Raw genomic sequence first — 52,809 nt, 5'->3', positions numbered from 1 at the left:
TAGAGTCTGCTCAGCAAATCAGCCTGTGCAATCGACCAACCGTCCGGGCAAATTGAAGATGACTCGCAGATATAAAAACATCTGTTCCCCAGCTTGGCTTAAAGCCGGGATAAAACCAGCGAAGCATCCTTTACGCAGGGCAAAAAAGATCCTGGCCAGGATCAGCAGGTTCATGACCAGGAAGATGCTGTTGATCCAGGCGAAAGAGGTGTTCGCCCGCTTGGCACGGATGTAGTTGAGCCGGTAGCCATTCTTGCCCTGGCCGAATTTGCCCTCAATGGGGATACGTCGCCGGTAATCTTGCCGACGCTGTTCCTTGGCCTGTTTCAACTGCTCACGGTTTTCATCGGTCTCTTGTTTCGGGCGGCCCAACGGCTTGCCGGCAAAGTGGATGCCGCGTTGCTTGAGGTAGTCGCGGTTATGGCGAGTGCCGTAGATGGGGTCTGCCAGTACCTTTTCCGGGTAATGGCCGTAACGCGCCCGGTAGGCTTCCACCTGGGCCACCAGGTCCAGGCCTTCGTGAAAGGCGTCCCAGCGTAGATGGTCAACGTGGGCTAAACCGTCACCGGTCAGGCTGACGCTGAGCTTGGCGCCGAACTCGACCGGCTTGTTCAGCTTGCCGCGCACGATCGGTCGCACATACGGCTGGTTGATGCTGACGATGCGATGGTCGCAGCGATGGGTCTTGTTTTGATACATGTCCCGTTGCTGTTGATACAGATGCTGAATCACCCAGTAGCGATAGAGCAGCCAACGCGGTAGTGGCAGGGGTGTGCCCTCCGGAATAGCCGCCAGGAGTAGTTCGATATGTCTCAGATTTCGCCGCAGATACTGCAATTGCTGTTTGATGCCACGGCGCAGTGTTTTTCCGCCGGGACGCTTTTGTTTAGCGATCCCCAAATAGGCTGAACGCGCCTTCTCACGATAAGTTCTGGGTTTCTGCTCTACTTTCAGATGGGCGCAGAGGGTGTCGATGATTTGTTCGCTGAATTCACGCGCTTCATTCAGCAAGCTCAAGTCGGTGGGAAAGCGAATCGCTTGTTCGACCACCGTGGCGTCTACAATCAATTGGCCTTGGAGTGCGGGGGCCGTGGGTTCCAAATTCGCTGGCGGCTGAGTTTCGTCTGGCGAAGTCATTGACGAATCCGTGCTCGACTCAATCTCAGACTTGACGCTCTCTTGGGATTCGGTTGGCGGTGCGGGCGGAGTCGGTGACACAGGTGTGACCGGCTTTTGGCCTTCGTGCGCCGCGATAATGGCGCGGCGGAAGCCTTCAAACACGGCTTCGCCCATGCGCTTGCGGATTTCGACGAACAGTGACGGGGCAAACGGTTCAGCGGTTTGGTAGCCCGGCAGCCCGACAAAGAACTGCAGGTACGGGTTTTCCTGGATTTGTTGCACAGTTTCCACATCCGACAGACACAACTTATGCTTGATGATCACGGCGCCAATGACCAGCCGGGCCTCTTTCATCGGTCGACCGCGATCCGCCGCAAAGCCTTGATAGTAACTTTCGGCCAGTTCATCCCAGGGAATGCATTCGCTTAATGTGACCCAGCGATTGTGTTTATCCAGCGCCGTATCAAACGGCCAATCGAATTCGGCAATTGTCAGTTGCTTTGAGCTGGTGGTTCGAATCATAGGTGCACGCTTTTTGGGGATGGTGGCTCATTTTTCGTGCATCATTATACCAAAAAAACCTTTATTATCATTATATATCAATAAGATGAACTTACTGAGCAGACTCTAGATAAGCGTGTGGCATCGGTTGCCGCAAAATACCGTAATCCCGCCAATCCTTCAGATACTTGGACTGGGCGTGGTTTGATGCCGAAATGGCTACGTCAATTGGTTGATTCCGGCCGCAATAAAGACGAATTTTTGATTGAATAATTGGAAACTGTTTCGGCCCTGAATCATTGAAGTCGTTACTTTGGCAAATGAATAAAACCCTGTTCATCTATAGGAAAGAACGGGTTGAAACAGACCTCCCATAAAAAACCATCAGGGTCGGCAAAATAACCTCTAAAACCACCCCACGGCGCTTTCTCTGCTGCGCGAATCAATTTGCCACCAGCTGCCACCGCTTCTAGCAACGTCGCTTCAACAGCGGCTTCCGAAGCTACGTTGTGCGCCAAGGCAAAGCCTGGAAATCCAGAGCCTTCTGGAGACACTTTGGCATCTTCTGCTAATGATTCTCGGCCGTACAAGGCAAAAGCAATGCTACCCACTTGGAAAAACGCGACGTCCGCTTGACTGCCAGACGATTCGGTCCAACCTAATGCTCGATAAAAACGACGGCTTCGTTCGAGGTAGGCAACCCCTAAGGTGACAAAACTGATGATCTGTTTCATGGTTGTCGTTTCCCTCATAGTGTTGGCGGTCACACTAACATTGAGCGTCTGCCTGAGCAATCCGATACGAGAGTCAATGGCGTTTGCCGATAATATTGCTCTAATTGCCGGTAGACTAGAGGGAAATTTGTTAAAACGACTTCAGGGGCTGTAAAGAAATATTCCGATAACACCGCAAAGAATTCGGCAGGACTGTTGGCGGCATACGGGTTCATGCATGTGCGCTGATGGTGCTGAACATTAAGTTGTAGTTCGGCATAAGCCTCACTCAATGCAGTAGTCCATTCGGGGATGAGCATGTGGTAATACAATGGTGGTATACCGTTACTACTGCCGTCGAGCATATCCAGCTTGTGGGCGATTTCATGAATGACGACGTTGTGGCCTCGATGACAGTCGTTTATATCCCGCTCTATATCGGCCCACGACAGCACGATAGGACCTTTGGACCAGGCCTCACCGCTTAACAGACGTTCGTTCTGGTGGGCCACACCGCATTCGTCGACTTGGTTGTGATTGACGTAAAACGCATCGGGATAAACCACTATATCAGTCCAGCCCGATAACAAGCGGATGCCCAGATGGAGAATCGGCAGACAGGCTTGTACGCCAATATACACCCGCATTTCGCTAGTGAGGTCTACCCCAACGCCGATAAACCGTTTCTCGTGCAGAAAAATGGTAGTCAGCTCGCGTAAATGGGCTTTCTCGACCGAGGTCAACCGATGCAAGATATCTAGTCGTTCGGTCACAGAAAACCAGACATCGTGCCGAATCGGGTATCGATGCAAGATGTAGAGCGTCTTGATGCGCCGAAAGAAATTCATGCAGAGCGAGTGTTGAAAGCAATGCCAAACATTCTACGCTGACTGAGGTCTGCAGCACTGACAAAGCAACAAGCTACGACAAATTGGGTCCAACCAAACTGATAAGTTTTTAGCTAACGAATCAAGCGTCCACAATGCCGACATTCAAAATGAATTTATTGGCCATATATCGAGTCAGAGCCATTCATGAGATCAAGAATCGGAGACGGCCATGTTTAGAGAACTGTTGGAAATCGCAATGCTGCTGGGATTGGTTGGTGGCCTATTTTTTGTGAAACACGCTTTTGATAAAGAGAAGCAAGAGCGCCGAAATCAGGGCGATGTTCGGAACGAGTGACAAAACAGCAACAAGTTGGGGCAAAATTATTCAGAATTTCCCGGCATTTTGCTGCGGATCTTGAACCACCACCAACCGGCTAATGCCGATAACCCTGCGACTGCAAAAAAGCAGCGTGGTTGGGTTTTGGTAAAGTGCGTCGAAAAAGGCCCCGACTAATTTTGGTGTGCTGCGATAACAACCTTCCATTGACACCCCGCGTATATCAAACAAACTGATGTTTAGCTTACACCAGATGTCTAGAATCTAGGAAACAGTAGGCCGCCCATCAAGCCAGAAACCATGCTGAATATCACGGCCAAAATGTTGATGGCGGGGATCGATGCTAAGGCCCATTTCACCATCAACACGACGATAGAGAAAAACGGCATTTGTAGATCGACAACAATGACTTTCTTGGCATCCTCGTCGCTCATGATAAACCCTGTTTCCGAAATAGTAACTAGCATGACAGTTTGGGCAGCCACCAACGACGAGGGAATTCCAGATAGCTTGCGTTAAGACGTATTAACGTAAGTGAATAGAATTGAACAACTTACACATGGGTCTGTAAAGCAAATGCAGTAGGGTTCGCCATACCGATTAATTTTTTTATTTCCCTCCTAGTCTCAGTAACGTTTTTTCATTTTGATTGTGTCGCTCAAGTGAATAACGGGCTTGATGCTGCTTCCACAGACCAATAATTCCCTATAAATGTGACTTATATCACATAAAATTGCATTGAGACACCGGGCTTATCGTTGGTTCCTCACTAATTCGTGCGCGCTCGCGCGCCAATAGACAGCACGAGCATCTTTTTAACTTTTATTAGGAGAAGATGCGTATGCCACTTCGAGATTATCAACGGGATGCGAAATTCAAATTGCTCGACTTCTTCGAGCATTACCACATCGAACAGGGACTGGGCTTTTGCTCAATGCCAACGGCAAGCGGTAAAACGCTGACAATGGCTGCAACTTTGAGAGCGTTTATAAAGTGTCACTCGGACTATAAGATCATCTGGATTGCACCGGAATGGGAGTTGCTATCACAAACCTTGGATGGTCTCCGACTGGTTTTTGGTAGAGTCGATGGTTTTAGGCGAATTGGAAAAGGATGTTCGAAATTAAATTCTTTGCCCACCGATTTGGACGGACAGATTTTTCTTACAACACTACATTCAGCATATCAGGCAAATTTGACACCCTTTAAAAGACTTGATGCACGTCTATTAGTCGTTTTTGATGAGGCACATTGGGGAATTAACGCACGAATGTTGGTGTCAATTATTCAATTTTTTCGAGACCCATTGTATCCAGTGGTACCAGTGATTGGATTATCTGCAACACCACGCGTGCCCCTTGAATTTCCCATGACGCTAGTGGTGCAAATATCCTACGCCGAATTGGCGTTTAAAGGTTATTTGGCGCTCCCCATCGTGCACAGGTTACCGACTCATGTTCATTGGGATCCCTTAATCAATCAGCGTGGTTGTATTTCAGCCCAGAGTCTGCGAACTCTGGACATGCAGCAACGTAACGAATTGATTGTCAATACCGTGTGTGCCATTTTGAAACAGTATCCCTTAAGACGCGGCATCCTGTTTGCAATTGATATTGCGCATGCGCAGTGCCTATACCGATTGCTCTCATCGGAACTTCCTATCAGCCTGGTTTTTGGGAAACAAAAGGGCAACGAGTGGATGATTGATCAATTTCGTCGCGGCCACCATCGTCTGATGATCGCTGTTAATAAATTGATCATGGGCTTTGACGTACCGGAAATTACGGACGTCTTTCTGGCCCGTCCATGCGATAGCGAGATTATGCTCGCCCAGATGATTGGTCGGGGATCTCGGGTCATAAAAGGGCAGAAACAGCAGTTCCACGTCCACGATTTTTACGATGTCATCAACGACAACAAAGCCAGTAAAATTTTTCACTGTACTGATTATTTCGGAGATGCGGCATTTCGCCGCCCTTCGATTCACCAATACCCTGAGAGCCCCAACATTAGTTATCTTGGTGACGATTTCGGTGTTTGGGCAGGATTAGAGTTTGTCGAAAACATGACGTTTGGCGTTGAGCTCGAAATTACTAGTCCGGATAAAATTCCTAGGTATGGCACTTCGCTTTGGAACCGCGGTGCAAAGTTACTGATAGCAATGTTGAGCCGAATTGTGGGACCGGAATGGGTTTACCAACGCGGTGTGGGTTATCACGAAAGTCATGACCTTGGTATTGAGACGCTTTGGCGGGTTGAATTTGACTGTTCGGCCGGCTGGGAAATTATCTCTCCGATCCTGTGTGGAGTCTCTGATCTGCATAACTTGCTCAAAGTTTGCCAGGCCTTAAAGTCATTGATTGTACAAACGGATTGGTTACTGATCAATTGGCAATGCGGGTTCCATTTAACCTTGGCCTCTAATTTGGTCAAATCGATTCAGCGTCGACAAATGGCAGCGTTGATTTCGAGATTGGAGCCTGGCTTGTTCAGCCTGGTAATGCCATCTCGACTATTCGAATATGACCAAAAGCGTAACACCCACAACCTCATCGAATATAACGTATATTGTGAACCTCTGAGTAACAATGCGGAAGCAATGGAATCAATGATTGAACGCCCGCGTCAATTCCGAGTACATGCTGAGAGGGAGTGTAGTGTCAACTTCACGCAGTTTGACGAGAAACATCATATTGTGGAAGTCCGGATGCATCATGGCACGGTAGATGCCATGGAAATCATTCCTTGGATTGCCTTGTGGATGCGGATTTTCGTCGACGATACCAAAAGACGGACCTTTTCAATCAACTACGAAGGGATCTTTGCTCCCAATACCTCGACGGAACAGGAGGACATCTTGGGGTTATTAGTACGCGAACAGCTCGACATCAGCCCGCAACTTGTTGCCCAGCTCTTTAACCAGCGTCTGCGATTAAAGCGCTTCTGGCAGGAGCAATTGCCGGAAAAAATGCGTCCGTGGACTAGTTCTGGGTTTTATGACGGTAAGCGTTATGGTGTTGCCTAACCATAGAGCTCGCCAAGTGATTCATATTTGGAACCATGACTTGCGGAAATTGACATTAACACAAGTCATGGTGATTATCTGATTATCCGCGATCAACAGATGCTCAATGCATCAGCAAGATACTTTTGGAGGGCGTCCATTGTCATTTTAGGGAATGCTGTTACGCGCTCAGGATGGGCGAGTAGATATTTCTGAATGGACTGAATGGCGCCCCATTCCTTTTTGCCGAAATCAATCCACGCTTGACGAGTTATTTTTTTGCCACTGGCCAGCTTACCCAACTCAGTAAAGTTGGGTTGCCGCAGGTCAAGAACACCATCCCAGTGTCGATAAAAGTCAAATTTTACGAGATCATCCAGTGTAATCAGCCCGTGTTTCTTGACAGCCGCCATTTTCGTGAACCTGTTTTCCAAGTGAAAGCAACGATCAGGAGGTCCTTTGCGAGAGGGCAGGTCATCGTAAGTTACAAAGCATTCTGGGTCGGAGCCATCAGAAAAATAGTTGGTTGAACCTTCTACATTCACATGATGTATAGGTCGGTTGGTCGGGATTCGGACCAGATGGCGGTTAAAAAAATTGCTGATGGCTTTGAGTGTGGCTTTACAATCCGTTGTCAAATCGAAGGCAATCTCGATGTAGGTTATTGCGCAATCGCCTTTAATTGCTGATTTAATCTCTACTGGCTCCGGACGATACAAATCCAGCATATACACCAAATGCTCATTTTGGGATAAGGGGCTATTCTCGAAGTAGTTGTCGTCATTTAGATGCAACAATAACTTTAAATCAGCCAATGGGGTTTTGCCATCCACATAGATTTTCAATCTGTCAAAATAGGGCAGTGCCTTTACACCATATGGGGCTAATTGTTGTGCGATTAGTGCGGTAGTTTTCATCGGAAACTCCTTAATATTAGGTTCTACCCGAATTGACCGTGTTATTCATACGTAAGCCATCCTGCATCGCAATTGCAGCCAACACTTTGGAAATGGATGCTGACAAAGCTTTAAATAGGATGTTTGTAAAATTTTGGCCAAGTTAGGCGGAATGAGAAATGTTAGGTAATTGGTCGATGACACGTTATGGTCACCGACCGACCGCCGTTTAAAGTCAAATTAGTTTGAGATGAGCGGCATAAGCATCAATAAACGAGCTTGGCTGATCAAAAATGCCCGTCAGTTTTTTACGCGTTCCTTTGGTGAAGATGTTTCGATGCAAGGGGCATTCAATGAGATTCAACCCCCTACTTGCCCTAGTGATGGCCACATAGAACAAGCGGCGTTCCTCTTCAAGTCCAGTTTCAGCATCGGCCAGGCGGTGTGGGAATTCGCCTTCTATAAGGTTGATCACAAAGACGTACGGCCACTCTTTGCCTTTGGCTCCATGAACTGTGGCCAAGGTAATGCCCGTTTGGGGTGATGCTATTGGAAGGCTTCTAATTCCAACATCCTCCCAGGATGTGCATTCTCGAACAGCTAGCTTGATAGCACTTAGCTCACACAGAATGGCCAGTTTTTCCTTCTTACCAAGCTTATTGATGGCTATGGGTTTTAGTGCGTCAATCATGACTTGCATTCCGGCTTCAGGAGTCAATCTGGCTGCCCTAATTACCGCATTTTTAAGGGCCAACACACGGCGATAACGGGACTCGTTAGGCTTTTTGGCAATGTGCAAATATTTCCAGCCGTTGGATACTACTTGCTCTAAAACCACATTGCGTGTCTTCTTTGGGACTCCAATGGCCTTTAGAAGCATTGACAAGGCCTTTATAGCCTTGAATTCGGAAACCCCATTCGTTTTGCAAAACCATTTCACAACGCGAATTAAGCCACGCAACCACTTTTGGGCTGTACCTGGCTTCGCAGTCCGATAACGTTCTATCATGGGCAAGCCAGCAAATTCCTGGGTGTTTTGTAGCAAAATCAGCGAATGACGAGTACGGCCGATAATGGCAATGTCGTTTAATGCCACCCCTGAGGCTAAAAGTGCTTTTACTTTCTTAACAATCAGCTCTGCTTGTACTTCAACACTGCTGACTTTGAACAGGTAAGGCTTCAGGCCTTTCTGAGAGCTGGCAATGGGTTGGCCGCTCCAAATATCCTCGCCTACCCCATTAACCAGAGGCAGGTTTGATTTCGGTACCCGAAAGCTTTCGGTCAAATTATAGATTTTCGGATTAAGAAATTTGACGATTTTCTTCCAAACCTTGAGACTGCTACCCTTAAAACCGTAAATAATCTGCTTCGGGTCACCCGCCAAAAGGGCAGTTTTAACGGATTTAGCCATATAACAAACCAGCTGAGCTTCCACCATAGTGAGGTCTTGCACTTCGTCCACCAGGAACAAATCCGTTTCCTCCGCCGTTGCTGCAAGAATGGCTGGATGCTCCTTGAACAAAGTTACTGGTAGCAACACCATGTCGGAGCAATCTATCAGGTTATGTCTCAGTTTGGCAGCTTGATAATTCGCCAATACCTGATCCACCAGGTCGCAAAGGTTAGCGTCTTCTCTCAGGCTTACTGGTATTAGACCTTGAATAAGAACTTGCAATACCGCTGCCTTTAACGCTTTGCGTTCTACACCATATTTATTGGCAATATTGCCAATGGCTTTTTCCAAAAGCTTCGAGGTGTTTTTTTTCGAAAATTTTGGCTCCGCTGCAAAACCTAAAATTGGGTAATTTGCTCCAACTATTTTCCGACCAAAGCTATGAATGGTATCGCAGGCCACGTCCATGATGCCAAGCTGGCGTAACAATTTTTCCTGCATATTATCAGCGGCAGCATTGCTGAACGTTACTGTTTGAACACGTTGGGGTGGTACACCTTGAGTACAGGCATTATGAATTGCAGCCGCTAATGTTGTTGTTTTGCCTGAGCCTGCGCAAGCTTCAATCATGCCAGGGCCATCCGTATGGTCAACTGCCGCTTGTTGTTCATTCGTTAATACATTTCTTAAAACCATAAAAATTTCTCCTAATTCGGAATTTAAAAGGGTGTGCGTCGCGACATAAAACCGCGTGCACGTACTTCCTTTACAGCGTGACAATCAAAATCACGCTCCGAATTAGTCAGCATCTCGCTACCGGTAGCCAAATGGCCGGTTAATTTTCCGATACTCCTCTACCGGTACCTAAATAATTGTCGTTGTAGCTACCGGTACCGAGTTCCAAACAAAAAATTGTTACCGGTAGTCTAAGTACTCGCCAATAGGGTACCGGTAGAACATCGATTGGCAGATAACCGGCCGTAACTACAAAAAAAACCGACAAAGCTATCTTTTTAATTTCCCGTGCTTGCAATCTCCGAAAACGTTTCTTGTAAAGGAACTGCGCATTTCAATTTTTGGAGTAAACGATGCGCAGCTCAGCAGCACAACCACCACCATTCTTACCTCGGCTGATTCGGGTTCGAGATGCCCCTTATTACTTAGGTATGGATAAAAACCGCTTCAACAAAGAGGTCCGTCCATATTTGACGGAAATCCAAATGGGTATACAGGGCGTAGCGTTCGATCGCCTTGACTTAGACGCTTGGGTAGACGACTATAAGAGTCGCGTAGGCAGACCCGGCACACGCAAACAGGAGAAAGTAACATGTCAAAAAAGACACCGGGTCTCACCAAGAGGAACGACATCTGGCACGTCAACAAAGTCATCAAGGGAAAGCGACTTTATGAAAGTACTGGAACAAGTGACCTCGAAGAAGCGGAACGCTACTTAGCGCAACGCATTACGGAACTTAGGGGGCAATTGATTTACGGGGAACGGAAGTCCTATACGTTTATCGAAGCCGCAACGAAGTATCTCAAGGACGTGGAAAAGAAAAGCCTCGATCGGGATGCTGTAACGCTGAAGGCTGCAGTGCCGATCATTGGTCATCTGCAATTGGAGCACATCCATATGGGCACATTGGAGCCGTTTATCACTGCACGTAAAAAGGCAGGATTAAAAAACGGGACCATCAATCGTGACTTGGCCATTATTAGTCGCGTGCTGATATTGGCATCTCGATTGTGGCGGGATGAGTTTGGTAATTCGTGGCTTGTTGAGCCGCCGCTGATTCAACTGCTCAAATCGGATAATCGAAAGCCATATCCGCTAACCGAGCAAGAGGAAGAGCGACTGATCAAGGAGCTGCCAGAGCATTTACGCGAAATGGTCATTTTTGCATTGCATACTGGCTTGCGCGAGTCTGAGCTTACACGATTGAAGTGGAGCGAAGAAAAACGCGAACTGAGTGTCTTTGTTTTGTCTGGGGATCGAACTAAGAATGGCGAAGACCGGATTGTGCCGTTAAACAGTACGGCAAAGGCCATCATTGATGCTCAGCGTGGTAAACATACTGAATACGTATTTACATTCAAAGGTGAGCCAGTTCAGCGTATCAACGGACATGCTTGGCGCAAAGCTAGGGAGCGTGCAGGACTCGCGCAATGTCGCGTACATGATCTGCGGCATACCTTTGGTCGTCGCTTACGGGCTGCCAATGTCAGCTTTGAAAATCGGCAAGATTTGCTGGGTCACAAGTCTGGCAGAATCACTGATCACTATTGCAAGGCAGAGGTAGCAGGGCTGCGCGAAGCGGTTGAAAAGCTAAGTCGCGTAAATCTCGCGTAAGGAAAATTGCAGGCACAAAAAAAGCAGTCGCCCTTCGAAGCTAACTGCTTAATTTGTAAGTCTTTTTGATGGTGGGTCGTGTGCGATTCGAACGCACGACCATCGCATTAAAAGTGCTAAAATTTAACGTAAGTTATTGATTTTTATATAACCTCTGCGGGGCGTCCGTTGCAGATTGTCACGACTGAGCATAACAAAGCATGACGGTTTCCCGCAAAAATCACGCAGTAATATCGACCACCTTGACTCGAAAATACCTAGGCAACAAGTGCATGCATAAATTATTTAATTTGTCAAGTACATCTCTGGCGCCAATAGTGGCTTGTTTTTAAGAATAAAGAACAGCTTTTAAATTACGCATACTTTCAGCTATTTACGACATCAGCCGTTTATTTCTGGGAGGTTATTTATTAATAACTGGAGAAGTTCCATGCGTAAAAGTAAGTTTAAAACCAGGTCCGATGAAAACGGCACTTATCTTATTGTAAACGGCAAATCTCGTCAATTTGCCAATTTTAGCGCCAAGGTTGTTAAAGAGACAGCCGAAATTGGGTTGGATGGAGTCATCCGGCGCTACGTAACTATTCAAGTTAGATTGAAGGGGGAAATTAAGGAATTTGAAGTCTCGCATTCAGACTTTGAAGACCTTTCCTGGATTGGTCAATATCTAGGGCTTGACGCTAAGGTTGATTTCCATGCTGCTTCTAAAGCAACGTTCGTTGCAGCTATTATCAAGGCTAGCAAAGAACGCCAAAAAATCTGCAAAAACAAAAGGCTGGGCTATCAGATGCTCGGTAATCAACTGTACTTTGTCTATCACGGCGGTTCGATACCAGCTGACGGCAACAATAATGAATCAATTGTTGCCGAAGTGGATGGTGCGTTGAAACATTGCCAGTTTCCATCGCTTGGAAGTGACGATAACGCCTCGGAATTGGTTCGGAAGATATTAGATGTGGCGAAGATAATGCCAAATAATCCGTTCGTCGGGACTTTGTTGTTGGCTGGAGTCTTTAGAGCCGTCTTAAATAAGTTGAAATTGGTAGAGGTAATTGCTTATCTCGTTGGAAAAACCGGCTCAGGAAAAACCACTGCTGCCCTGATCGCTCAGGCCTGTTTCGGATCAGGTTTCAAAAAACCACCAACAAGCTGGGAGTCTACCCCAAAGTCAATCGAACTGACGGCATTAGCGGCATCGTGCATCGTCTTGCTCATCGACGATTTCACTAAGGTTCATAATGATAAATCGGCTTTGCCTGTTATCGAAAACATTATCGGAGCCGTTGGTAATGGCGTTTCGCGGGGGTTTGCATTGTCATCAACTCAAAACTCTAATGGCGCAGCGATAGAGGCATTTCCGATAATGACCGGGGAAAGTATTCCAGACGTGATGATCGATTCACGGAAAGCCCGTACTTGCTTTGCCTGGATTTCATCGGAGGGCGATTTTGATAAAACTGTCATCGGCGAATTCCAGAAGCATGCAGCAGACGGTGAGTACGCAAAAGCGATGAGTCTTTACATTGCATATGTTCTGCAAAACTTCAATCGAATCGGGGAGGAAATCGAAGGCGTTTTTGACCGCTACCGTAGAGAAGCAATGGCAAAGCTTGATGAAGGGTTGCATGCGAGGGCTCCGAGCAACTACGCGGATCTAATGCTGGGCTTTCATTATTTTTTGAAATTTTGTATCGACGCGAATTTCTTGACAAAGCAGGAGGCCAAGATGTTAAGGCAGTACCACTCGGACAATTTAATGCAGATGATCAACATGCAGCCGATCATCCATCAGACACAAGACATTAAGCACTTGGTATTGGTGTCTATGTCGAAATATATCCGCTCGGATCAATTTTCCTTGGTAAATGTAACATCTGGCAAAAAGCAGATCTCCCGTGATCAATACCCTAAATGCTTTATCGGCTGGGTGGATCATGATAAAGAAACGCTCTACATCAAGGCAGACTGTGGGCGCAAGCTCATTGCTAATTTGCCAGAGGATATTCGCAAAGTCATGTCAGCAGGTGAAAAAGCATTTTGGAAGGATGCCTACCGTTTTGGTTTGTTGGCCGAAATCGATCAAAAAAATGGGAGAAATGTTGTTCGCAAAAGGATCAATGGCGAGGTCGAACGGGTCTATTCGATGGTGTATTCATTGATGTACACCCACCATGACAGTCCGCTAAAACCTAAATCCAAGAAGGCAATTTAAGTTAAATTTGGCGCAGTCGATGTTTTGCGTCGGCTGCACTATTTGCTCTATTTTCGAGACAGCCTTATGAGCTCTTCGTTACGGCACTTTAGTAATTCTAGGGTTATTCCGCTACTGAATACTCGTCTTCCCGAAATAGTACATTTAGCGCAGATAGCCGCTACATCGCTGCATTCGTTATTACTAACAGCGAGTCTAACAGCGAGTCTAACAGCGAGTCTAACAGCGAGTCTAACAGCGAGTCTACAGAGCCATAGGGTTCTCGGTAAATTTGATACGCCTATTACCAAAATGATGGTTGGTAGCATAGAGCTTACATGTGTATTTGCGTATCAAAAATTTCTCGTGGTTAACCCGGTTGCTGGGGACCGCTACTCAAAATATCAGGTTTGTATTCATGAATACTAATGCTCAATCAGGTCAACAGCTGTTGATTGATATGGTTGCCTTCACATACTTCATTGCGGAGCAAGACCGGATGGCAATCGTTAATATGGCCAATAGTAGAGTTTTTCAGATGCTCTACCAATGTTTCCCTCAGAGGAAGAACAATGCCAAGATGGCGCGATATAAAAACGATTATGGGATTAAGTTTGCCAAGGATACACAGGTAAAGCTTTCGCTATACCCCATCAACAAGAGCCATCGGTTTGTTAGGTTAGAATTTAATCCGGAAAAGCTAGGTTGGGTTGGTCGTATTGTGCTCCGACGCATGCTAGTCGAATTATTGGGGCGTGACGCTGTATTACGTTTATATTTCGAAGCCGTAGTGACCAGGCTTGACCTAACGTTGGATATATTCGATATGGAGCGAGCGCTATATGTCCATCGTGATAGGGTATGCCACTCCGAAGTCTTTCGCGACGCTGAGACTGGCGAAATGTCTTCCCAAATTGTTGGTAGCAAAGATAGTAATATTCGCATCATTTTGTACAACAAAGATGCTGAACAGGGTACCTCAACTATCGCTAGAAATTATCAACGCATCGAAGTTAATTACAAACACCTGAACTGTAGCATGGACCAACTCGAGCCATCATTGGCCGATATATTTATGTCCCTCAACTTCTTTCGTAATAGCTTTCTAAAAGATCGGCGTATGACTAAAGCATTTCGTAAAGACGCCTACAGTAATGGTCTAAACAATGCCTTGAACAAATTGCCAAAAGCGGATAAAGACCAGTATTTGGAATATCTGGAAGATTATCGTGCCAACCCTATTGATCAAAAAGCGTTGAGGTTTGAGCTAGCTCATTACAGGGCATTAAAGTTTTTGGTGCACAAAGATTTTAGGGGGACGGAAGTCAGGGCGCAACGGTCGCTAATTAAAAACACCCATCTACCCAGTAAGCATTGGATGCCTTCTGTTGGCTATTTCACGCCAGCATTCCGAAAAGAATTTGCAGAAGTTATAAAGCGGTCACGGCAAAAGCAAAGGAAGCGCATCCGATTATAAAGATCAAGCTCTCAAGCTGAAGGATTTTTGGCTTGGGAGTTCTTAGCGAGGTAACTTAGCCTAAACGAAAACTAAACTTAGCTTTGCTGTTACAATCGGCCATTCATTACCAGCGAAGCAGTGAACTAACCGAATTCAAAGATAACAGTCGCTGCACAACAAAAAGAATAAGGAAATAACTGGTCGTGTTCCAAGGCCTCACTGACTATCAATCTCAATATTACGCATGGCTGCTGACTCGTCGCTCGGCAGGCGACAGCGTCGAGTCGTTAGCGTCCACCTTGGTCGATGCTCAAGTAGACCTCAACCCTCATCAGGTTGAGGCGGCATTGTTTGCATGCAAGAACCCGCTTTCTCGCGGCGTGATTCTGGCCGATGAAGTGGGCTTGGGAAAAACCATCGAAGCCGGTTTGGTGATTTCCCAGCACTGGGCAGAACGTCGTCGGCGTATTTTGATTACTGTTCCTGCAAACCTTCGCAAGCAGTGGCATCAAGAGTTGCAAGACAAGTTTGGCTTACAAGGCATTATCTTGGAGGCCAAGAGCTACTACGCATTCCGCAAACAAGGTATCCGCAACCCCTTTGAATACGATCATGGGCCGGTGCTTTGTTCTTACCAATTCGCCAAGGCCAAAGTTGATGACGTGCGGAGGGTTAGCTGGGACTTGGTGGTACTCGACGAAGCGCACCGTTTACGCAATGTCTACAAACCTAGTAACGTGATCGGCAAGGCACTGAGGGAAGCGTTCGAGAGAGTTCACTCCAAGGTGCTATTGACGGCAACACCGCTGCAAAACTCCCTGCTGGAACTGTATGGCTTGGTCAGCATCATTGATGATCGTGTGTTTGGCGATCTAGATAGCTTTCGGGCGCAATTCAGCAGTCAGTCTCGTGATATTGCCTTTGCCGGTCTACGTGCTCGCTTGGCTCCGCTCTGTAAACGAACACTACGGCGGCAAGTACAACCCTATGTGTCGTACACGGCTCGTCGAGCCATCGTTCAGGAATTCAACCCTTCCACCGAAGAACGCGAGCTATCGGCGCTGGTAGCAGATTATTTACGGCGTCCTAACCTAAAAGCATTGCCAGACGGTCAGCGCCAGTTGATTTCATTAGTGCTGTGGAAGCTGCTTGCCTCATCTACGCACGCGATTGCCGGTGCATTGGATACCATGGCCAACCGCTTGCAACGCTTACTGGAGCCCACTAAAGAGGCGCCTGACTTGGCAGAAGAATTGGATGCCGATTACGAGTCACTGGAAGAAACTGCCGACGAATGGGACGAATCGGGCGCGGTAAATGAAAGTCCGCATGGCGACGAACAAGCCGCTATAGCTAGAGAAATCGAAGAACTCCGCCACTTTAAAAATTTGGCAACCAACATTCGCGACAACGCCAAAGGTAAGGCACTGCTAATCGCATTGGAACGAGCTTTTGCTGAATTGGAAAGACTCGATGCGCCGAAAAAAGCCATCATCTTCACCGAATCCAGACGTACCCAGGATTATTTGCTTTCGCTATTGGCCGAGACTGATTACGGTCATGGCATCGTGCTCTTCAACGGTACCAACAGCGATGCACGTGCACAGGCCATTTACAAAGAATGGCTCAGCCGCCACCAAGGTACCGACCGAATTACCGGCTCTAAAACCGCCGACACGCGTGCTGCCTTGGTCGAGCAGTTCAAAGAACGTGGGACGATCATGATTGCCACCGAAGCCGGTGCGGAAGGCATTAACCTGCAATTCTGTTCCTTGGTGATTAACTACGATCTGCCCTGGAATCCGCAACGCATCGAACAGCGCATTGGCCGCTGCCATCGTTACGGTCAAAAATTTGATGTCGTGGTGGTTAACTTCGTGGATCGTAGCAACGAAGCAGATGCTCGCGTTTACGAATTGTTGGCGCAGAAATTCCAACTCTTTGAAGGTGTCTTTGGCGCTAGCGACGAAGTACTCGGTGCCATTGGTTCCGGCGTGGACTTTGAACGCCGCATTGCCGAGATTTACCAAAATTGCCGTGAAACGGAAACTATTCAGGCCAGTTTCCAGCAATTACAAAACGATCTCTCCAATGAGATTAACGAAGCGATGGTCAAGACACGACAATTGCTGTTGGAGAACTTCGACGAGGAAGTGCAGGAAAAACTGCGAGTTCGTGCTGAAGACAGCTTCGCCACCCGCAATCGCTACGAAAAAATGTTGCTCGATATTAGCCGGGCTGAACTGAGCGACTGCGCCGAATTCGATGACGGCGGCTTTAAATTATTCCGCCTCCCAGACCCGCAATTGTCACAGGTCGAACTAGGACGCTACGAATTACCCAGACGTAGCGGCGATGCTCATCTCTATCGAGTTGGCCACCCATTAGCCGAATGGGTGACAACGCTGGCGAAAAGCCGGGAATTGCCCTATGCCCACTTGAGTTTCGATTACGACGCCTACGGCACCCAAGTCAGTACACTCAAAGCCTATCGCGGACAAAGAGGATTCTTAGTGGTCAAGCTAGTGGCTGTCGAAGCCTTGGGTAGCCTGGAGCAGCATCTGATTGTTGCAGCCAGCACTGCTGACGGCGGCTTATTGATCGAAGACGATCCCGAAAAGTTGTTACGTTTTCCAGCGGCTGTCGCACCAAACACTTCCGAAATTCAAGACCATCTGCCAGCAGTACTGAGTGAAGACCTCGAAAATCGTAAGCAGGCTCTACTCCGCGAAATCAATCAACGCAACCTTGGCTACTTCCAACAAGAAGTCGAAAAGCTCGATGCTTGGGCAGACGATCTAAAGCTTGGTCTTGAACAGGAAATCAAGGAAATCGACCGGGAAGTTAAGGAAATTCGCCGCACTGCCGCAACCTCACCAACATTGGAAGAAAAACTGCAATGGCAAAAACGCCAGCGGGAACTGGAAACCAAACGGAATAAGCTGCGCAGAGAATTGTTTGACCGGCAGGATGAAATCGAGTCGCAACGGAATGACTTGATTGAGCAATTGGAGCAGCAGCTTCAGCAACATATACAAGAAAACTTATTGTTTTTCATCGAATGGGGCCTGGAATGATCTTACCGAGGTTGACCCGATGACACTGCGTGACCCCTCGCTGCGGCTTCGTCCATGGGCTTCCTTATTGCTTTTTCTAAGTGCTTATGCACCGCTACTGATCATACTTGTCATTAAAGACTACGATCCGGATAGTTTTCAGTGGCTGCCTCGTCATCCTATACTCAGCGGCACGCTATTGGTTATCGCCATTTCCAGTAGTATTGCCATACTGCACGCCGTGAAAGAAATTAGTGGTGGTTTGAGTGTAACGGTAACTAAGGCATCCAATAAATCTGGTGATATGTTTGGTTACACGGTTCCCTATATGCTCTCATTCCTGCGAATTGATTTTAGCGATTGGCAAACAATTGTTAGCTTGACGATCTTTATGTCGATTCTGTTCATCATGGCTTACCGAACACAAACGGTATTTATTAACCCGATTCTGGCGCTCGCCGGATACATGCTGATTGACTGCACATTCAAGCGGGGTGAGCAAGAAATTCAAGCAATGGTGGTAACTCGTACGCCATTGGTTATTGGCAAAACCTACCAATTAGAAAGGCTTTCACATTATCTTTATGTTGCAGCGACACAAGAGGATTCAGAAAGGATAAAGGCGAATCGATGAGCAAAAGCACCCGCACAAAATTGAAAGTACTTCAATCACAGGACTTCAAGGAATGGGTAGCCAGTTTTTGGCTAGTTAAGCGATACATCAAAGAACAGCAGGCGCATTATTCCGTTTTGCGTGTTGATATTGACAAAAAATTACAAGCACGTTTCAAAGGATATCTAAGGAAACAGCTACAAAGTAAGGATTTTCATATTTCTGAGTATGACTTCAATAATACCGACGGTGACGACACACTATTCACTATTTCTGCCGATGCAACGGACTTTGTAAAGGTAGAGGCTGAAATAAATCAAGGTTTCGAGAAACCACATGCCCAAAACTATGACGAATTACTGAATTCATGGGCTTATGTCATCCTTTTTGAGAAAGACGGCGAGAAAGTTTATGCATGGAAAAAGATCAGTGCCGAGACTCAACCCAAAAAAGCGAAATCAAAAGGGGCTGTTTTTTTCCACAATCACAAATTGGTAGACGTGGAAGACAAAGAGGTTTTCATGGTTTATCAAAACTATGATTTCTTCGTCTACGACAGTACTACGTTTGTAGCCAACAAACGACAATTTGAAAGCTCAATGAACTTCCGCGAGGGTATGAAAGCCAATGGGGAAGAAGTTCTTTCGGACTTCAAGGCACTAGATATCTTTGAGAATGTCGAAATAATCAGGGAATTTGTCGGTTCCAACCTTCATCATCTTCGAAAGCTTTCATCAATCCGTAAGTCTGCCTATTACAAGCAGCCCGATTATATGAAAAAGCTGATTGAGGTCAATTCCACTGAACAATGGGAGTTGAAGATTTCCAACGGAAAAATTGTTGTTGAGAAAGCGACCGTGGAACTGTTACTTAAGCTCCTTAACAATGACAGGTTACGCTCGCCCATCAACAACGAAATGTTTGATTCGGCAGCGAAGGCTCTTGTCGCAATAAAGGCAACTAGTTCATGAGAAGTAAACAAAAGCTCGAGCTCACCTGGATTGGTAAAGACAAGCGGCCTCGGTTGGAGCCGCGGATTTTGTTGGAGGATTCAGAGAAGTCGTATCACGCCAAGCAGCGGGTGACGGACAACGATATTTTCGATAATCGGCTGATTTTCGGCGATAACTTGTTGGCGTTGAAGGCGCTGGAGCAGGAGTTTAGCGGTAAAGTGAAGTGTGTTTATATCGATCCACCTTTCAACACTCAACAAGCCTTTGAACACTATGACGATGGTTACGAGCATTCCATTTGGCTTGGACTTATTAGAGATCGTGCAGAAATACTTCGACGACTCATGTCAGAGGATGGAACGCTATTTGTCCATATTGATGATAACGAATTAGGATATTTAATCGTTTTACTAGATGAAGTCTTCGGGCGAACAAACCGCATTTCGGTCGTTTCATTTAAGCAAGGGTCAGCAACAGGTCATAAATCGATCAACCCCGGAGTTGTTAGTACAACAAACTTCATTCTGATTTACGCCAAAAATAAGGCGTCGTGGGCTCCCAATCGCGTCTTTACTGCACGTGTAGAACGAGATAAACGATATGGGCAGTTTATTGAGAATTTCGATGAGCCATATCAGGAATGGCGTTTCACTACACTTACAAAGGCATTTGCGTCTAGCCTTGGGATTTCGGAAAAAGGTATCAAGAAAACCCTTGGTGAAGAGTATGACGAATTGTTATCTAAATTTGTGATGAAAAATGCTCAGCGAGTTGTTCGTCTTGCTAGGCCTGACTACAACGCGGTCAGCGCCGAGGCTAGAGTGATGATCGATAAATCAAAAACGTTGCCCGGTAACGTGCTATTGCTTGAGCGAGCGGCTCATTCAAATATGTACTTTACTAATGGTGAACGTATTTTGTTCTATACAGACAAACTTAAGTTCATTGATGGGCAATATGTGGCTGGAGAACCTCTCACAAGTCTATGGGATGATATTTTGTCAAACAACCTTCATAACGAAGGTGGCGTTGATTTTCCCAAAGGAAAAAAACCTGAAGCCTTGATTAAACGATGCTTCGATCTTGCAACAAATTCAGGTGATCTCGTCCTCGATTCTTTTGCCGGCTCCGGTACCACCGGTGCCGTCGCCCACAAAATGGGCCGCCGCTGGATCATGGTCGAGCTGGGCGAGCATTGCCATACCCACGTCATCCCCCGCCTGCAAAAAGTGATTGATGGGGAGGATCAGGGCGGCATCAGCAAAGCGGTCAATTGGCAGGGTGGCGGCGGTTTTCGTTATTACAAGCTAGCGCCTAGCCTGATCGTCAACGACCGCTGGGGCAATCCGGTAGTCAATCCCGAGTACAACGCGGCGATGCTGGCGGAAGCTTTGTGCAAGCTGGAAGGCTTTGTCTATGCGCCATCGGAAAGCCGCTGGTGGCAGCACGGCCATTCCAGCGAACGCGATTTCATCTACGTCACCACACAAAACCTGTCCGCCGAACAATTGCAGGCGTTGACCGATGAGGTGGGCAGCGAATTCAGTCTGTTGCTGTGCTGCTCAGCATTTCACGGCATTACGGCAGCACAAGCCAACCAACGCTGGCCGAATCTGACGCTGAAGAAAATCCCCAAAATGGTGTTGGCGCGCTGCGAATGGGGACATGACGATTACAGCTTGAATGTGGCGAATTTGCCAATGGCGACGCCCGAAACAGAGCCCTCGGAGACTACTAGCACATCTAAGGCAAGGAAAAATAGGAAACCTGCACCGGAACAAAGCAGCTTGTTTGAGGAGAACGACCAATGAGCCCACGCGTTTTAAATGCAGTTACTGGTCGTCTATCACTGCGCCCGCCACAAGCTGAATCTTTATCGCGTTTGGTTCGCGCTTTAGAAATGGCTCCTGAGATGCTGCAACACGAAAAAGATGTGCCCGCGGTATTGTCCAGCTTGAAGTCGTTGTTTCCGACGCTGGAAGATTTCGAGCGCGACTTTCCTTCTTTGTGCTTTGCGTTGGCAACCGGCGTGGGCAAAACCCGTTTGATGGGGGCATTTATCGCCTATTTGCATTTGGCGCACGGCATCAATAATTTCTTTGTGTTGGCACCGAATCTGACGATTTATAACAAGCTGATTGCGGACTTTACGCCGAATACGCCGAAGTATGTATTCAAAGGTATCGGCGACTTTGCGATCAACGCACCGCGTATCATTACCGGCGATAATTACGATCAGGCTGGGTTCGATGTGACCACTGACGTATTCACAGAAATTCGAGTCAACATTTTCAATATATCGAAAATCAATTCCGAAGTGCGCGGCGGCAAGGAACCGCGCATCAAACGCATGCGCGAAGTATTGGGCGACAGTTATTTCAACTATCTGGCCAACCTTCCCGATTTAGTGCTGCTGATGGACGAGTCGCACCGTTACCGGGCCAGTGCAGGGGTGCGTTCTATCAATGAGTTGAAGCCCTTGTTTGGTTTGGAACTGACGGCAACGCCGTTTGTGGAGTCGACACGCGGGCCGGTGGCGTTTAAAAACGTGGTGATGGATTATCCCTTGGCGCGAGCAATGGAAGATGGCTTTGTGAAGGAGCCTGCTGTTGTCACCCAACGCAATTTCGACCCGAAAGCACACACGCCGGAAGAGCTGGAAAAGATCAAGCTGGAAGACGGCGTGCGTTTGCATGAGTCAACCAAGGTGGAATTGCTGACTTATGCCCGCGAAAATGGCGCAAAAGTGGTCAAGCCGTTTATGTTGGTGATTGCCCGGGATACCACGCATGCCGCACAGTTGTTGGCATTATTGGAGTCTGATGCATTTTTTGAGGGGCGTTATCGCCACAAGGTGATCCAAGTCGATTCCAGTCGTTCCGGGGCCGAAGAGGAAGCGATGATTACGCGCTTGTTGGCGGTGGAAAGCGTGGACGAGCCGACCGAGATTGTGATTCACGTGAACATGCTCAAGGAAGGCTGGGATGTTACCAATCTCTACACCATTGTGCCGCTGCGGGCCGCCAATGCGCGAACGTTAATCGAGCAATCCATCGGTCGCGGTCTTCGTCTGCCGTATGGCAAGCGTACCGGCGTGGCGGCAGTTGATCGCTTGAATATTGTGGCCCATGATAAGTTTCAAGAAATCATAGACGAGGCTAATCGCGGCGATTCACCGATTCGACTAAAGCAGTTGATTTTGGAAGCGCCTAACGCTGACGATAAGAAAGTGAGCGTACAAGTGCTATCTGGAGTGTTTTCTAAATTGGGCTTAGTCACTTCAACAGCAGTCCTACCATCTAGCAATCAAGTAGGCGTACCAAGCGAAAGCGGCGTTGGTTGTTCAAACCCAGCCCCGATATTTACCCGAGAATCGGAATTACAGGCCGCTAGCGTGGTGATGGATGTTATCGCCAAGTACGAAGTGAAGCGCGACTTGGTGCCTAACCGTGCTGCCTTGCTGACGCCTGAAGTACAACAGGAGATTTTGCAGGAAGTCGCTGAGCGTTTGAAGCCGATGCAATCAGAGCTGTTTGCTGACGAAAGCTTTAATCTGGCTGAAGTGGTGAGCAAGACTACCGAAGTGGTTGTCCAGCAAACCATCGATATTCCGCGTATTACCGTGGTGCCGAATGGCGAAGTCACAACCGGATTTCATCCTTTTACCCTGGATGTCGCGCAACTACATTTTCAACCCGGCGAACGTGAGATTGTTGGGCAGATGTTACGCACTAATGAACAGTTCACGCTTGCAGCTGAAATGGGCTTGGTCGAACAACGATTGGAAGATTACATCGTGCATGCCTTGGTCGATTACGACGACATTGATTATTTCTCGCATGCCGAATTGCTGTACGACTTGGCTGGGCAAATGGTTAAACACCTATCGAGCTATCTGTCAGAGGCAGAAGTGCAAAGCGTGTTGGATCGAGATCGCAGACTAATCGCCCGAGAAATCCACGCTCAGATGATGGCGCATTTTTGGGAACAGGCAACCGAATACGAAGTTAAAGTGAGTCGCGGCTTTACCGAGTTGAAACCTTGCAACTATACCGCTGCTGCCGGGCAAACCGCACATCACTATCGGGAAACCGTCACCGAAACCAGTCGCATCAAACAAATGCTGTTTGGGGGGTTCGAGCGTTGTTTATATCCGCTGCAAAAGTTTGATTCAGACACAGAACGCCGTTTTGCCATTATTTTGGAAAGAGACGGACAGAAGTGGTTTAAACCGGCTAAGGGGCAGTTTCAAATTTATTACAAATTGGGAACCGAGCAACCCGAGTATGTGCCGGACTTTGTTGCAGAAACTGAGTCACAGATTTTCATGGTGGAAACTAAAGCGCGTGGAGATATTGATTCACAAGAAGTTCAGGCCAAAGCCGCTGCCGCTGCACGTTGGTGTCAATATGCTTCTGAACATGCATCAGAAATTGGCACTAAAACGTGGGGTTATTTGCTTTTGCCACACGATGAGGTTGTGGAGTCTAAAAAGCTAACCGATTTTCAGCGATTTAAAGTCTCTGATAGTTAAGGTATTTTCTTAATTTCTCCAGCTCAGTTAATTGGAGATAACAAAGCTATGATTTTTTCAAAAATATTGATTAACGCTGAATATGGATGTTAACCAGCTTCTGATACAAGCACTGGGGCCGATACTAAAAAACTATTGGTGGTTATGGCTGCTGTTGGCGATTTTAAGCTTTCTGAAAACGCCGTTTATGAAAGGTGTTTTTGGCGAGTTTCAGGTCAACTTAATTGCCAAACTGCGACTTGATAAAGAAGTTTATAAGCTTTTCAAGAATGTGACATTACCCACCGAAGACGGTGGAACGACGCAAATTGATCATGTTATTGTTTCGCGCTTTGGTGTTTTTGTTATAGAAACCAAAAATATTAAAGGTTGGATATTCGGCAGCGAACATCAAAAGACTTGGACACAGAAAATCTATCGGCATACCAACAAGTTTCAAAACCCGCTGCATCAGAATTATAAGCATACGCAGACCTTACAATCTGCTTTGGAATTAACGCCCGATAAATTATTTTCAATCGTCGTATTTATTGGTGATAGTAAATTCAAAACATCAATGCCAGATAATGTGGTTTATGCTGGAGGTTATATTCGCTTCATCAAAAGCAAACAGCAGCAAATTTTAACTGAAACCGAAGTTGCTGAACTATGCAAGAAGCTAGAATATGGCCGCCTAAAACCAACAATTAAAACTCACGTCAAGCACGTCAAACACGTGCGAAATATTGTCGAAGAAAAGCAGCAAAAGACCGAGAATGCTTGTCCGAAATGCGGAAGACCGATGGTATTACGGAAAGCAAAAAGTGGCGGAAACCAAGGTGGACAGTTTTGGGGGTGTACCGGTTTTCCGAAGTGCAGAACGGTGCGTCCAGTGTAGTTAAAGCGGTGTGTACGATTTGCACTATATTGAGACAAACACTCTGTTATTAATATCTTATGTGGCTATTGATTGTTATCCAGCCTAGTTTTGATGTCCCTTGTTCTCTAAGATAGTGCATTTAGTACAGACGTTTTTTGCCGTCATTTTACGAAAATTGCATTGTACTAACAGCAGGTTCACCGCCATCCATTCCCCATACAATCCATTTCAATTTATCCATTGCTACTTCATCGATTATCAATACATCATTATTTATCAGATTTTCGGTCATGAACTACACTCTTTCTTATAAGGGCTATGTTCTTTCCATCAATTAGTTAGGTGCTGGTATTTATTCTATTTTTAAATTTATAGGGATCATATGAATTACAATGTAATAGCATTAGCATGCGAACAATTGAGTTATAGGGATAAGTTAAGGTTAGCTCAATTACTAATCCAGTTGGCTAGGAAAGAGGAAGAAACGGCTAATCCTCAAAATAGGGCAGAAAAACCTACTATTAAAAATTCGCCAGATATAAAAGAAAATTCGAAAACTTCAGCAGAACCAACCAATACTATAAGTTACGTTGTTGAGCGACTTTTAAAATTACGCCCCGCAAAGAAAAAGACATTGGCTAATTCTATAAAAGCAATGTATCAATTTCAAGGTGCTATATCTGATGCAGATGTCGAAAAAATAATTACTGATCTGCAAAAGAAGAAGCATATCAGGATAGAAAATAACAAAATTATTTACTTGTAGTTTTTAAATGTTAGAATTTTTCTAGCATTGATGTTGAAGTTATATTATTTTTGGCCGACGTATGTATTATATGCCCCATAAAGATGATCTCCGCCAAACTTATTGATCTGTTGAAGCAAGCCAAACACTTAGTAATATTAACGGGTGCTGGGGTTTCTGCAGAATCGGGAATTCCAACTTTTCGCGATGCATTAACGGGTCTTTGGGAAAATTACGACGCCTCACAGTTGGCGTGTGAAGAGGGATTCTTGGCTGATCCCGCTCTGGTCTGGGGCTGGTATGAATGGCGGCGGCATCGGGTACTAAATGCACAACCAAACCCTGCACATACAACCATTGCCAAATTGGCAAAACGGATACCGAAATTGACGCTGATTACTCAGAATGTCGATGACTTACATGAACGAGCCGGCAGCGGTGATGTTTTACACTTACATGGTAGCCTAAACCATCCGCGTTGTATAAAGTGTGGGGCTCCCTACCAACATTTAGAAGCGACACCTGTTGGATGTGAAAGTCGAATCGATCCGCCCAACTGCTCAGTATGTAATGGATTGGTCCGACCCGGTGTTGTGTGGTTTGGAGAACGTTTACCTGCCGAACAGTGGGACTTATCTAAAGAGGCATGTAAAACTTGCGAACTTATGATGATCGTCGGCACATCCGGTATGGTCTGGCCAGCCGCAGAATTGCCCTACTTGGCGGAAAGGTTGGACGTGCCCATTATTCAGATCAACCCAACCGATACGAGCTTCAATATTATCGCCAAATTTAATCTCTGCGGAAAAGCAGGTGAGATTTTGCCCAAACTGTATGAGGAAGCGTTTTCTGATTTATAGTTAGCGGACTTTGGCAAATTGGAGTTAGCAGGCGAGCAACGACCCACAACAGACTGTGACATTGTGTATATGAATTTCTACAAAGCGGTCATCGATTTGTCAATTTTCAATCAAAAATAATCTCAATTCTGAAATAGATAAAATCAATGTGGCATTTCAAATCTGGAGCATTTCGTTACATATAAGCGCCCAGCATAAAGTTTGCATGCATTGTTGAATCCACAAGGCTTGATCTTGGATGGTCAGAGCACGCCAAACACCTGTTGATTTGTTATTGAGCGCTTATCGCCTTATTTATGCTTCTTCCTCAAGTATGTCAGCACCGTTTCCCAATCGGGAAAACTCTCTGTACCGAAATGGATATGTTCTCCCATAAAGGCGTCGACACCATTTTTCGTTCTATCGTCGATCAAATAGGCCCCATCATTCAAATTCTTGTGATGCGAAAGGATCAAGCGTTTGTATGCCACCTTACCCATATAGCGTTTAACCCATAGTAATTTATCGCTCCAAGCTGACGGGTTCTCCCAGGGAGCTGTTGATAGGATGTAGGTATCGAATAAATCTGATAACTCAATAAAGGCATCAATAGCACTAGGCACTGGGGACATCAGCGCAAAAATCCCAGGCACTTCATCTAATCGGCCAGAATATTTTTGCTTCACAGCGTCATCCAACCTTGCAATGCCTGAGGTAAAATCGACCAGCACATTATCCATATCAACGTATAAGATCTTCTTCAAAAAACGACTCCTTGGTTATGTGAAATGAAGGGGGGAAAACTTGTTTATCTTAGCGGCGGCAAAAAATTACCAACAATCTACTGATTCAGAATATTATGTCTATTACGAATCTCTTCCACTTGTTCTTTCAGTTTTTGCATGGCGATCGTATGCTGTTGTTGAAACATTTTTTGTATTTCGAGTCTTTCTTGAGGTGTCTTTGCTGCCCTTAATTTCTGCTGAAATATTCTTGATGCTTCAGCTCGTTCTTTCTGTTGAACGTCCATGATTTTCTCAATCTCTCGATTAATATCAATTTGACGTTGTCGATATGATTGTTGGCTATCAAGAATATTCGACCGACTAATCGATTGTTCATGCTTAGAGTGAGCGTTTTGCAAGGGTTCATTGTCGTCAAAACTACTTTTTGTAGGTCTATCGTTTAATTCCGGTTGTTTAGGCGTGATACGGCTATCGAAATTTTCTGATCCTTTCTGGTCTTCGGGCTTATCGCTTTCCCTTTCTGCGCCTGAAAAATGCATCCCATCAGCTTGTGCTGATGATCTATCATTTGCCGCTCGGATAAAATTTTCTATCATTTGGGCAACCGCTGCGCTTTGACAGCCCTGATTCTTCACGAAATGTTCCATCTCACCGCGATAGCCTAAAACCAGGCCAAAAGACGAAAATACACCTCGCTTGAGAACCTCTTTTGCGAGATCTGTATCGTAGATCGCCCATTGGGGCGTGAAGCGCTTGTCAATGTTATAGGTTTTGGTATGTTCTGACTTATGGATCGTTTTAGAACCATCGAGATTCCAACTTGTTCGATCATAATCGAGAGACTTTTTTTCGTAGGTTTGCCAGTTTCGTACGTATTCACTGCATTTTTTGGAATAGGAAACCGCTAAACCCGAAAATAAAGCCTTAAATTCAAGAGTGTCTTTAAGTCCATTAAAATCACCATCAAAAATGCGCCTGGCAATATCAAAATCATCATATTGCGCCCAAAAAGGCTCAAGTTTGTATACTATGCCTTTTTGCCGACCGCTCGCTGACGCATAGTGTTCTCTGTAGTCAGTATTCGGTTTAGAATGATTTTTATGTTTTGCTATGGTATTTCTAATGGCAATGCAACTGGGAGTATTACATTGATTATTACTCGGGTCGGAATAAGCATTGCCTGTCACTAGATTCAATCCCACGAACAGTAGCAATAAACAATTTTGTCTTTTCCAAAGTTGTTTACAATCACTCATTGAAATCTTCCAAATTTAAAAGAAATCTTTGTTATTGGCTGAATCAGCAGTTTTAGTAAGATACCTAAACCCCTAATTTGTCTTTTATATAAAACGCTCCAACTACACATGACAAAATCAAAATAACTTTATAATATTTCCCTGCAATTGATGCCGCAATAATACCAGCAATCAATGCAGTAATATGATTATCTTGTGTCGAATCATAGATCCAATATGCAGTTACAGCAAAAGCTATTAAGGCGATTAATAAGCCAACTTTATTAGCCGTGGAGTCGTTTGTTTCATAACTTGATGGCTGTGGAATTGTTTTTTTTGAATTTAGTTTTTTTGTTTGATTGGATTTTTTTTGGGGATATGGATGAGTCGGAGATCTGTTTTTAGTACTCTCTAGTCCAAGTTGATTGTGTAAAGAACCCGTTTGAGTTCCTTGTACTCCATGTTGAAACTCTTCCCAATCGCGATCGAATTGATTTGACATCTTTCACCCCATTTTAATTAGTCTTACAAAAAAATTAGTTCAGCTTTTTTTATTATGTTAATTTCCTGCTCTATTCTTTCCCGCTCGCTTTTACGCGCATGCCGCCTCGCATAAGCTATTAGTTCTGAATAAGCCGATAATAGGTTAATATCTTCTTTTCGGGTATTTGTAACTCGAATCCGAATCGCATTTTGATAGTCATATTCTCTTGACCCAATCTTTAATCCGGAATTGAGCAACTGCCAATCAGTGTTAACATTTAGGGCGCTATTAACCCATTCGATAATACCGGTGACCGGTGAGAGAAGGCGTGATTCAGTGACATCTCGTCGGAGTAAAATACTTGTAATATTTCCAAAAAAGAAATCCTTCCAAGCTAGGCTGGATCCTCCCCAAGCAATCAGGGGTTCACCAACCTTGACAACATCACCTGATTTAACAAAAGGAAAGTGCAACCCGCTTGTGGACATTTTATGTCGATAAGCTACTCCAGCAATCGCTGGGGGTGGAACCGGAAGGGTAAGCGAGCCAGTAGACATTGATCAAATCCCCAAGATTATTGAAAAACGAGGAAAATATTGAGTTGGAAATTAGTTTGATTTAATCCCCCTACGACCCTAAAAAAATACTGAATCAAGATCAATTTGAAAATTGAAATAACTCTCTTGATGATCTTTTATTCTTCTTGTGATATCAAACGCTACTCTGGAAAGCTTATTCCGACAATCCATTTATATATGAACTTCATTCCCGAAACAGTCGATTCGAAGCATCTGTCGTTGGTGGGGCACTCGGAAGCGCCTTTTGCGGAATGAATCTCAGCAAAGCCATTCCTGACAGAAAAATCCAAATAGCCGCTGGAACAGGAACTGTGACTGGAGATATAGCGAAAGCATTAATTCCCGATAGACTGCCAAGCAGAAGACTGCCCCCCAATTCTGTTCGTAAACCAATTCCCACATTGGCTGAAGAAGGTATTGTGGCGAATATACTATCATCCGTGGGTAAAGAAGCGTTATTGAACATACCGTTAAGATCGATTATTAAAAAGCTTAAACCATCCAATTGAACCACGGCATTTTCGTAGGCCACACCATTAATGGTTTGATTAAATGGTACAGTATAGTTATTGAATAAATCGCTATCGGTTAGTGGCGGATGAGCCAAATTTAAACCAAAGGCATCCGCGTTATTTGCCTCAATCCGATTGAGAACCGTTATTTCATTGGTATCACTTTCTTCGAAGGGAGTCCGTTGTGTCTGAAAAAGAGTATTGTTCAACATCAACTTCGCTCCAGTAATGGCATCAAAATAACTATACTGTTGCAAAATCGAAGTGTCATTTTCAATGATTGGTAACCTATCCACATCAATAGTCAAATTAAGTTGATACGCAATGTCATTTTGCGAATTTCGGGAAACGCCAAGTAAATCCGCTATTGGATCATCAATTACTGGTCTAAATTGCCCGGTTACGTTACCAGCGATTTGATATTGAAATACATTGGCGTTTGCCGTTCCGATCAGTAAAGCATTGACCCACACTACGTTTAAAAAAAGTTGCCAAAAATTTTTCATATTTTTTTCCTCGTTAATTAAAATGACTTTGATTTTTTTCAACTACCTTTTTTCCGAGGTTGACAAACACACATTCATTTTGAGACTCGGAAACTCAAGAATTTTTTGAACTCTACAGTGATCTTAAGTTGATGTCACAGTACAAACCATCGTAAAGCGTACTTTAAATTGTCCCGTTAGAAACCAACAACCGACAACTCTTTCTTGACATATTTATTCTTGCAGTAAACGATTCGCCGCACCTGTCGTTGGCGGGCACTCGGAAACGGCTTTTGCTAATCCAGGTTGCGCGATCCCATCCACACTTCGAATGATTTCAACTTCCTTCGGGACATGGTTATACCAAAATATCCAATGGCGCCAGGTTGGCAGTTCACCGTTCAGTCCCGTTGGCCCGTACTGACATTGAAGGACAGGTTGACCTCGGCTGTGCAAGCTATTCACCGCCTCCCGATATTTCTGGTTGCGTCGGTATGCGTCTTCATTACCATTTCTGATGACGCTGTAAGCAGAAAAATCTTCTCGTTCCAGCAGCCAGCCATTTGGACCTTCCATCGGGTTTACAGCCCGTCGCATAAGTTCCTGCTCCTGTTCGTGGCGTCGCAAGGCCAACTCTCGAGCAATGTCCGTATCGATTACGGGATCCGACTCGGCTAGTACGGGAGAGCTTTTCATGCTCGGCACTAACTGTCCTGTCGTAAGGGCGATTAATTGTTTACCAAGTTGCTTTGCCGTTTCACTGGAACAAACAGACTCTGCCAGAAAATTCCTCAGTAATGCCTCTCGTTTGAATATTTCAAAGGCGGGTTGTAAGATCGTCTGAAACAAATTCTCGGGTGTCTTGTACTTCTTAGAAAAAAAGACATCAAAGATCATTTCTAATCCCTGAAGGGTCGATCCGTCCTGGGCCAAATCAAGCATTTGTTCGTACTTAGGGAGAAAAAGGGGATCCATATAAACGACCGTTGGTTCGCCATCCTTCCGCCAAGGCCCATATCCTTCCCGCACATACCGCTGTGTTCTGTGCGATGCCTTTTTCGATGGCAAGAATGACTGGCATACGTCGTTAAAGGCGTCGACGTATCCCACATAAATCGATGCAGCTTCAAAAGGATCATTTACGCGCGTGAATTCACCATCGAATATCATGCGAACGATGTCTGCTTGTTCGAACTGATCCCAAAATTGACTGTTGCGATAAACCAGGCCTGAGGTACGTTTCTGATTGAGATAAGCAATCGCGGCATCCCTTCTTGTTTTTTCCGCAGCTTCCTCACGAGCCTTTTTGCGCGATTCATATTGCCGATAAAGCTGTGGTATAGAGATCGAGTCAACAATCGACTTAGATCCAATTGCTCCTCTCTCAGAACTCGCCTCCTGGACACTATTCCAAAATTCGCTGGCATCTGCACCAGGCTGCCCTTGCATTTCATAAGCAGGTCGGTATTGGCTTCTTTCAGTTAAGAACCAACTTAGTCTATATAAGGGCTGCTCGGGTATGATTTTATGTCTAGAGCGGGAACTAAAATATCTCTTAGAATCTTCAAAATGCTGTCCGGTCGCAAATCCCATTATTTGCAAACTCTCAGGAGGGTTGGACCGCAGGGAAGGAAATTGTGTTTTCAGTGTGGGGAAAATTATTGCGTTGAAATACTCGATTTCAGACGGTCTAATTTTAAATGCGGGCTTATGGACCGAAAAAAGTTCCGCTTCGAATCGGTCAACTTCAAGGAAGGTATCTAGAACAGTACTGGGTTTGTGCAGTGCAATAATTGTCGATATCCAAAAACTATTCTTATCCCATTGAGGGTCTTTCCAAATCAGAGCACCGAAATAATATACTGCCCGTTCATCCTCGTAGAATTTTTTAAGCCCTCCGTACTCATTCGCCCCTTCTAGATGAAAAGTCTCGAGATGTTGTTGGTCCGTTTCTCCGTATGCTGGGCATATAATCAGACTCAGATAAATTATCGCCCATCTCAAAAACCTTACTGTCTTCATAGCCATTCTCATCCCTTATTCCCGAGAAAAGATCGAATTTTTCTGGTCCGAGACTAAAATCTTTGTATTGATAGTGCAACTAACCAATTAAGTTAGTTTCAACCCACTTCTCAATATGCTTTAATTTCGCCTAACTTCCATTTGCATTAAAGTTATTAATACCCACCTCAACGTAAGAAAATAAAGTATTTCAGTCAAGTTGCCTGCTCTGTACGTCTCTTAGCGAAGCAAGTTCAAGCACCGTTGCCGTTATTCTTTTCGAGCAGTATTGGGCAGATAATTGTTGATATTTCCCGGATTTATAATCATGGAAACACTCAATATCGGTAATTCACTGGCGGTTCTCAGTGTCGAGGATGACCCGGTTTGGTTAAACAAGATAAAGTCAGCTGCCAAAGTCGCCGGTTGGCGGTTCCTTCATGCGACAAGCATTGAAGAGGCACGCTCTATACTAATCGTCGAAACCGTAGATATCATTTTGCTAGACCGGATGCTTGGTCGACTTGAAGAAGGCCTTATCCTGGTCGACTGGTTGAAGGAAATCGAAACTCCACTGCCCGGAATCATCGTTCTTAGCTATTTAAACGAGATTGGTGAGCAAATCCTTGGTCTCGAGCGGGGTGTGGACGACTACATCGAAAAACCTTTTGACGAAGAGGCGCTTATTGCTCGCGTGAGAGCCCTCGCACGGCGGCTTACTGGAGTAAAAATGCCTTCTTCTATAGAAATGTATGGGGATCTGGAGTTACATACCAAAGCGGAGCAGGCATATTGGCGCGGCGAGCGGATTAAGTTGCAGAAAAAGTGTTTCGCTCTTCTTCGCGCAATTGCTGCTGGCGGCGGTGAGTCGGTTGCCACAGAATCGCTATGGCAGGAGGTTTGGAATGATTATCGAAGTTTGCCTCCGCAGGTCTCCGTAATGAACACTGCAATAAGCCGGATACGAAACAGTTTACGTAAACACGAACATGCTCCTCGGATATTAAAGGAAGGTCCGGGTTATAAACTAGCGCAAGAATGAAGATCCACCGCAGTCTTTTCTCAGGCCTAATTTGGCAAGCTGGTGTCCTAATGCTCCTTCTTGCTGTCATTATTGGCGGAGGATCGGTGTTAGTTGTCAAGCATGCACTCGAAGTAGCGGCGCGTGCTGACATCGAGGTCGAAGCTGCCTTCATGAAATGGACAAGTCGTAAGGGGGTTCGATATGAATCTTCAGTCCGCGGCGCCTACGAACACCCTAAAAAGCCGGGTAGGGTCTACGTCTTTGCAGATTTAAAAGGCGTACGACTCGGCGGAGGTAATGTATCTCAATGGCCCACTTCGGTCCCATTGGAGTCCGGTTGGGTCTATTTCAACGGCGAAGATATCGCAAAACATAACGGGCGATATATTGGTCTTGTCATCTCACTAATTGCGGAAGATGGGTCAAAAGCTGGCCCTATTTACAGGGGAAGAGATAGAGCCGCATACCTCCTCGTGGGTCGGCGCATTGATGCATCCGATACACTAATGCGTGCGCTTGGGCCAGGAATCTCTGCAATCGTATTACTGTCGCTTGGAGCTGCTTGGCTCTGGGTTCGCCAGCGAACAAGCGCCATTTCTCAGCGTGTTGTCGAGACAAGCGATGCATTAGCAGCTTTCGGTCGAAATGAGATTGATATACGACCAACCATTGCCAAAGGATCGTGTTGTGACGAACTCGACATCCTAAACATTCGGATTTCACAGATGATGGACCGCATCGGACGACTGATTATGGGACTCGACAGAATCAGCGAACAGGTAGCTCATGAAGTAAAGGACGAAATGGAGCAATTGAAGCTAAGCCTTGATGCAGACAAGGACCGAAAAGTCATTGACCGGCTGTCGCACACTCAAAAACTTGTTGGTGACATTCTGGAGCTTGTTCGTCTTGAATCTGGTGCAGATACCTTATCGGAGCCGTTTGATTTGAAAAACTCTGCCCGAAAGGCAGCAGACTTATACGCCGACGCTTACGAAGATGCTGGCCTTACAATCGAATTTGAGTTAGGAGATGATACACCGGCCGAGATTGTTGGCCGGGAGTCCCTCGTTATACGAGCCATCGCTGATTTACTTAATAATTCCCTTCGTCATATGTCCAACGAAGGCTATGTCCGAATCTCCCTATCGCAATCAAAATCTATTTATCATTTAGAACTCCAGGATTCGGGCGGTGGTGTTGCCGATACCAATATTGATTCCCTTGCACGTGCCTCAAGACTCAAAGGAGCCCCAAATACCTCAGGTTCTGGTCTTCGTTTTGTGCGCGCAGTAATGATTCGTCACGGTGGAAGTATTACTCTCGCCAATGCAGACGATGGTTTAATTGTCATATTATGCTTTCCGAAACCAGTCAGGATGTGATCAGATGAATATTGTCTCGGCCGAGATTCCAAAATTGGGCTACTAATTGCAAAACACTCAATGAATAACGATGGACATTGACCGTCTGGATTTGAAAAAGTCAGTGTCCGTTATGTAGAACGCTCCAGGGTCCGCTTTTGGCCGAACTTCCCAGTACACTTTGTCAATTTGAACGACAGGTATCGCGGTCTGGTTCGCTAAATGTCGCTTGAGCGTTGGCTATCAGATCCAACCTTACATTGGGCAAAATGTTGCATGTTAAGTAATGTAAGGCCCAATTCATGATCTGCGCTTTCTTGCTGTTGTGGTCTGCCTTATCGAGATAACCGATGTAGGTATCAATTTCTCGTATCGCCCGTTCGAGAATGCTACGGGCATATACCAAGGCTTCACGGGCATTTTGATGTTTGAGTTGGTTGATCATATCGGCTGCCGTGGTGTTTTCGTTGTCATCAGCTTTCCTCACATCAATAGTCTTCCGGTAACAAGAAGGTTGTAACCGACCGATCCGCTTCGGTAATGATCCAAATTTTGATTTCTTGATTAACTTGATAAGACGAAAACAAGCGGCTGCCGTTTTTTAGTGCAGTGTTATTCGTTTCAATGTCTTCGGCGTCTAAGTCTCCCCAGTCGCCGCGGTGGTGACGTCGTAATAGTTCGAGTCCCGTCATGCCAAGACTGTGCAAGGCTTCTAATGCGCCCGGCGTAGCCACTACTTGGCCCAGTTCAAATAGTGGTAACTTCGACGGTTCTGGTACTGGTTTTTTTGTGTTCATCATTTTCTCCAGACAAAAGAAAGACGCTGAAAAAAGCGTTTGGCTTTTCCAGGCGGTTAAGGTGGTTTATTGATTTGAAACTAAGGAATCTGCCGGAACTGGCAATGCCGGGTAATCGTATCGATCAAATAAATACCGCGCTTGCGACTCTGTCGGGTGTGACTGCCATCGGGCCAAAACACGGCACTACCGCCACCGCCAAAATGATGAGGTTGCCCTTGTTCATCGACATAAGATTTTTGGCTTTTACCCGATACCCCGCAGATCGCCACGGGTGCACCGCAGCCTGTACTCCAAAAATACAGAGCTTCTCGCCACATCGGCCCCGCTAGCTCAAAACTGTAGGACACGACAATAATCGGCGTCTCGACATTGGCTCCCAGTTGTAACGCTTCGGCCATCATCAAGGTACCGGTCGGTGTTGGATTTTCTGCGGCATCGGCACAGATCAACGGTATACAGGCGAAATGGGACTCTCTCGATTGCCAATCAAAGCGAATGGCTTGGTTACCTTCGGTGATCGGTTCACCCAGCCAAGCAATCCGTTTGAAATAAAGGCCTTTAATTTGGCACTGGTGGATCAGGAACACCGCATTGCGTAGCCGGTCATACTCTCGGACATAGCCCCCAGCTATAAACGCGGTATCGAGCTTCTGACGGTCTCCTTGCCGACACAGCAAACGTTGCGCTTGGGCCAAGGTTTTAGCGTTCTGGCCGGTTTGATAAAAAGGCATGCCCTCGGGGAATACCACTAAATCCGCATCGGTTGCCAAGGCCACCAGCTCAGGTATTGCCGAGGGCTTCCATAATTTATCGTCGGCATCCAGCTGCACTAACGCCAATTTCATCAGGCTGCTCCATTGCTCAGCAAAATTAAAAGGACAACGCTTGCACGGCCTGCTTTTGTGCTTTCTGATCGCGCAGATCGTAACGGGCTGTGGTTTTAATATCGCTGTGGCCTGCCAGTTGCCGTGTGGTATTCAGATCGATACCGGCTTCCAGTAAACGTGTAACAAAGGTGCGTCTGAGATCGTGGGGCCGTAGTTCGCCAATCTGTGCGTGTTCGGCCCTCTGCTGGACGATTTGGTAAATGGCTTGGCCAGTCAGTGCTTTATTGATAATCTGGCCCGCCTTATTGATCGGGTTAAAGAGTCTGCCTTCATGGTTGCCTCGTACTTGCCGCCACTGGCGAATTGCGGGCCGACTATCAGCATTCAGATAAATTTGTCGTTGCTTGTTACCCTTGCCGGATTGGACGACCAATAGTCCTGTTTTAACGTCGAAATCGTCAACAGTTAATGCCACGACTTCCGAACGGCGCAGCCCCGTACACAGCATCAGCGTCAACAAGGCGAGATCGCGTTTGCCGGTTAGGGTTTTATCGCGCCTACAAACACGTAGCAACTTTTGAATCTCCGTCACACTAAGACTTCTACCTTTGGATAAGCGACTGCCTCTAACGGGCTTTACGGCGTTGATCGACAGTAATTGGTCCGCATCAATCAATTTCAGATTGAAACAGGCCTTCATCACGCCCCGTAGTGCCGATAACGTCAGATTGATGGTATTGCCGGCTTTACCTTGCTGTTTTAGCGTATTGCGAATCTGGGCCAAGTGTTGGTAACCAATCTGCTGCCAGGGCAGGTTTTCCAGTTTGTCTTCAAATCCCAATAGCTTAACGGCGGCATTTAACGCTGATCGCATGGAACGCCTGCCGGTGGGGGCCAGATTATCGAGATACAACGTTACAGGGTCGATTGAGACTTGCACCCCTAATGGAAGACTGTTGGGCATAGATTTCATTCGGTTTCTCCGATATTTTTTAAACTAACTGATTAAGTACGCCGACCGGTGCAGAGCTTGGCTGCGGTTTAGTTGCTTTAATGAGCATTAACGCAAGTAAAATGACCGGCTATGGTTGGGCCTGTCGCAGCCAGCGCAGCACAAAATGGCGGGTTGTAGTGCGAACGGGTTGATTATTGGCGGCCACCAGTTGATCCAGTTGATAACGTTGCTTGTAAGGCTGCCTTTCGATACCCAAGGTTGCTCTTTCAGGATGTAGCACTTTGAAAATCGCGTATTCCTGGCTTTCCAATTCATGCCGATAGGTCAGGACACAGTGATGTTGCTGGTGGGCCTCTAAAAACAGCATGGAATAATCCGTCAGCTGAACAATATCATTGTGGTTTGACCATGCTAAAACCGGATGCCTGTCGTACCAATGCGTTTCCAGTTCGACTAATTGCTGTTCATTAAGGTAGGGCTGGCAAAGCTCGTAAACTGAATCCAAGTCGTTTAGATCGACCTGTTGCAAGGCCTCTATTAGCAATTCGCCGGTTTGCCGATCTACGCGGTTATTGTCAGATTGAGTAACTTGATTCGGCCATACCATTTCAATCAAGGTCGAATTCATTGCTAGATAACCCCCAGCTCGGCTAACGAGGTCACGTCATCGCCGCCCACGATAAAATGATCGAGTACATTAACTTCGATTAAAGCCAACGCCTCTTTCAACTTATGGGTAATGTCTTTATCGCTTTGACTGGGTATAGCGGTCCCCGAAGGATGGTTATGGGCAAAGATAATGGCCGCCGCATTCAGCTGTAACGAACGTTTAACGACTTCTCTCGGGTATACCGATGCAGATGCTAAGGTGCCGGTAAACAGCTTTTCAAAGGCCAATATGCGATGCTGGTTATCCAAAAATAAGGCCCAGAAGGTTTCGTGTTCAAAGCCCGCCATCTGCGCAGGTAAATAAACAGCCGCATCGGTCGGTTTCGTGATGGCTTTACCCCGTGCAAACTTAATACGGATCAAACGATTCGCCATCGCCACAATATCCTCCGAACTAACCGGACGATGGGTTTCATACAGACCTCTTCCTTCGCTGGCGACAAAACCGATTCGAGAATACGAAGACATGAAGACTCCTTACTAATAGAAATTAGCAAACAAAGTGAATGAAAAAACTGAAAACTCAGGTTCTGTACTTAAGCAGGTAGGTGTGGGTAGGTAATAACCAATGCCGGTTGAAATCGTGCTCGTGCAACAAAGAACAGCTGCTTTTCAGCAAAAAGTGATGGTCCATTCTTCGACTAAGAAATCCGGTAAGGTTTGCAGCAACAAATTTTGGCTTACTGTAGATTTTTGATGAAACGGATTTGCCTGCACGAATGGGTAAGACACGCTGATAATCTGCTCAAGGATGACGGCAAAGTCACGTATCGATACGCCCTCGACACGGTACTAGGCTAAGTCCCGAAAAAACCTCACTACAAACAAAAATCAGCGGCTAGACGTAGACACTTCAAAGATCTGACGTTCGACATATGAGCAGAAGTTGGCTTGCCAAATTCGGAACAATGAAGCACCCCGTTCAATCGGGAACTCACGGCCCATATGTTGAAAGACGCCACGTTCGAAATCAAAATCAATTTCACGGTCCAGCTCGGCAAATGATCCTGACCCGTAATAAGCAAAGTCGGTGATGTACAAGATACGACCCTCTGCATCGACAGCGATTTCCACAGGGTGGTAGCCGCCACTTTCCGCACTATAATCAGGATCACGGAAATTGAGGGTGGCACCCGACGAAATATCTAAATCTGATTTATCGAGTTTACTTTGTAAAATAGTCACTAGTTTCTTGCTGATAGAAAACGGATAACCTGTAGTTTGGATTTGTATTGACATAAATTTCTCACACAGCAAAGCACGGCAAATAAATTAATAATTGCCGACTTAATTAAAATATTGAATTTAAATTATAGTGAGCCTTTTGACGACTCAAGTGAATTGTTGCGCTATAATGCTATTTTCTAATAACCAGAAAAACACACGCAGTGATTATTATTTTGCAATAACTTTGAGTTTTGTCAAATATTATTTAAATAAGTATATTGGATAAATAAAGTACTGCCATATTTACCAATAATTCTGAATCGCTTGCAGAATTGATGCTTAATTCATACTCCTCCAGCCACCACAACACGAATACTCAAGATTATTATTTATAATTTATTAATTAGGTAGCGTCCATGGCGAATCAAGAAGACAACATCAAACCCAAAAAAACCAGGTCAAAGACAAGATATGAAAAGGAAGGTTTAGTTAGAGTTGAAGTTGACCTAGATTTCAAAACATATCTATTTTTATTAAAATTGGTAGAAAAATCTGGATATGAAATAGATACCAATGTCAATAAGCGCGAGCACCCAAATACAACCAGAGGCATAACAGGTGTAATTACTCAAAGTATCGTTGAGATGTGCTCAAAGTATTTTTTCAATAAAAATGAAAATACAGAACCAGGACTAGACAATAAACAACAACAAGCATACATATTCAAAAACAGAATAAGAGCCATGAAAATAAACAATATTTCTAATGACGAAATATTATCAACTATAAGCAAAAAGATTCCTAGCTACTTAACGATCACAAAAAAACTTAAAATAGAATTTGATAGCAATAAGTCATCTGGAGATCCAATTCCTGTATTTAAAAAACCGCAACTATCCCGGGCAATCACGAATGATTTAGAAAAAAGGAACCTAACAAAATTAATCTTTCCAAAAGAAGAAGACACTGAAGATGATCAATAGATTTGATTTACATTGATATCAACAAGCTAATGACACAACTTTACATTTACAAAAACGAAAAAACAGAACAAAACCCTTGTTTGTTGCGTTAAAGACCACTATAGAAGGCAACGATGAGGTAATTTGAGAGAAACCCATGTCCAGTTGGTGAGCGTATTATCATACATGTACAGTTTTTCTAAACTGAATTTTTTTGGCCCTAAAGCCCATCCAAAAAGCTACCGGTAGCTTCTTTACCAAACGACTACCGGTACTTACTCAGTTGCTTAACAACTTACCGGTAACCATATTTTACGTCTACTTGCAGCTTGATAAAAAAGGCACCGGTGAGTTTCGGTACCGGTAGTCCAATTTTTTCTAAAACAAGCTGTATTTAATGCTTTCTTGTAAAGGTAATTCGTGCAAGCAGATTTTTTATTCAATTGCGCGCACTCCCTTTTAACTTAAAACATTTGAGGTAAAAACGATGGCTAAACCGTTTAATAGAAATATTAACATCAGCATTGATTTGAATGAATGCAATCCGACAGTCAGTTGGAATGTAGTTTGCGATAGTTCTAATTCATTGATTGCAGAACTGAACAAAGACAACCCTTCAGTATCTGATATATTGAATCTGACTAATTTGATGTCAACGACAAAAGGATATCAACGTTTAGGATATAAAAGTGGATTGGATTTTTTCAATGCACATTTGAGCGACAAACCTTGGAATAAACCTTTATTTTTGGCATGCCATAAAGTTTCAATTGTGGCTGCCAAATTGGGGTTTTCAGTTACTCAAAACACCTTTATGTCATTTAAAGCGTTGACTCGAGTTTCAATTAAATATATTGACAAGACAGTCGAGTTGGCCCGTAAAAAGGATAATAACCCAGTTCCAAGCGCGGCCGCAATTATGGAGGTGATTAATAATCATCCACAATTTTTGAAAAATCATAAATAAGCGTAAAGTAGATCTTTAAACACAGGCCAACTCAATTCCCTTTCTGCGCTAGAAAGCGGGATGGTTTGGCCATTTTCATGTTTAAATTCCAAGCAATTAATACATTCTCCCCGAAAAATCGAAGCTCAAAATAGTTAACGATTCCGTACTTCTAAATTCTGTGTATATCAGGAGCTCAGCTCCGTTAATCCCGCAATTAACCGTTGGATTGCATCGAACGCTTGTTCTCGATTCAACATCCCGTAAGATATTCGCAGATAGCAACCGTCCTGCATACCAAAAGCACAGCCCGGAATGGCAGCTACTTTGAATTGCTTAATTAGACATTCTGCCAATTCAAGATCGCCTAATGATGTTTGGATTTTGAGCAGCAAATAGAATGCGCCTGTCGTCACTTGAACTTGGCAAATCTCTGCAATTTCCTGTAATTGTTTTATTACCTGCAGTCTAATCAGCGCAAGTTCCTGCAATTGCCGCCGGCAATAATCGGCACCGGTTTCAAGTGCGCCCATCGCCGCTACTTGTGTGATGGCCGGTGGACAGATCAAATTGGTATCTTGAATTTTTAGCATCGCTGGTAGTAATGCTTCCGGAAAAACGGCATAGCCCACCCGCCAACTGGCAAAACCATAGGCTTTCGACAACGAGTAAAGACTAATCGTATGTTCGCTGGCCGAACTTAAACTGGCCGGGGAAAAATGCGTTGCGCCATCGTAGGTGAAATATTCGTAGGCCTCATCGCTGATATGGTAGATACCATGTTTTTGGCACAGTATGTTGACCTCTCGCAAATCTGTTTCCGGATAGACTGCCCCAGAAGGGTTATTCGGAGAAACGGTTACGATAGCACGCGTTTTTTTCGTAATAGCCGCTTGTATTGCTGCAAGGTCGAGTTGATAGTCCTCGCGGGTAGAAACCGGCACCGGGATGCACCCCTGCATTTGGATTGCCATTTCTTGATTGAAGTAGTACGGCATCGGCAAGATGATTTCATCGCCTGGATCGGTAATCGCCATGATGACATTCAAGAATGCCATGTTTGAACCCGCTGTCACCATGACTTGGTAACCCCGGTCGCAACCGATGTGATTTTCTTCCCACAATTTGGTTCTGATGAGCCCTAACAGCGCGGGATGACCTAGAGGTGATCCGTACAAGTGATCTCCGAACTGCGTGCCAAACTTTGTGATAGCCTGCATAACAGAATTCGGCGGAGGATAACTCACCATGCCTTGACCCAGCGACAGTGTGCCCGGCGTTTGTCGAGTCCAGTTGGCGATCACTGGAATGATGGGCGTTTGTACGCTTTGAAGTCGGAAACTATTCCGCATAAGACCTCGAATCTAGGGCTACTCGCTCATCCGTTTGACCGGCAGGCAGGCCTGCTGCTGAAAATGATCCATTACCTCGCAAAATAAACCTCCAGTCTGATCCTGTTGCAAGGAAAAATACTCCAACGCCTTCAAAATTTGCTTCAATCATTGTTTCTATTTATGAATTAATTAATCCAATGGGTAGCATATTGTAAACTTATTAATTCGCGATATAGTGAAGCCAAGATCATTCATAACGAACTAGTGCAGGTAACGCGGATGAACAAGACACGTGTAATGTATCAAAACATCACAGCTAGCCTGTTTTTCTTAGCTGGCATTCTTAGCGTTGTCTCGGGAGAGTTTGTCCTATCGACCATGCTGTTTGGAACCGCATCACTAACCAGTAATTTGCGCGTCGCTAAAGCCGTTCGTTTTTAAGGTTTTGTGTAACCTCCTCGTTGTATTTTCGGCTCCCCTCCTGGGCCGAGCATTCGATAGCTCCTGGTAGTATGTTTACCAGGGGCTTTTTTTGCACCCGAAAACCCGATAGTCGGAAATTAGGTCAATACGCAGGTGACGGGAAACGATATTAACCTCTTCACTCTTCCTCTGAGGTATCAGACAGAGCATGGCGTTTCAAATAGTCGGCTTTAATCTTTGCCATCCCTTGTCTTTGTTTTTGCTGCTGTCGCAACACAAACAGCACAAGAACACCCGCCAATGCGAGATGCAAAAATCCCAAAATACCAAGCACCGTTGCGCGCGGAAAGTCGATATCGCTCTGCACCAGTACACTCTGTTGACTATCAGGAAGATAATAGACTGGCACAACATCATCGCTAGTCAATCCAAGCGAAAAACCGGCAAAATCTTCAAATTCAATGCGAGCCGTATCGGCAGGCTTAATACTGATACGCCTCCTTGCTAATTCGACGACATTGTTTGCATCTGAGGTTGGGGCAATTACCTTGCCGTTAAGTTGGATCGCAGCCGACTTAACGTTTGCTAAATAACGCACTGAGATCGAGTCACCCAGTGTGGGCATGGCTCGGCGGTAATCGCTGATAAAGACAACATAAACGTCATTTGCAATAAATCCAATAATCGGCGCGTAGTAGGTAATGAATTGAATATCATGACTGACCGTATCTTCTTCTCGTCGTGTTTCCTCACTGACTGAAATTACCACACCCTTCGCGCTCAAGCCCTCGGCCTTAAACTGCTCATTCTGGTCGCGTACTTGTAGAGTCGCTAGCAATAATCCCACGCCGATCAAAAAAACGACGAAAGCCGCAAATAATGCGACTTTACGGCTAACCTTAGTGGAGGACCACCCGCGTAGTATCGTTGTTAAATGGCCTTGTCCGGCCTGTTGCCTGGACCGCCAAGCGACAAAACGACGGCTTTGAAGCCAACGAATAATAGTCGAGACTAACGCACCCAATCCGAACAACAATGCCCAAAAGCCCAAACCGGCATCATGACCGAAGTCACTTGTAGCACGCGCTCTATGGGGATTGCTGGGCAAATAACGCAGCGTGACTGGATCCACTATCTCGTAGTGTTCAGCATTTTGGCTGTCACCTTTAAATTCAATCGTTTGTTGGTCAGGTAAACTGAATCGAATGGTTGGGATTTGTTTTCGATAAACCTGCGAGCCTTTTGAGGTTGCGGATGCCTCTATTTGCAGATCGATGATCTCCCCGTTGGTTTCAATGCCCTCATTTAGTAATTTGTTTTCTTCAAGATGGTTATCCCAGGCCCAAACAGCAAAAAAGAGTACCACCGCGCCTAACGTGATTGGATGACCAAGTATGCGGAGTACGCGCATCATGTGTAAGTAACTATTGAGTTATGTGGGCGCGAAAAAAGATTCGCTATTACAGCCACATGAATCTCCGACGAATTCAGGTAATAGCTCGCATACTGACGTCGTCGCACATTCGTTCCCCGGCATCGCAATCAGCTCAAAGTATCGCGCGGCGTTAAAAACACGACGGGTTTTCCAGTACGTACCATATGTTGATGATAAATCACCCTGTCAATTCGAGCGCCGTTGGCGTCGAATAACGTGATGACACCTTTTGTATTTGAAAGCAGTATCGGGCTGACGTCGTTGAGCATCACCGACTCGCCTGGATTCATGACTCGAGTCTGCGGATCAACCAATAGGTTATCGATCAGTAAGGTTCTATTTGAGCTATCTGATAGCGTCCAACCGCTAATATCGATAACATCGCTGCCGAGATTGATCAAAGAGACCCATTCTCGATGACTGTCCGCACCTTCGGGGTCTACCATGGCCGCTGCAATGAAAATATCCACGATATCGTCGTTAATGGTTTGCCTGGTTTGACCGCTGGCAACAATATCTCCCGGCCCCGAAACCTCAATACGCTCCGGAAGATGCACGACATTCTCGTTAGGTTGAGGGCTATCGGGCCAAAAATATAAGGGATTCGCATGATAGATGCTGTCGTCGAACCTGAGGCCGGTCAGCAGCTCGATCTCGGTAATCGTCACTTGATAATGTTCGTTGTTATAAACGGTGCGTCCCTTTTTATCGTTTAGCGTTTCGGTGTCTTGATACATGATGAATGATCGCACGTCCAATCGACCGGTGTCTTTGTTGACAAAGCAAATAACTTTGAAAAAACCGGCGGGAATTTTGGCTATGGAATGGCCGGATGGTTGTAGAGTTCGATCGAAATCGCCGTAGAACGGCCCGGAGAACGATGTGATTTTGTTATTACTATCCAAATTTAGAGTATGCACCCAGTCTTCCAAAGCCAACCATTCGTCTTGATTCAGATTTTCATGTTGCAGGCAGCTATTGGAGAAAAAGAAGGTTTCATCGGCAGCAATCTGCGCCTCTCTGGCGGTATCCCCCCAGGCCGCCGACATTCTTTCAGCCATATGCCCACGATCCCAAAAATTGTTTGCATAGTAAGCATCGTCCAGTTGGTTTTCGGCACCGATACGAGGATCGATACGCCAGCGGTCGCTTCTACTGGTGCTTTGAAATTTGGTCTGATCGATATTCAAACAAACGATCAGAGGTGAGCGTTTGATTGCATTACCATTCATGACTAATGAATACGTCGGATAGTCAAACACTTTCCCCGCTTCGTAGACCTCGGAAGAAAGGTCGATAGAGAAGGTTGGAATGGGCAATACAATGCCATTACCTAAAAAATCTGCTCGATAGCCCGTCACGTTAACCTCCGGATGTTGGCGCCGATTGAAAATTGATCATTTTAAGGGGGCTGTACCGATCGAAAATTGACCAGGTAATCCACGTATCCTGCTGTGATTTTAGGCAGGAGCAAAACCCGAGTGCATTACATGTCAATGTTCGCAAAAGTTCGTCGGTTGTTTCACCGCGACCACCTTACTATCAGTGAAATTCAGCGCCGGACCAGTCTGTCGCGTAATACCATCAAAGCCTGGCTCAAGGAAGGCAATCCAGATAACTACAAGTATCCCAAAAGACCTCAGGTAACCAGCAAACTAACGCCATTTATCCCTACCTTGTTACTGGCGCTGGAAGTGGATTCAAGGCGAGCTAAGCGGGATCGACGCACCGCATTGATGCTGTTTGAAGCGATTAAACAGGAAGGCTACACCGGTGGTTATTCCATCCTGACGGATTATGTCCGTCATTGGCGGGATGATTCCAGCACATGCAGCCGATCCGCTTACGTGCCGCTCAAGTTCGCATTAGGCGAGGCTTTTCAATTTGATTGGAGCGAGGAGTGGTTGGTAATCGGTGGTATTCATCGCAAAATCCAGGTCGCTCATACCAAACTGTGCGCCAGTCGGGCCTTTTTCCTGTCGGCTTACCCCACCCAAACCCAAGAGATGCTCTATGACGCTCACAGCAAAGCGTTCTCGGCGCTGGGTGGCATTGCCAAACGCGGCATATACGACAACATGAAAACGGCGGTCGACAAGGTCACCAAACGCAATGGCCGTGTCGTCAATGCCCGCTTTTTTGCGATGACGGCACACTATTTGTTCGAGCCTGATTTCTGCAATGTGGCATCCGGTTGGGAAAAAGGCATTGTCGAGAAGAATGTGCAGGATGCCAGGCGCCGGGTGTGGATCGAGGCCAAAACCCAATGCTTTTCGTCGTTCGCAGAGCTTAATCTCTGGCTCGATGCGCGTTGTCGTGCGTTATGGTTAGCCGTTGAGCATCCGGATTATCCGGGCATTACGGTGGCTGAAGTGCTGGAGCAAGAACAGGTTTACCTAATGCCAATGCCCACCCCGTTTTGATGGATATGTCGCACTGTTAGCGCGTGTCTCCAGTACCTGCTTGGTAACGGTAGAACGTAATCAATACTCGGTGCCCTGTCATCTGGCCAACAGCAAGGTTACCCTGCGTCTGTATGCCGATCGACTGGCTATCTGTACCGAGCAGGCTGTCGTGGCTCGGCATCCACGCTTGCTGTCCCGTGATCAGGTCAGTTACGACTGGCAACACTATATTCCGTTGATTGAGCGAAAGCCGGGCGCCTTGCGCAACGGTGCGCCCTTCGCCGATATGCCGTTATTGTTGATCCAATTACAATCCGCGTTACGGCACCGCGAGCGACAACAAGGTGATCGGATCATGGCAAAAGTGTTGGCTGCTGTGCCAGGCCATGGTTTAGAAATCGTACTGGCGGCGGTCAAACAGGTCTTGGATTCGGGCGTTACCAGTCTCGAACAGGTGCTCAATGTGCTCTCTCGACTAAACGACTTAGCCGCCCCGGAACCTGTGGCAACCGCGCTAACGCTCAGCATAGAGCCGCTCGCCAATACGGCCCGCTATGACGACCTGCATCCGCAAGAGACAGAGCCGCAGCACGCACAAGAGGCGGTCCTATGACTGACATTATTGCGCAACTCAAGGCTCTCAAGCTGTATGGCATGGCAGACTGTTATGCCGATATTCAATCCAACCACCTATCGCCCCAGTTATCCGGCACCGCCGAATTCCAGGATGCCACGACCTGTTTACTCCAACAATTACTGAAGGCAGAAGCCACCGACCGCAGTATCCGCACGATCCGTTACCAGATGAAATCGGCTAAATTCCCCATCCACCGGGATTTGTTCGGCTTTGACTTCGCACAATCCAAGGTGGATCCGTCGCTGATTCAACAACTGGCCACGCTGACGTTTACCGATGCTGCACAGAACCTGGTTCTGGTCGGCGGCACCGGCACGGGTAAAACGCATCTCGCCACGGCTCTGGGCGTTTCCGGCATTCAGCATCACGGCAAACGGGTGCGATTCTATTCCACTTTTGAATTGGTCAACGCCTTGGAGCTGGAGAAAGCCGCTGGCAAACCAGGTCGCTTGGCGCTTTCCCTGATGCAGGTGGATTTGGTGATTCTGGATGAATTAGGTTATTTGCCCTTTTCACAAGCCGGCGGCGCACTGCTATTCCATTTACTGTCAAAGCTGTATGAACGTACCAGCGTCATTATCACCACCAATCTGAGCTTCTCGGAATGGAGCAACGTTTTTATCGATACCCAAAGGGCACAAGTGCCAAGTTGACCACGGCATTACTGGATCGGCTAACGCATCATTGCCATATCATCGAAACCGGCAATGATTCTTTCCGTTTCAAGCAAAGCAGCGCCATTGCCAAGCAGCGTATCCAGTCCAGAGAATCGACTAAACAGGCACAGCCGATTATTGAAAGGATAGAAACAGGCGCGCAAGAATTAAGATGAATTGTTGTCTGCTTTAGAACAGTTTCAAAAGTAAAAAAGGCATTAAAACCACCGCAGTCTGGTCGACTAATCCGATGCGGTGGTGTACGCTGAAACACTATTTCCCCTGGTCAATTTTCGATCGGTACAGCTGGTCAGTTTTCATTCGGCGCCAACACTCCGGACACAAGTTGAATGAAAGGATGGGAGACTAACCACCCGTGTTAGTGGTTTCGGCGTAGCCTCTTAGAGTTGCTAACTTGGGATGGGATAATTTTAGCTGTTTCGCCAAGTTGCCGATGGCAACCATACGAGCAGAGCAGATCCTTAGTCAAGTACCTTGCAATCTCTAATGCCTTGAATAATGGCTGACGCGATACGGTGTCGTGTCGAGAACTGTTCCAACATTTTCTCGTCGTTTCGATTAACGATAACACCTGCTTCAATTAAGACAGCTGGCATATTTGTGGTTTTTAAGACCGCTAAATTGTCATAGTAATAGACCCCGTTTTGCTGATCCGCCCATGTGCGGTTTTCGCCGGCAATCGGTTCGGCATGGTGATGGGTGGGCGTAAAGCCTTTTTGTCTGAGAGCTTGGCCTATCATGCGAGCGCAGTGCAAGCTTTTTTGGAGCTGTGGATTTTTTCGCGATACAAACAAAGAAAAACCAGAAAACTGATCGCAGTAAGGTCTATCAATGTCTTGCCATCGCCAGATTTTAAAATACTTCAGTTGCGCGGAATCATGATGAATCGAGACAAAAAATCGCGCATTCTGGGCATTTGCGATGGCCGATCTTTGTTTCGCATCGACTATATCCCCATGTTCACCAATAGAAAACGACATGATGTTATCGGCCGATAAAACCTGTTGGAGGATTGATGCTAGATCACGATTGAAGTCAAATTCGGGCTTGCCACGGGCACTCGTCGCGCCAGGATTTTGTTTGGAATGCCCAATATCAACAGCAACGCTGTATGTGTTGGCTAAACAACCTTGATAAACGCCGATAAGCAGCGCAAGCATTAGAATTTTTAATTCATGCAGGTTCATTATTTCCATCTTCAGTGTCAACGCAGCATTCTTTACGACCATCATCGCTAAGCTTGAATACTATTGCACCATGTCTGCAAATCCGCTTGGGTAGCAACCGCCACCAAAGATCACTTTAATTAAGCACTGTTTAAGCTACCAGCAGCATAATTTTTGCCAACTGAATCAATTTCCAAAAAGGAGTTTCCCATGTTCAGAAAGTCATTCATTTTAATTGCTGGCGTGTTGTTATCATCAACAGCCTTGGCAGACCGGGATGATTGGGGTGGACATCACCATCGGCACGGTCATCATCACGGTTATGGCAATCCTTATTATCGGGAAGAAATCGTCTATATGCCACCCGTAGTACAGTATGTGCCGCAACCGGTGGTGGAATACGTGCCGGTGCAACCACGCTATTATGCGCCACCGCCTCCTGTCAGCTATTACGGCTACGATCAGAGGTCACCACAAGGTTTGTTGGGCGGTATGGTGGGTAGTGCTGTGGGTTATGAAATGGGCCGCGGTGACCCGTTGGCTGCCGGCATCGGTGCGGCAGCCGGCGCTTGGTTTGGTAATAGCCGCTATTAAGGGCTATTCATTAACACATTACCTCAACAGGGCAAGCAATCTTGAATGTGACGTTTATAGAAGCGATTTTTAGAGCTCATATTCATAAATGCGGCAAAAATAGCAGCAAGCCCAACAAACCGCGCACTGCCTGATTTAGCTATTGGGCGTCGTCAGGCATGTCCGGCGCTTTCCATGAGCCTCTTTTCTTGGCATCCGTGATGGTTTTCCAGCCGTTCGCAATCTCCTCCTGAGACACGCCAAAACGCCCCAAGATTGAATCCGACATAGACTTTGCCGGCGATTCTAATGGCGTTACTACGCCGGGATTCCCAGTCGTAGGTTGCACCTTTGGAAAGACAGACACATTGTTCGAAATAGGTTTAGCACTGGCCTTTGCACAACGACTAGCATCATCGGTATACATTGTTTTGCCATCAATAACGCATTTGACGGGCTCTGCCCAGACGGTTTCAACTAATACCAACATCATCGGAATAATCAATATATAAGCCGCGTTCATCGGATATGCACCATATCAAGCGTTGCAGGGATATATCGATTTGCGAACCGAGTTTGAGTTACGTAACGAAACATTTGATGATCTTAATATATAAGCGGCACTAGCTTACAAGACGTAGCGCGATATACGGTACCAAGTTAAATAACATGATACCAATCTTGTAAATAGCCATCCCTAAATAGTGAATGCCATCAAACTGTTCTCTCTTGATCGAAAACCAACGGCTGTGCAACGCATAGATCCGGCCCCGTGCAAAGTGAAACGCCAAAAACCAGAGCGTAACCAGCCCATAATTTAGTAACATACTGTAAAGCAAAAATTGGGTAAGTGTGTGCACGCTCATAGTCATTCGCTCCTCATCATGTGTTGATTAGCAGCTTGATTTTGAATGAGTTTTTCAACCAGTTCAATAGCAAGAGCGGCTGCATCGTATTTGGCGAAGTCAACAAAACTCATTCGAAGCTGAACCGCTTATTAGCTTTCACCCGCCAATTCGAGCACGGTGGCAATCAAGCTAGAGTTCAAATAAATATCCGATTGCTCAATTTGGCTGAGTAAGGGTTTCACTTCCGTCACCAGGCCTTTGGCCTTGGCAGCAAGCAAGATACCCAGCGAACCAATAGTGTCGATTTGATTGATCTTTGCCACTTTGCGGCCCCGTCGGTCATCGATCAGTAATTTGTCCGCCGATAGCTGTTTGTAAAGCACCATCGCCTCGGTTTCTCCAGCGTCGGCAAAGGCATCCAAAAACACGTAGTTGCGTAAATCAACTTGATGAACCTTGCCTTGCAAAAAGTGCTTGAGGGCTTGTGCCTGGTGTTTATCGGGCTTGGTTGCTTCTAAATAGACCGATTCCGGTACGGCCACACGTGTGAACAATGCCTCCAATAAATGCAAGCTATCGCAGATCGACAACGCTACCAATGCGGAACAATCCGCAACCAAAATCATACCGACTGCATCCCCGCGAGTTCGTCCAACAATTCTTGGGGACTAATGTCGATGACAGGGACTTGATTTTGTTTACAGGCTGCCATGAAGTCGTAAATGTCCAGACAAGCCAGTTCGGCTGCCTTGGTGATGGTAACCTTGGCATTTTTAAATAGCCACAATGAATAGCTCAACCGCATGTCTTTCTCGATGTCGGTGACCGATTGAAAACTGACAAAATCGTTGGGGAGATCGATAGCTATTTGCATAGTGTTTTCCTTAAGCGTAAATTTGACGCCAAAATCTATGTTGATCGAAAATGAATTGTAATTCAGACAATGCATTTCCGTAATGTAACTTCTTCGATTACGCAAAAAACCTTACGCGAGATTTACGCGACTTAGTTATGCTCAGTTGTGATTTGTCGTGTCGCGTAGACAGACCAGACAAAGTTTAAAAACCAATTAAAACAATAATTTACGAAATTGCAATTGCACTTTTAATGCGATGGTCGTGCGTTCGAATCGCACACGACCCACCATCAAAATCAAGGGCTTACATGTAACTATGTAGGCTTTTTTTGTTTATAAGCACTTTTCGTTCACAAATTATTCACAGTGAACGGGAAAAACTTATGGCAACAATTCGAAAATTACCAAGTGGTTCTTGGCAAGTTCAAGTTAGACGCAAAGGCGAATCGCCAACTAGCAAAACTTTTTCCTCAAAAAATTTAGCTGAACAATGGGCTAGATCAATCGAAAACCAAATTGATAGAGGAATTTTTGTTGATCGAACAGAAGCAGAAAGAACAACTTTAGGCGAACTAATCGACCGTTACTTGTTAGAAATTACGCCAAACAAAAAAGGCGAAAAACAAGAACGTTACCGACTGCTAGCAATAAAAAAACAAATTGGTCATCACATCATTGGTGCGATTCAAAGCAAACATATTGCTTCTTATCGTGACAGTAGAATAAATGAAGGCTTGGCCAGTGCAACAGTTTTAAGAGAACTTGCTGATCTTTCGCACTTGTTCAACATTGCTGTAAAAGACTGGGGATTTCCATTAAACAATAATCCAGTTTTGCAAATAAGAAAACCTGCTAAAGCAAAAGGAAGAGATCGACGACTAACAGCGGCGGAACTCGAACGTTTGCTTGTTTCTTTAAACGAGACAAAAGAAGTTGTTTCTATTGTTCAGCTTGCCATTGAAACCGGCATGAGAAGAACAGAAATTTTAAAACTGGAATGGAGCAACATTAATTTACAAAAACGTGTTGCGTGGCTTCCAGATACAAAAAACGGCGAATCAAGAACTGTTCCTTTATCAAGAACTGCAATTAGATTGCTCGAACAGTTGCCAAGAAATCAAAAAACAGTTTTTACCACTAGGCCGGATTCTGTTTCGCAAGCTTTTCACCGCGCATGTTTAAGTGCAAAACGGCGTGCAAAACTTTCCAGGGTCCTGGGTAAAAGAGCGTTGAAAAGTTTCCACCCCAGGTAGTTCAATGACCGGCTTTTTGCCGGAGAAACCTGGAGTGATAAAAATGGATGTCATA

General features: G+C 45.7%; 50 protein-coding genes and 2 pseudogenes. 23 read left to right on the top strand and 29 right to left on the bottom strand.

What is annotated here, in order from left to right; all coding sequences use genetic code 11:
* Positions 1–18: 18 nt before the first annotated feature.
* Positions 19–1,641: an IS5 family transposase gene (locus M0R33_RS19845; protein WP_292573491.1), complete on the bottom strand. Its 1,623-nt coding sequence runs from the start codon at positions 1,639–1,641 to the stop codon at positions 19–21.
* Between the two features lie 117 nt (positions 1,642–1,758).
* On the opposite strand from M0R33_RS19845, the gene M0R33_RS19840 reads away from it, so the two are divergent.
* Positions 1,759–1,893: an H-NS histone family protein gene (locus M0R33_RS19840; protein WP_292573489.1), complete on the top strand. Its 135-nt coding sequence runs from the start codon at positions 1,759–1,761 to the stop codon at positions 1,891–1,893.
* A gap of 35 nt (positions 1,894–1,928) precedes the next feature.
* On the opposite strand, the gene M0R33_RS19835 is transcribed toward M0R33_RS19840, so the two are convergent.
* Both M0R33_RS19835 and M0R33_RS19830 read right to left on the bottom strand, forming a co-directional pair.
* A complete protein-coding gene (locus M0R33_RS19835; protein ID WP_292573487.1) occupies positions 1,929–2,354 on the bottom strand; it encodes a VOC family protein in 426 nt (141 codons plus the stop codon).
* Between the two features lie 29 nt (positions 2,355–2,383).
* The gene (locus tag M0R33_RS19830; RefSeq protein ID WP_292573486.1) at positions 2,384–3,181 is read right to left on the bottom strand and encodes a M90 family metallopeptidase; all 798 of its coding nucleotides are present in this window, start codon (positions 3,179–3,181) and stop codon (positions 2,384–2,386) included.
* Positions 3,182–3,392: 211 nt separating this feature from the next.
* On the opposite strand from M0R33_RS19830, the gene M0R33_RS19825 reads away from it, so the two are divergent.
* Positions 3,393–3,518 (top strand): hypothetical protein, encoded by a 126-nt coding sequence (locus tag M0R33_RS19825; RefSeq protein WP_292573484.1) that lies wholly within the window; start codon positions 3,393–3,395, stop codon positions 3,516–3,518.
* A gap of 239 nt (positions 3,519–3,757) precedes the next feature.
* Here M0R33_RS19825 and M0R33_RS19820 read toward each other — a convergent pair whose 3' ends face one another.
* Positions 3,758–3,934 carry a hypothetical protein gene (locus tag M0R33_RS19820; RefSeq protein WP_292573482.1) on the bottom strand — a complete coding sequence of 59 codons (177 nt, stop codon included), beginning with the start codon at positions 3,932–3,934 and terminating at the stop codon, positions 3,758–3,760.
* Between the two features lie 407 nt (positions 3,935–4,341).
* Between M0R33_RS19820 and M0R33_RS19815 the strand changes: the two genes are divergently transcribed.
* On the top strand, positions 4,342–6,525 hold the full coding sequence (locus tag M0R33_RS19815) for a DEAD/DEAH box helicase family protein (protein WP_292573480.1): 2,184 nt from the start codon (positions 4,342–4,344) through the stop codon (positions 6,523–6,525).
* Positions 6,526–6,617: 92 nt separating this feature from the next.
* Here the strand turns inward: M0R33_RS19815 and M0R33_RS19810 are convergent, their stop codons facing one another.
* Both M0R33_RS19810 and M0R33_RS19805 read right to left on the bottom strand, forming a co-directional pair.
* Positions 6,618–7,421, bottom strand: a complete 804-nt coding sequence (locus M0R33_RS19810) for a hypothetical protein (RefSeq protein ID WP_292573479.1) — start codon at positions 7,419–7,421, stop codon at positions 6,618–6,620.
* Between the two features lie 214 nt (positions 7,422–7,635).
* Positions 7,636–9,489: an ATP-dependent helicase gene (locus M0R33_RS19805; protein WP_292573477.1), complete on the bottom strand. Its 1,854-nt coding sequence runs from the start codon at positions 9,487–9,489 to the stop codon at positions 7,636–7,638.
* Positions 9,490–10,120: 631 nt separating this feature from the next.
* On the opposite strand from M0R33_RS19805, the gene M0R33_RS19800 reads away from it, so the two are divergent.
* The 9 genes from M0R33_RS19800 (at position 10,121) to M0R33_RS19760 (ending at position 24,826) form a co-directional block, all read left to right on the top strand.
* Positions 10,121–11,143 carry a site-specific integrase gene (locus tag M0R33_RS19800; protein ID WP_292573475.1) on the top strand — a complete coding sequence of 341 codons (1,023 nt, stop codon included), beginning with the start codon at positions 10,121–10,123 and terminating at the stop codon, positions 11,141–11,143.
* A 430-nt stretch (positions 11,144–11,573) separates the two neighbouring features.
* The gene (locus M0R33_RS19795) at positions 11,574–13,355 is read left to right on the top strand and encodes a DUF927 domain-containing protein (protein WP_292573474.1); all 1,782 of its coding nucleotides are present in this window, start codon (positions 11,574–11,576) and stop codon (positions 13,353–13,355) included.
* Between the two features lie 397 nt (positions 13,356–13,752).
* Positions 13,753–14,811: a hypothetical protein gene (locus M0R33_RS19790; RefSeq protein ID WP_292573473.1), complete on the top strand. Its 1,059-nt coding sequence runs from the start codon at positions 13,753–13,755 to the stop codon at positions 14,809–14,811.
* A 185-nt stretch (positions 14,812–14,996) separates the two neighbouring features.
* On the top strand, positions 14,997–17,870 hold the full coding sequence (locus M0R33_RS19785) for an SNF2-related protein (RefSeq protein ID WP_292573472.1): 2,874 nt from the start codon (positions 14,997–14,999) through the stop codon (positions 17,868–17,870).
* Between the two features lie 19 nt (positions 17,871–17,889).
* Positions 17,890–18,483 carry a hypothetical protein gene (locus M0R33_RS19780; protein WP_292573471.1) on the top strand — a complete coding sequence of 198 codons (594 nt, stop codon included), beginning with the start codon at positions 17,890–17,892 and terminating at the stop codon, positions 18,481–18,483.
* The gene (locus tag M0R33_RS19775) at positions 18,480–19,433 is read left to right on the top strand and encodes a DUF4868 domain-containing protein (protein WP_292573469.1); all 954 of its coding nucleotides are present in this window, start codon (positions 18,480–18,482) and stop codon (positions 19,431–19,433) included. Before M0R33_RS19780 ends, M0R33_RS19775 begins: the two co-directional genes overlap by 4 nt.
* Positions 19,430–21,226: a site-specific DNA-methyltransferase gene (locus tag M0R33_RS19770; protein WP_292573467.1), complete on the top strand. Its 1,797-nt coding sequence runs from the start codon at positions 19,430–19,432 to the stop codon at positions 21,224–21,226. The genes M0R33_RS19775 and M0R33_RS19770 overlap by 4 nt, the downstream gene beginning before the upstream one ends.
* Positions 21,223–23,949, top strand: a complete 2,727-nt coding sequence (locus M0R33_RS19765; RefSeq protein ID WP_292573465.1) for a DEAD/DEAH box helicase family protein — start codon at positions 21,223–21,225, stop codon at positions 23,947–23,949. Before M0R33_RS19770 ends, M0R33_RS19765 begins: the two co-directional genes overlap by 4 nt.
* Before the next feature lie 82 nt (positions 23,950–24,031).
* Entirely contained in the window at positions 24,032–24,826 is a 795-nt protein-coding gene (locus M0R33_RS19760; RefSeq protein ID WP_292573463.1) for an NERD domain-containing protein, read from the top strand.
* Positions 24,827–24,974: 148 nt separating this feature from the next.
* Here the strand turns inward: M0R33_RS19760 and M0R33_RS19755 are convergent, their stop codons facing one another.
* Positions 24,975–25,100: a hypothetical protein gene (locus tag M0R33_RS19755; protein WP_292573461.1), complete on the bottom strand. Its 126-nt coding sequence runs from the start codon at positions 25,098–25,100 to the stop codon at positions 24,975–24,977.
* A gap of 90 nt (positions 25,101–25,190) precedes the next feature.
* Between M0R33_RS19755 and M0R33_RS19750 the strand changes: the two genes are divergently transcribed.
* Both M0R33_RS19750 and M0R33_RS19745 read left to right on the top strand, forming a co-directional pair.
* A complete protein-coding gene (locus M0R33_RS19750; protein WP_292573459.1) occupies positions 25,191–25,574 on the top strand; it encodes a hypothetical protein in 384 nt (127 codons plus the stop codon).
* A gap of 83 nt (positions 25,575–25,657) precedes the next feature.
* Complete coding sequence (locus M0R33_RS19745; protein ID WP_292573458.1) at positions 25,658–26,413, top strand: NAD-dependent deacylase; 756 nt, start codon at positions 25,658–25,660, stop codon at positions 26,411–26,413.
* A gap of 290 nt (positions 26,414–26,703) precedes the next feature.
* Here M0R33_RS19745 and M0R33_RS19740 read toward each other — a convergent pair whose 3' ends face one another.
* The 6 genes from M0R33_RS19740 to M0R33_RS19715 form a co-directional block, all read right to left on the bottom strand.
* A complete protein-coding gene (locus M0R33_RS19740; RefSeq protein ID WP_292573456.1) occupies positions 26,704–27,156 on the bottom strand; it encodes a hypothetical protein in 453 nt (150 codons plus the stop codon).
* A gap of 77 nt (positions 27,157–27,233) precedes the next feature.
* The gene (locus M0R33_RS19735) at positions 27,234–28,394 is read right to left on the bottom strand and encodes a hypothetical protein (protein WP_292573455.1); all 1,161 of its coding nucleotides are present in this window, start codon (positions 28,392–28,394) and stop codon (positions 27,234–27,236) included.
* Positions 28,395–28,458: 64 nt separating this feature from the next.
* Positions 28,459–28,875, bottom strand: coding sequence for a hypothetical protein (locus tag M0R33_RS19730; RefSeq protein ID WP_292573453.1), 417 nt, complete (start codon positions 28,873–28,875; stop codon positions 28,459–28,461).
* Between the two features lie 23 nt (positions 28,876–28,898).
* Complete coding sequence (locus M0R33_RS19725; protein WP_292573451.1) at positions 28,899–29,414, bottom strand: hypothetical protein; 516 nt, start codon at positions 29,412–29,414, stop codon at positions 28,899–28,901.
* A 205-nt stretch (positions 29,415–29,619) separates the two neighbouring features.
* Positions 29,620–30,495, bottom strand: a complete 876-nt coding sequence (locus M0R33_RS19720) for a hypothetical protein (protein WP_292573449.1) — start codon at positions 30,493–30,495, stop codon at positions 29,620–29,622.
* A 171-nt stretch (positions 30,496–30,666) separates the two neighbouring features.
* Positions 30,667–32,454: a hypothetical protein gene (locus tag M0R33_RS19715; protein ID WP_292573448.1), complete on the bottom strand. Its 1,788-nt coding sequence runs from the start codon at positions 32,452–32,454 to the stop codon at positions 30,667–30,669.
* A 307-nt stretch (positions 32,455–32,761) separates the two neighbouring features.
* On the opposite strand from M0R33_RS19715, the gene M0R33_RS19710 reads away from it, so the two are divergent.
* Both M0R33_RS19710 and M0R33_RS19705 read left to right on the top strand, forming a co-directional pair.
* Positions 32,762–33,475 (top strand): response regulator transcription factor, encoded by a 714-nt coding sequence (locus M0R33_RS19710; protein WP_292573446.1) that lies wholly within the window; start codon positions 32,762–32,764, stop codon positions 33,473–33,475.
* A complete protein-coding gene (locus M0R33_RS19705; protein ID WP_292573444.1) occupies positions 33,472–34,842 on the top strand; it encodes a HAMP domain-containing sensor histidine kinase in 1,371 nt (456 codons plus the stop codon). The genes M0R33_RS19710 and M0R33_RS19705 overlap by 4 nt, the downstream gene beginning before the upstream one ends.
* A gap of 163 nt (positions 34,843–35,005) precedes the next feature.
* Here M0R33_RS19705 and M0R33_RS19700 read toward each other — a convergent pair whose 3' ends face one another.
* The 7 genes from M0R33_RS19700 to M0R33_RS19670 all read right to left on the bottom strand — a co-directional run bounded on the left by M0R33_RS19700 (position 35,006) and on the right by M0R33_RS19670 (position 39,311).
* Positions 35,006–35,308, bottom strand: a complete 303-nt coding sequence (locus M0R33_RS19700) for a hypothetical protein (RefSeq protein ID WP_292573443.1) — start codon at positions 35,306–35,308, stop codon at positions 35,006–35,008.
* A 1-nt stretch (position 35,309) separates the two neighbouring features.
* Entirely contained in the window at positions 35,310–35,618 is a 309-nt protein-coding gene (locus M0R33_RS19695; protein WP_292573441.1) for a hypothetical protein, read from the bottom strand.
* An 80-nt stretch (positions 35,619–35,698) separates the two neighbouring features.
* Positions 35,699–36,466 (bottom strand): hypothetical protein, encoded by a 768-nt coding sequence (locus tag M0R33_RS19690; RefSeq protein ID WP_292573439.1) that lies wholly within the window; start codon positions 36,464–36,466, stop codon positions 35,699–35,701.
* 25 nt (positions 36,467–36,491) lie between these two features.
* Positions 36,492–37,421 carry a site-specific integrase gene (locus M0R33_RS19685; protein WP_292573437.1) on the bottom strand — a complete coding sequence of 310 codons (930 nt, stop codon included), beginning with the start codon at positions 37,419–37,421 and terminating at the stop codon, positions 36,492–36,494.
* Between the two features lie 109 nt (positions 37,422–37,530).
* Entirely contained in the window at positions 37,531–38,031 is a 501-nt protein-coding gene (locus M0R33_RS19680) for a PcfJ domain-containing protein (protein WP_292573435.1), read from the bottom strand.
* 2 nt (positions 38,032–38,033) lie between these two features.
* Positions 38,034–38,540, bottom strand: a complete 507-nt coding sequence (radC, locus tag M0R33_RS19675) for a DNA repair protein RadC (RefSeq protein WP_292573432.1) — start codon at positions 38,538–38,540, stop codon at positions 38,034–38,036.
* A gap of 363 nt (positions 38,541–38,903) precedes the next feature.
* The gene (locus M0R33_RS19670; RefSeq protein ID WP_292573430.1) at positions 38,904–39,311 is read right to left on the bottom strand and encodes a DUF2787 family protein; all 408 of its coding nucleotides are present in this window, start codon (positions 39,309–39,311) and stop codon (positions 38,904–38,906) included.
* Between the two features lie 344 nt (positions 39,312–39,655).
* Here M0R33_RS19670 and M0R33_RS19665 point away from each other — a divergent pair, with 344 nt between their 5' ends.
* Both M0R33_RS19665 and M0R33_RS19660 read left to right on the top strand, forming a co-directional pair.
* Positions 39,656–40,222 (top strand): hypothetical protein, encoded by a 567-nt coding sequence (locus M0R33_RS19665; RefSeq protein ID WP_292573428.1) that lies wholly within the window; start codon positions 39,656–39,658, stop codon positions 40,220–40,222.
* A 466-nt stretch (positions 40,223–40,688) separates the two neighbouring features.
* A complete protein-coding gene (locus tag M0R33_RS19660) occupies positions 40,689–41,168 on the top strand; it encodes a hypothetical protein (protein WP_292573426.1) in 480 nt (159 codons plus the stop codon).
* 167 nt (positions 41,169–41,335) lie between these two features.
* Here the strand turns inward: M0R33_RS19660 and M0R33_RS19655 are convergent, their stop codons facing one another.
* Both M0R33_RS19655 and M0R33_RS19650 read right to left on the bottom strand, forming a co-directional pair.
* On the bottom strand, positions 41,336–42,499 hold the full coding sequence (locus M0R33_RS19655) for a pyridoxal phosphate-dependent aminotransferase (protein ID WP_292573424.1): 1,164 nt from the start codon (positions 42,497–42,499) through the stop codon (positions 41,336–41,338).
* Between the two features lie 18 nt (positions 42,500–42,517).
* Positions 42,518–42,646, bottom strand: a complete 129-nt coding sequence (locus M0R33_RS19650) for a hypothetical protein (protein ID WP_292573422.1) — start codon at positions 42,644–42,646, stop codon at positions 42,518–42,520.
* A 114-nt stretch (positions 42,647–42,760) separates the two neighbouring features.
* On the opposite strand from M0R33_RS19650, the gene M0R33_RS19645 reads away from it, so the two are divergent.
* On the top strand, positions 42,761–42,922 hold the full coding sequence (locus tag M0R33_RS19645; RefSeq protein ID WP_292573420.1) for a hypothetical protein: 162 nt from the start codon (positions 42,761–42,763) through the stop codon (positions 42,920–42,922).
* Between the two features lie 160 nt (positions 42,923–43,082).
* Here the strand turns inward: M0R33_RS19645 and M0R33_RS19640 are convergent, their stop codons facing one another.
* Together M0R33_RS19640 and M0R33_RS19635 are read right to left on the bottom strand one after the other, a co-directional pair.
* On the bottom strand, positions 43,083–44,318 hold the full coding sequence (locus M0R33_RS19640) for a DUF3592 domain-containing protein (protein WP_292573418.1): 1,236 nt from the start codon (positions 44,316–44,318) through the stop codon (positions 43,083–43,085).
* A gap of 128 nt (positions 44,319–44,446) precedes the next feature.
* The gene (locus tag M0R33_RS19635) at positions 44,447–45,700 is read right to left on the bottom strand and encodes a DNA/RNA non-specific endonuclease (RefSeq protein WP_292573416.1); all 1,254 of its coding nucleotides are present in this window, start codon (positions 45,698–45,700) and stop codon (positions 44,447–44,449) included.
* 129 nt (positions 45,701–45,829) lie between these two features.
* On the opposite strand from M0R33_RS19635, the pseudogene istA reads away from it, so the two are divergent.
* Together istA and istB are read left to right on the top strand one after the other, a co-directional pair.
* Positions 45,830–47,357 (top strand): annotated as a pseudogene (istA, locus tag M0R33_RS19630) (IS21 family transposase).
* Positions 47,354–48,213, top strand: a pseudogene (gene istB / locus M0R33_RS19625) (IS21-like element helper ATPase IstB). The pseudogenes istA and istB overlap by 4 nt, the downstream one beginning before the upstream one ends.
* Before the next feature lie 306 nt (positions 48,214–48,519).
* On the opposite strand, the gene M0R33_RS19620 reads toward istB, so the two are convergent.
* Positions 48,520–49,245, bottom strand: coding sequence for an N-acetylmuramoyl-L-alanine amidase (locus M0R33_RS19620; RefSeq protein WP_292573413.1), 726 nt, complete (start codon positions 49,243–49,245; stop codon positions 48,520–48,522).
* 189 nt (positions 49,246–49,434) lie between these two features.
* Between M0R33_RS19620 and M0R33_RS19615 the strand changes: the two genes are divergently transcribed.
* Entirely contained in the window at positions 49,435–49,818 is a 384-nt protein-coding gene (locus M0R33_RS19615) for a hypothetical protein (RefSeq protein ID WP_292573410.1), read from the top strand.
* Positions 49,819–49,957: 139 nt separating this feature from the next.
* Here the strand turns inward: M0R33_RS19615 and M0R33_RS19610 are convergent, their stop codons facing one another.
* From M0R33_RS19610 to M0R33_RS19600, 4 genes are all read right to left on the bottom strand, one after another.
* Entirely contained in the window at positions 49,958–50,320 is a 363-nt protein-coding gene (locus tag M0R33_RS19610; protein WP_292573408.1) for a hypothetical protein, read from the bottom strand.
* 100 nt (positions 50,321–50,420) lie between these two features.
* Positions 50,421–50,663, bottom strand: a complete 243-nt coding sequence (locus tag M0R33_RS24475; RefSeq protein WP_366044328.1) for a DUF6868 family protein — start codon at positions 50,661–50,663, stop codon at positions 50,421–50,423.
* 131 nt (positions 50,664–50,794) lie between these two features.
* Entirely contained in the window at positions 50,795–51,271 is a 477-nt protein-coding gene (locus M0R33_RS19605) for a DUF3368 domain-containing protein (protein ID WP_292573405.1), read from the bottom strand.
* Entirely contained in the window at positions 51,268–51,519 is a 252-nt protein-coding gene (locus tag M0R33_RS19600) for a UPF0175 family protein (protein ID WP_292573402.1), read from the bottom strand. The genes M0R33_RS19605 and M0R33_RS19600 overlap by 4 nt, the downstream gene beginning before the upstream one ends.
* A gap of 365 nt (positions 51,520–51,884) precedes the next feature.
* Between M0R33_RS19600 and M0R33_RS19595 the strand changes: the two genes are divergently transcribed.
* Positions 51,885–52,754 carry an integrase gene (locus tag M0R33_RS19595; protein ID WP_292573400.1) on the top strand — a complete coding sequence of 290 codons (870 nt, stop codon included), beginning with the start codon at positions 51,885–51,887 and terminating at the stop codon, positions 52,752–52,754.
* Positions 52,755–52,809: the final 55 nt, after the last annotated feature.

It is taken from the genome of Methylomonas sp., from assembly GCF_023228165.1.
Taxonomy (GTDB): Bacteria; Pseudomonadota; Gammaproteobacteria; order Methylococcales; family Methylomonadaceae; genus Methylomonas.
This window is presented reverse-complemented; position numbering and strand designations above follow the sequence as displayed.

Excerpts from the sequence above, each read along its gene's own strand:
- M0R33_RS19845 (WP_292573491.1), bottom strand. The coding sequence starts at position 1,641 with ATGATTCGAACCACCAGCTCAAAGCAACTGACAATTGCCGAATTCGAT.
- M0R33_RS19835 (WP_292573487.1), bottom strand. The coding sequence starts at position 2,354 with ATGAAACAGATCATCAGTTTTGTCACCTTAGGGGTTGCCTACCTCGAA.
- M0R33_RS19830 (WP_292573486.1), bottom strand. The coding sequence starts at position 3,181 with ATGAATTTCTTTCGGCGCATCAAGACGCTCTACATCTTGCATCGATAC.
- M0R33_RS19825 (WP_292573484.1), top strand. The coding sequence starts at position 3,393 with ATGTTTAGAGAACTGTTGGAAATCGCAATGCTGCTGGGATTGGTTGGT.
- M0R33_RS19820 (WP_292573482.1), bottom strand. The coding sequence starts at position 3,934 with ATGAGCGACGAGGATGCCAAGAAAGTCATTGTTGTCGATCTACAAATG.
- M0R33_RS19815 (WP_292573480.1), top strand. The coding sequence starts at position 4,342 with ATGCCACTTCGAGATTATCAACGGGATGCGAAATTCAAATTGCTCGAC.
- M0R33_RS19810 (WP_292573479.1), bottom strand. The coding sequence starts at position 7,421 with ATGAAAACTACCGCACTAATCGCACAACAATTAGCCCCATATGGTGTA.
- M0R33_RS19805 (WP_292573477.1), bottom strand. The coding sequence starts at position 9,489 with ATGGTTTTAAGAAATGTATTAACGAATGAACAACAAGCGGCAGTTGAC.
- M0R33_RS19800 (WP_292573475.1), top strand. The coding sequence starts at position 10,121 with ATGTCAAAAAAGACACCGGGTCTCACCAAGAGGAACGACATCTGGCAC.
- M0R33_RS19795 (WP_292573474.1), top strand. The coding sequence starts at position 11,574 with ATGCGTAAAAGTAAGTTTAAAACCAGGTCCGATGAAAACGGCACTTAT.
- M0R33_RS19790 (WP_292573473.1), top strand. The coding sequence starts at position 13,753 with ATGAATACTAATGCTCAATCAGGTCAACAGCTGTTGATTGATATGGTT.
- M0R33_RS19780 (WP_292573471.1), top strand. The coding sequence starts at position 17,890 with ATGACACTGCGTGACCCCTCGCTGCGGCTTCGTCCATGGGCTTCCTTA.
- M0R33_RS19775 (WP_292573469.1), top strand. The coding sequence starts at position 18,480 with ATGAGCAAAAGCACCCGCACAAAATTGAAAGTACTTCAATCACAGGAC.
- M0R33_RS19770 (WP_292573467.1), top strand. The coding sequence starts at position 19,430 with ATGAGAAGTAAACAAAAGCTCGAGCTCACCTGGATTGGTAAAGACAAG.
- M0R33_RS19765 (WP_292573465.1), top strand. The coding sequence starts at position 21,223 with ATGAGCCCACGCGTTTTAAATGCAGTTACTGGTCGTCTATCACTGCGC.
- M0R33_RS19760 (WP_292573463.1), top strand. The coding sequence starts at position 24,032 with ATGGATGTTAACCAGCTTCTGATACAAGCACTGGGGCCGATACTAAAA.
- M0R33_RS19755 (WP_292573461.1), bottom strand. The coding sequence starts at position 25,100 with ATGACCGAAAATCTGATAAATAATGATGTATTGATAATCGATGAAGTA.
- M0R33_RS19750 (WP_292573459.1), top strand. The coding sequence starts at position 25,191 with ATGAATTACAATGTAATAGCATTAGCATGCGAACAATTGAGTTATAGG.
- M0R33_RS19745 (WP_292573458.1), top strand. The coding sequence starts at position 25,658 with ATGATCTCCGCCAAACTTATTGATCTGTTGAAGCAAGCCAAACACTTA.
- M0R33_RS19735 (WP_292573455.1), bottom strand. The coding sequence starts at position 28,394 with ATGAGTGATTGTAAACAACTTTGGAAAAGACAAAATTGTTTATTGCTA.
- M0R33_RS19730 (WP_292573453.1), bottom strand. The coding sequence starts at position 28,875 with ATGTCAAATCAATTCGATCGCGATTGGGAAGAGTTTCAACATGGAGTA.
- M0R33_RS19725 (WP_292573451.1), bottom strand. The coding sequence starts at position 29,414 with ATGTCTACTGGCTCGCTTACCCTTCCGGTTCCACCCCCAGCGATTGCT.
- M0R33_RS19715 (WP_292573448.1), bottom strand. The coding sequence starts at position 32,454 with ATGAAGACAGTAAGGTTTTTGAGATGGGCGATAATTTATCTGAGTCTG.
- M0R33_RS19710 (WP_292573446.1), top strand. The coding sequence starts at position 32,762 with ATGGAAACACTCAATATCGGTAATTCACTGGCGGTTCTCAGTGTCGAG.
- M0R33_RS19705 (WP_292573444.1), top strand. The coding sequence starts at position 33,472 with ATGAAGATCCACCGCAGTCTTTTCTCAGGCCTAATTTGGCAAGCTGGT.
- M0R33_RS19695 (WP_292573441.1), bottom strand. The coding sequence starts at position 35,618 with ATGAACACAAAAAAACCAGTACCAGAACCGTCGAAGTTACCACTATTT.
- M0R33_RS19690 (WP_292573439.1), bottom strand. The coding sequence starts at position 36,466 with ATGAAATTGGCGTTAGTGCAGCTGGATGCCGACGATAAATTATGGAAG.
- M0R33_RS19685 (WP_292573437.1), bottom strand. The coding sequence starts at position 37,421 with ATGAAATCTATGCCCAACAGTCTTCCATTAGGGGTGCAAGTCTCAATC.
- M0R33_RS19680 (WP_292573435.1), bottom strand. The coding sequence starts at position 38,031 with ATGAATTCGACCTTGATTGAAATGGTATGGCCGAATCAAGTTACTCAA.
- radC (WP_292573432.1), bottom strand. The coding sequence starts at position 38,540 with ATGTCTTCGTATTCTCGAATCGGTTTTGTCGCCAGCGAAGGAAGAGGT.
- M0R33_RS19670 (WP_292573430.1), bottom strand. The coding sequence starts at position 39,311 with ATGTCAATACAAATCCAAACTACAGGTTATCCGTTTTCTATCAGCAAG.
- M0R33_RS19665 (WP_292573428.1), top strand. The coding sequence starts at position 39,656 with ATGGCGAATCAAGAAGACAACATCAAACCCAAAAAAACCAGGTCAAAG.
- M0R33_RS19660 (WP_292573426.1), top strand. The coding sequence starts at position 40,689 with ATGGCTAAACCGTTTAATAGAAATATTAACATCAGCATTGATTTGAAT.
- M0R33_RS19655 (WP_292573424.1), bottom strand. The coding sequence starts at position 42,499 with ATGCGGAATAGTTTCCGACTTCAAAGCGTACAAACGCCCATCATTCCA.
- M0R33_RS19645 (WP_292573420.1), top strand. The coding sequence starts at position 42,761 with ATGAACAAGACACGTGTAATGTATCAAAACATCACAGCTAGCCTGTTT.
- M0R33_RS19640 (WP_292573418.1), bottom strand. The coding sequence starts at position 44,318 with ATGATGCGCGTACTCCGCATACTTGGTCATCCAATCACGTTAGGCGCG.
- M0R33_RS19620 (WP_292573413.1), bottom strand. The coding sequence starts at position 49,245 with ATGAACCTGCATGAATTAAAAATTCTAATGCTTGCGCTGCTTATCGGC.
- M0R33_RS19615 (WP_292573410.1), top strand. The coding sequence starts at position 49,435 with ATGTTCAGAAAGTCATTCATTTTAATTGCTGGCGTGTTGTTATCATCA.
- M0R33_RS19610 (WP_292573408.1), bottom strand. The coding sequence starts at position 50,320 with ATGAACGCGGCTTATATATTGATTATTCCGATGATGTTGGTATTAGTT.
- M0R33_RS24475 (WP_366044328.1), bottom strand. The coding sequence starts at position 50,663 with ATGAGCGTGCACACACTTACCCAATTTTTGCTTTACAGTATGTTACTA.
- M0R33_RS19605 (WP_292573405.1), bottom strand. The coding sequence starts at position 51,271 with ATGATTTTGGTTGCGGATTGTTCCGCATTGGTAGCGTTGTCGATCTGC.
- M0R33_RS19600 (WP_292573402.1), bottom strand. The coding sequence starts at position 51,519 with ATGCAAATAGCTATCGATCTCCCCAACGATTTTGTCAGTTTTCAATCG.
- M0R33_RS19595 (WP_292573400.1), top strand. The coding sequence starts at position 51,885 with ATGGCAACAATTCGAAAATTACCAAGTGGTTCTTGGCAAGTTCAAGTT.